Source organism: Streptomyces sp. NPDC030862 (assembly GCF_055571835.1).
In genome coordinates, this window is sequence record NZ_JBVIEN010000002.1 from 57,628 (window position 1) to 112,645 (window position 55,018).

The following is a 55,018-nucleotide window of genomic DNA, read 5'->3' on the forward strand; positions in this document are numbered from 1 at the left end:
CACGGCCACCGACCGCGCGGCGGCGGAACACGAGGTCGTCTACTACCGCGCCGGGTCCGCCGCCTCCGCGATGTCCCCGGAGACCGTGCCCCACGACGACCTCCGCCCGGCCCGCGTCCTCCACCTGTCCGGCATCACGGCCGCGCTGTCGGACGGCTGCCTCGCTCTGCTGCGCGGCCTCACCGGGCGGTGGCCCGGCCGCCCGCTCGTCTCCTTCGACGTCAACCACCGGCCGGCGCTGTCTGTGGCCCCGGGCGTCCTCCTGGAGCTGGCGCGCGGCGCGGATCTCGTCTTCGTCGGCGAGGACGAGGCGGAGGCGGTGTGGGGCCTGCGGGGTGCGGCGGCGATCCGGGAAGCGCTGCCGGAGCCGTGCGTGGTGGTCGTGAAGCAGGGCGCGGGCGGTGCAGTGGCGTTCAGCCGCTGCGCGGGGCTTGTTCCCCACCCCGCCCCTTCCCGTAACCGGGGCTGCGCCCCGGACCCCGTACGCGCTGCGCGCGTGTCCTCACACGCCGGACGGGCTGACACGCGCAGCGGCCACACCCACGTCCCCGCGCCCCGCGTCGACGTCGTCGCCCCCACCGGCGCCGGCGACGCCTTCGCCGCCGGCTTCCTCGCCGCCACCCTCCGCGGCCTCGACATGCGCCGGCGCCTGCGCCACGGGCACCTGATGGCCGCCGCCGCGCTCACCGTGCCGGGAGACGTCGGCGCGCCGCCCGCCACCGCGTACGCGGACCGGCTCGTGGAGCTCGACGACGCCGCCTGGGGGAGACTGCACCTCGGCCCGGGCTGGACGGCGACGGGGCCGAGGCCGGGGCCGCGGCCGCGGCCGGGAAACGGAACCGGGAACGACCAGGAGGCACGCACGCCATGAGCCAGACCGTCGACCGCGCGCTCAGCATCCTGCCGCTGCTCGCGCGCGGCCCCGCCGACCTCGGGCAGGTCGCGGACGCCCTCGGCGTGCACAAGTCCACCGCCCTGCGCCTGCTGCGCACGCTCCACGAGCACGGCCTGGTCTACCGCCAGCAGGACCAGCGCTACCGCCTCGGCGCCCGGCTCTTCGCGCTCGCGCAGGAGGCCGTCGAGAGCCTCGACGTCCGCGAGATCGCCCACCCCCACCTCGTACGGCTCGGTGAGCGGACTGGGCACACCGTGCACCTCGCCGTGTACGAGGACGGCGAGGTGCTCTACCTCGACAAGGTCGAGAGCCGCTACCCGGTCCGCATGTACTCGCGGATCGGCAAGCCCGTCGCGATCACCGTCGCCGCCGTCGCCAAGCTGCTCCTCGCCGACCTCCCCGAGCCGGAGCGCCGCGCCGTCGCCGCCAAGCTCGACTACCCCATGTACACGGCGCGTTCGATCCCCAACGCCGCGGCCTTCCTCAAGGAGCTCGCGACCGTACGCGAACAGGGCTGGGCCACCGACCTCGGCGGCCACGAGGAGTCCATCAACTGTGTCGCGGCGCCCGTCCGCGGCGCCGACGGCCGCGTCGTGGCCGCCATGTCGATCTCCGCCCCGAACGTCGTCGTCACCGCCGACGAACTCCTCGCCCTCCTCCCGCTGGTGCGCCGCACCGCCGACGCCGTCACGCGGGACTACTCCGGCACCACGACCCCGACTCCGACCCCGAAGGACGCCGCATGACCGAGAAGACCGCGATCACGCCCCCGACCCACACCGCGCCGCCCGCCGCCTTCTCGCACGGCGTCCGCAAGGGCAGCATCCTCCAGGTGGCAGGCCAGGTCGGCTTCCTGCCGGCCGTCGAGGGCGAACCCCCGACCGTCGCGGGCCCCACCCTGCGCGAGCAGACCCTGCAGACGCTGGCCAACGTCGAGGCGGTCCTCACCGAAGGCGGGGCGAGCTGGGAGGACGTGATCATGATCCGCGTCTACCTCACCGACACGGACCACTTCGCCGAGATGAACGAGATCTACAACGCGTACTTCAAGGACCTGAAGGCACCCCCGGCGGCCCGCACCACGGTTTACGTCGGCCTCCCCGCCGGCCTGCTCATCGAGATCGACGCCCTGGCCGTCCTGGGCTGACACGCACGGAACCGCCGTGGCACGGCAGGGAAGTCCGTGCCACGGCGGTCTCAGACGCCTACGCGCAGTACTGCTGCTCCTTGCCGATCGAGCGGTACATGCAGTCCGCGTTCTCGATCAGCTGCAGCACCGCGTCGCGGTTGCGGCTGGTCTCCCGCTCGATCACCTCGTCCGGCGGGTAGAAGCCGCCGCCGCTCGAGCCGCGCGGGTACATCTCGAAGGTGTAGCCGAAGATCTTGTGCGCACCCCACAGGTAGTCGTCGATCGACCCGTCCGTGACGTAGAGGTCGCTCGACTGCTGCGGCGTGTAGCCGTTGCTCGCGGCCATCTTGCGGCCGACCGCCGCGAAGGCGTCGCGGTCGTCCTGGGTCAGGCCGGGGGCGGTGTCGTTGTACGTGTAGCCGTACGGCCAGAGCACCAGCTCGCTGTACGTGTGGAAGTCGATGCCCGCCTTGATCTGCTGCTTGCCGCCGACGACCCGGGAGCGTACGAAGTCGGCGACGACCTTCACCTCGGGCGCGGACTCGGGGGCCGAGCCGCGGTAGGTCTCGGAGCCGTACGAGCCGGAGGAGCCGCCGCAGCAGCCCCACTTGAAGTTCCAGTTGCGGTTCATGTCCGTGCCGACGGACGTGGAGCCGGCGTTGGGCTGGCGGTTCTTGCGCCAGCTGCGGTAGGAGCCGGAGGCGATGTCGTACTCGCCGCCGTCCGGGTTGAGGTCGGGCACGATCCAGATCTCGCGGTTGTTGACGGCGCTGGTGATCCGGGAGTCGGAGCCGTAGCCCGCGCCGAGCTCGCGCAGCAGGTAGAGCGCCATCTCGACGGTGAGGTGCTCGCGCGCGTGCTGGTGGTGGGTGAAGAGGATCTCGGGCTCGTTCTCGTCCGTCGCCACGTTGTCGCTGATCTTGATGGCGACGATGTCGCGGCCCTGGTAGCTCTTGCCGATGACGCGGCGGCTCATGATGTTCGGGTACTGCTGGAGCCGCTGGGTGATCTCCGCGTTCATCTCGGCGTAGTTGTGGTAGCGCGAGTCGGCGGAGGGGAAGTCCAGGGCGCCGAGGGAGGTGCCGGACGCCTTGCCGCCGCTCCGGTCGGGCGGCCCGGGCAGGACCTCCAGCTTGTGGCCCAGGGCGCGCAGGCGGCGCGCCTGGTCGGCGGTGGCGCTGACGACGACCGCGTGGGAGTCGGCCTCGTCGATCGAGACGCCGGTGGCGGCGAGGGCGGTGCGCTCGGCGGGGGTGGACGGGCCGTGGATCTCGTACTGCCGGACGACCTCCTCCGCGGTGGCGGCGGGGGCGGCCGGTGCGTCGGTTCCGGTGCCGGTCGCGGCGCCGAGGGGCACGACGACGGCGAGCGCCAGCAGGGCCGTGAGGGTGGCGGACCTTCTGCCGCGTGAGCCGCGTATGCGAAGTCGCATGCTGAGTCTCCTGGGTGGGGGGTACGGGGTGGCTCTCCCCGTGCGAGGCATCGTGCGGCCGTGGCATGACCGCGTCAAGAGCCTGAGTCCGGCCAAGGTCGCTCCGCCGGCCGGCGCCGCCTCACCCCGCACGGCCCCTTGCGCGATCACCCCGCACCCGGTTACGTGACCTGACGTCACATGAGCGCGAGGGGAAGGTGGCCGGACATGACGGACGCGGACACGGCACGGACGGAGGGGACCGGCGAGGGCGCCCCCGGCACCCCCGGTGCCCCCGGGGTGCCGCCCCGCAAGGCGAGCTGGCGCTCCATCGGACCCGGCATCGTCGTCGCCGCCACCGGCGTCGGCGCCGGTGACCTGATCGCCACGCTCATCGCGGGCAGCAAGTTCGGCTACACCCTGCTGTGGGCCGCCGTCATCGGCTGCCTCGTCAAGATCTCGCTCGCCGAGGCCGCCGGCCGCTGGCATCTGGCCACCGGCCGCACCCTCTTCGACGGCTGGCGCAGCCTCGGCGCCTGGACGACCGTCTACTTCGTCGTCTACGTCGCCATCTGGGGCTTCGTCTACGGCGCGGCCGCCATGTCCTCCAGCGCGCTGCCGCTGAGCGCGCTCTTCCCGGGCGTCATGGACCTGAAGTGGTGGGCCGTGCTGTGCGGCCTCGTCGGCCTGGTCTTCGTCTGGTTCAACCGGTACGCCGTCTTCGAGAAGGTCATGACGGTCCTGGTCGGCGTGATGTTCCTGGTCACCGTCTACCTCGCCATCCGGGTCACCCCGCACCTCGGCGACGCGGTCGCCGGCCTCGCGCCCGTCCTGCCGGACGGCTCGCTGATCTACACCCTCGGCCTGATCGGCGGCGTCGGCGGCACCATCACGCTCGCCGCGTACGGCTACTGGGTCAACGCCAAGGGCTGGACCGACATCAGCTGGATCAAGGTCATGCGGTTCGACAACCGGGTCGCCTACCTCACCACCGGCATCTTCGTCGTCGCGATGCTCTTCGTCGGCGCCGAGCTGCTGCACTCCTCGGGCGTGGCGCTCACCAAGGGCGACAAGGGCCTGCTGGACCTGGGCAAGGTCCTGGAGGACCGGTACGGCGCCGCCACCGCCAAGCTCTTCCTGATCGGCTTCTTCGCCACCTCCTTCACCTCCCTCATCGGCGTCTGGCACGGCGTGAGCCTGATGTTCGCCGACTTCGTCGCCCGTTTCCGCGAGGGGAGGGGTGGGGGCGCAGCCGCCGCCGTCGTGGCGCGCGAGAAGTCGCTGCCGTTCCGCGCGTACCTGCTGTGGCTGACCTTCCCGCCGATCAGCCTGCTCTTCCTGGACCAGCCGTTCGGCCTGGTGATCGTGTACGGCCTGATCGGCGCGTTCTTCATGCCGTTCCTGGCGCTCACCCTCGTCTGGCTGCTCAACTCCGACCGTACGCCGCGCGAGTGGCGCAACGGCTGGCTGAGCAACGGCATGCTCGTCGCGGCGGGCCTGCTGTTCCTGGTGCTGTGCGTGCAGCAGGTGCGCGAGCTGCCCTGGTAGGGCCCCTGGGGACGCCCCTGGTAGAACTGCGGCATGAGCATGCCGCCCCAGCCGCCCCCTCCGGGCTTCGGCCCCCCGATACCCGTACCACCGCTCCACCCCACCGGCGGACCCGAGTTCGTCGCGCACGACAAGCACAACTCCGTCGTCGTCGACGCCTCCGGGGTCGGCCTGGAGGTCAACGGCTACCCCATGGACTTCCCGTGGGAGGCGGTCGCGACCGTGCACTTCGCGCCCGCCCCCCACGGCCACGTGCTGATGGTGGCCGTCCGCCACCCCGGTGGCATGCTCTACGAGTGCCGGATCGCCGCGCGCCGCAAGGCCCAGCTCCACCAGTGGCTGGCGGAGCTGGGCCCCGTGCTGCACTACTACCTCGCCGGACGGCGGTAGTTACGGCAGGTTGTGGACGTGCGGGCCCACCGCGTTGGACCACGCGTTGCCGGCCGTCGCGTCCCAGTTCGTGGACCAGGTCATCGCCCCGCGCAGCGCCGGGTACGTCTTCGACGGCTTGAAGGAGCCGCACCCGGTGCCGCGCGTCAGGCAGTCCAGCGCGTTCTTCACGACCGACGGGTCGACGTAGCCGCTGCCCGCGCCGCGCGGTGAGGCCGGGACACCGAGGCCGACCTGGGACGGGTCGAGGCCGCCCTCCAGCTGGATGCAGGCGAGCGCGGTGAGGAAGTCCACCGATCCCTGCGCGTACACCTTGCCGTCGCAGCCGAGCATCGAACCGCTGTTGTAGTACTGCATGTTGACCACCGTGAGGATGTCCTTCACGGCCAGGGCCGTCTTGAAGTACTCCGTCCCGGTGTTCTGCATGTCGATGGTCTGCGGCGCCATCGTCAGCACCATGCCGGGCCCGGCCTTGGCCGACAGCTGGCGCAGCGCCTTCGTCAGGTAGGTGGAGTTGATGCCGTGCTCCAGGTCGATGTCGACCCCGCTGAAGCCGTACTCCTGCATCAGGGCGTACGCGCTGTTCGCGAAGGCGGTCGCGGAGGCGTCGCTGTTGATCGTGACGTTGCCCTTCTCGCCGCCCACCGAGATGATCACCGACTTGCCGGCGGCCTTCTTCGCGGCGATGTCGGCCTTGAAGTCGGCGACCGAGGCGTAGCCGACGGCCGGGTCGAGGTTGAAGACGATCTGGCCGGGCGTGGCGGTCGAGTCCGCGAACGACACCGCGATGATGTCGTACTGCGCCTGCACGTCGCGCAGCTTCTGCACGGTCGCGCCGTTGTCGAAGTTCTGCCAGTAGCCGGTCACGGCGTGGCGCGGCACGGCCGGGTTCGGGTTGGTCCCGCCCGGGGCCGTCTTCCCGGTCACGGCCGCCGACTTGGCCGACTCGCCGGCGGCGTTGACCGCGCTGACCTGGAAGCTGTACGAGGTGTTCGCCGCGAGCCCGGTCACGGTCGCCGACGTGCCGGTCACGGTCTGGGCCTTGGTGCCGTCGCGGTAGAGGTGGTAGCCGGTGGCGCCCTGGACGGGGTTCCAGCTGAGGGCGACGGACGAGGAGGTCACCGCGCCGGCCGTGAGCCCGGCCGGGGTGGCGGGCACCACGGGGTCGGGGTCGCCGCCCCCGCCGCCGTCGGGGCCGAAGACGGAGACGTCGTCGGCGTAGTAGGCGGACTGCCCGTACCAGCCGTGCGTGTAGACCGTCACGGAGGTGGTGTTCGCGCCGGTGGTGAAGCGGGTCGTCAGCTGCTGCCAGCCGGCCGCACCGGGCGTCCAGGTCGAGACGTCGGTGGTGCCCGTGCCGCTCGCGCCGAGGTACGCGTACCCGCCCTGCACCCAGGCGCTCAGCGTGTACGTGGAGTTCGGCCTGACCGTCACGCTCTGGGCGCAGCGCGCGTTGTCCTGTCCGCTCGGCGTGGCCTTGAGGGCCGCGGTGCCGCCGTGCACGGGGGTGGAGACGGTGGTGCCGCTGCCCGCCGAGCAGCTCCAGTTGGCGAGGCCGGACTCGAAGCCCGCGTTCCTGGCGACGTTGACGTCGGCGGCCTGCGCGGTGCCGGCGCCGCCGATGAGCACCAGCCCGGACCCGGCGGCGAGCGCGAGCGCGCCCCCGAGCCATCTGCGTGCGCGAATGCGGTCCACTTGCTGCCTCCGGTGGGGAGTGGGGGAGTGGGGGGTACGGACGGAGAACGGTGGCCACCGCTGCCGCCAAGTTGGTCCAGACCAATCGCGTTGTCAAGACTTCCGGCACTGATCGCCGTCATATGACGGGCTGTCAGGCCGCGTCCTCCGGCAGCTGGTCCGCCGCGTACCCGCACCACGCACCCCACCGCCAGCACGGCGTTCGACAGGAACAGCCCCTCCGCCGCGAGCTCCCGCCACTGCAGCGCCATGTTCAGCCCCTGCGCCGCCACCGGCACCGCCGGCACGGCCGCCAGATGGCGGGCCGGCCGCTCCCGGTACGGCTCGCGGTGCGACCGCCACCTCCATACGCGCCGCCCCTTGCCCCCGTCGCCCGTTCGGATGATTCGGATGACCGGAAGCGGAGATGACGCAGCGACCCGGCGGGGGACGTGGGCCCTCGGGCCCCCATCCGGGCCCAGGCGTACGGGCCCGGGCGCGCCACGGGCGGGCCCGCCGACGCCCACCGCCGATTCCGGTTCCGCAAGGGTGCCGAAAGGTGTTCTCCGCCACGTAGGACGTGGATAAAGTGCTGCTGCAGGAGCAGCACGGAAGCACGACGTAGCAGTACGTAACTGCGGCCCGCCGGAACCCCGGTGGCCGGAGCCGAACGGGGAACCAGCGTGCCGACCGCAATAGCCGTGACCAGCGCCGATCTGGTGCTGCCGCCGACCGACCGCCAGACGCCCCCCGCGGCGGTGCTGCCGCCGCCCGAGGGCCAGCCGCTGGACGCCGCGCTCGCCGACATGCAGGTGCTGGTCGAACAGCACGGTTACGTCATCGCCCTGTACCCGGCGTCCATCCCGGTCGCGCACCAGCGGCGGCTGCACACCGTCCGCTCGGTCCTGGAGAGCGACCGCATCGCGCTGCTCAAGCTCGACCTGCCGCCGCTGGGCGTCGCCGTCCTCGTACGCCAACTGCGCCAGCTGTCGGTCCTCGACTTCAGCCCCGGGGTCGTCGCCTCCGCTGCGCGGCTGCTCGCGCACTACATCTACGCGGGGGCCCTGCTCAACTCGGTGACCAAGCTGGACCGGGTGCCGGTGAGCCTGAAGACGCACGCCAAGTCGTGGGTGCCCGGCTCGCAGTTCGGGGTGCTCGCCCATCCGAACCCCCAGCTGGTGAAGATCGGCGGCGGCGAGCTCGCCGGGCCCGAGTTCGGCACCCAGCTCCTCGTCGCCAAAGGGCAGTTGCAGTCGGAATGGGTCACCGCGGTCCTCGCACCCGCGTGGCGGGTCCAGGGCGTTCAGGAATCCCCGCTGCCGGCCGATTCGCCGAGGTGGTGGGGCACGGCGAAGATGATCGAATTCGCGGCGTTCCTGCCGGACGTTTCCGTGCTCTACCAGCTGGTCTCCTCGGTACGCCGGGAAATGTGCACCTGGTGCGGGATCGAACTCATCGGTGACCGCTGCGGTTTCTGTTCCGCACCGCTCGCGCCGCCCGAGAACCGACAACAGCCCGACGGTGTCCTGAACCATGGAACACCGATGCGCCACGGGTCGTAAACGCGCACCACCGGCTCGGCTCGTACGCGTCGACCGCTCGAATCGACCGCTTGAATCGACCGCTCGGACCGACCGCCCGAATCGCCCGCTCGTCAGCCCCCGTCTCCCACGAGGTCGTCCTGCCCATGAATTCACGGCAACGCCGCGGCGTCATTCTGCTCCTCCTCTCCGTGCTCTGCGCGTTCGGCGCGTTCGCCGGAGTTCTCTCGGTGATCAGTGATGTGAATTCCAAGGTGGGGCCGGAGGTGACCGCGTACCGCGTCAAGTCGGATGTGGCCGCCTATACGGCTCTCCAGCCGGGCCAGTTCGAAAAAATCAAAATGCCCAAGCGCTGGCTCTCCGACAACGCCGTGACCGACCTCGGCGTACTCGACGGGAAGATCGCCGTCACCCAGCTCCGCAAGGGCTCGCTGCTCCAGAGCGACATGATCGTCAAGCGTCCGGCGCTGGAGAACGGCCAGCAGGAGATCGCCATCATGATCGACGCCGCCACCGGCGTCGCCGGCAAGATCACCCCCGGCTCGCTCGTCAACATCTTCGCCACCTTCGACGACGAGGGGAAGGGCAAGGGCGCCCTCGCCGAGTCCCGCATCATCGTGACCAACGCCCGCGTCATCGACGTCGGCAAGCTCACCGCCCTGGAGCCGAGCCGCGACGACCGCGGCAGCCGCGCCACCGAGGCCGTGCCCATCACCTTCGCGCTCAACACCCTCGACGCCCAGCGTGTCGCGTTCGCCGAGTCGTTCGCCGTCCACGTACGCCTCGCCCTGGTCGCGGACGGCAGCCCGACCACCCTGCGGCCCGGCGACGGCACGTACACCCTCGACGAAGACAAGAACAAGTGAGGGCCGGATGACCACACGCATCCTCCCGGCCGTCGGTGACGCCGACGCCGCCCGATCCGTCACCACGCTGCTCAGCCAGCTCCCCGACGCGGAGCCGGCCGGGCCGGTGGGGGACTCGACCTCACTGCTCGACACCCTGGCCCGGCTCGCCGCCGAGTCACTCGACGAGCTGCCCGAAGTCGTCCTGGTCCACGAACGGATCGGCCCGGTCCCAGCCCTGGAGCTGATCCGGGAGGTCGCCCTCCGCTTTCCCGCGGTCGGCGTCATCCTCGTCACCTCCGACGCCGGCACCGGCCTGTACTCGGCCGCCATGGACTCCGGCGCCCGCGGCCTGGTCGGGCTGCCGATGTCGTACGAGGAGCTCGCCCAGCGCGTCCAGGCGGCCGCCTCCTGGTCGACCGGCGTACGCCGCCACCTCGGCCACGGCGCCGCGGAGGCCCTCACCGGCCCCGGCGGCACCGTCGTCACCGTCAGCGGCGCCAAGGGCGGCGTCGGCACGACGGTGCTCGCGGTCCAGCTGGCGCTCGCGGCCCGCGCCTCCGGCAAGAACACCGCGCTCGCCGACCTCGACCTCCAGGCGGGCGACGTCGCCTCGTACCTCGACGTGCAGTTCCGGCGTTCCGTCGTCGACCTCGCCGGCATCCAGGACGTCGCGCCGCGGGTGCTCCAGGACGCGCTCTTCACCCACCCGACGGGCATCGGCCTGCTGCTCGCGCCCGCCGAGGGCGAGCGCGGCGAGGAGGTCGACGACCGCGCCGTACGCCAGATCGTCAGCGCCCTGCGCCACCGCTACGAGATCGTCGTCGTCGACTGCGGCACCCACATGACCGGCGCCAACGCCGCCGCCATCGAGATGGCCGACCTCACGCTGCTGGTCACCACCCCGGACGTGGTCACGGTCCGGGCGGCCAAGCGGATGGTGCGGCTCTGGGACCGGCTCCAGATCCGCAAGGCGGAGGAGACCGTCACCGTGGTCAACCGCCACACCCGCGCCACGGAGATCCAGCCGCCGCTCGTCGAACGCATCACCGGCACCCGCGTCGCCCGGACCGCCGTGCCCTCCGGCTTCAAGGAGCTCCAGCCGGCGGTCGACGCGGGGCGCATGCAGGACCTGGAGGCCAAGTCGGCGGTCAAGCAGGCGATGTGGGCGCTGGCCGGCGAGCTCGGCTTGGTCAAGGCACCCGAGGGCGTGGAGAAACAGGGAAAGTTCCGGGGCGACCGGGGTTCGATCGGCATGCTTCGTACCAGGAACAAGTGACGGGCGACGGCGACGCCGTCGGCGGACCGAGGGGGCACGTTGAGTCATGGCACTCCCACTTGCACGGACACGCCTCGATGACCGGGGACAGACGGTCGTCGAGTTCACCGGCACGCTGCCGCTGATCCTCATCACCCTGGCGCTGCTCTGGCAGGCGGCGCTCGTCGGCTACACCTTCTCGCTGGCCGGGAACGCGGCGGACAAGGGCGTGCGGGCGGGCACGGTCGGCGGGCAGGACGCCTGCCGGGCCGCGGCGGCCGAGGACATGCCGGGAGCGTGGGACGCGGACTACGCCTGCCGCGAGGAGGGCGACACCTACCGGGCGGAAGCCCGCGTCCAGGTCCCGCTCCTCTTCCCCGGCGGCTTCAACCTGCCGATCACCATCCCCGGCGAAGCCGCCGTACCGGTCGAGAGCGGGTGGTGACCGTGCGCGCGTCGCGTACCTCCGGCAGGGAGCGGGGCCAGGCCGCCATCGAGTACGTCGGCATGCTCGGGCTGCTGCTGTTCGTCGCCATGGCCGTCGTCCAGCTCGGCCTCGCGGTGTACGCGGCCCAGCAGGCGGGTACGGCGTCGCGGGCGGCGGCGCGGGCGGTCTCGCTCGACCAGGGCAGCGCCCAGCAGGCGGGGAGGGCGGCGATGAGCGACTGGCTGGAGGCGTCCTTCGAGGAGGCCAGGACGGGTGACGGAGTGCAGGTCACCGCCAGGGTCGAGGTCCCCTCCGTGGTGCCCGGACTCTCCTTCGGCCCCGTTCGCAAGAGCACCACCATGCCCATGGACCGTTGAGAGAGCTCAGGGAGTTGAGGACCACATGAGCCTGCGGGCGCGCATCACCAGCCCGGAGCCGGCGAAGGGCCACACCGAGACCGACCACCTCGTCGGGGTCTACCGCGCCAAGCTGCTCGAGGAGATCGACCTCGCCGAGATGTCGGCCCTCGCCGCCGCCGAGCGCCGTGCCCGCCTGGAGCGGGTGCTCGGCCACATCATCAGCCGCGAGGGCCCGGTCCTCTCCACCGTCGAGCGCTCGCAGCTCATCCGGCGCGTCGTCGACGAGGCCCTCGGGCTCGGCATCCTCGAACCGCTCCTGGAGGACGCCTCCATCAGCGAGATCATGGTCAACGGCCCGGACCAGGTCTTCGTGGAGCGCGGCGGCCGGCTCGAACAGCTCCCGCTCCGCTTCTCCTCCAACGAGCAGCTGATGCAGACCATCGAGCGCATCGTCTCCACCGTCAACCGCCGCGTGGACGAGGCGAACCCGATGGTCGACGCCCGCCTCCCCAGCGGCGAGCGCGTCAACGTCATCATCCCGCCGCTCTCGCTCAGCGGCCCCATCCTCACCATCCGGCGCTTCCCCCGGGCGTACACGCTCCAGGAGATGATCGCCCTCGGCTCGCTGGACGAGCACATGATGATGCTGCTGGCGGGGCTGGTCAGGGCTCGGTTCAACGTGATCGTCTCCGGCGCCACCGGCACCGGCAAGACCACCCTCCTCAACGCCCTCTCCGGCCTCATCCCCGAGGGCGAGCGCATCGTCACGATCGAGGACTCCGCCGAGCTCCAGCTCCAGCAGTCCCACGTCATCACCCTGGAGTCCCGCCCCGCGAACGTCGAGGGCAAGGGCCATGTCTCCATCCGCGACCTCGTGCGCAACTCCCTGCGTATGCGCCCCGACCGCATCATCGTCGGCGAGGTCCGCGGCGGCGAGACGCTCGACATGCTCCAGGCGATGTCGACCGGCCACGACGGGTCGCTCGCCACCGTCCACGCCAACAGCGCCGAGGACGCGCTGATGCGCCTCCAGACGCTCGGCTCGATGTCCGAGGTGGAGATCCCGTTCGTCGCGATCAAGGACCAGATCAACAGCGCCGTCGACGTCATCGTCCAGCTCACCCGCAACGCCGACGGCGCCCGCAAGATCACCGAGATCGCCGTCGTCGACTCGCACGGCCGCGAGGAGTACCGGATCGTGACCGTCTGCCGCTTCCACGCCCAGCCGATGACCGCCGACGGCCGGATCCACGGCCACTTCGCGTACTACCCGCTGCCGCGCGGCACCGCCGAGCGGCTGTACATGAAGGGCGAGGCGATCCCGGCGGCCTTCGGCGTCGCCGAGTCCGAGGAGCAGCTGGCCCTGCGCAGGGCGGCCGCCTGACCCGTACGCAGCCCTCACCCCTCTGAGCCCCGAAGGCACCGGACATGGACACGCGACATGACTGACCTCACCCTCCTGACGATCGGCGTCACCCTGCTGGCCTGCCTCACCGCCGTCATCGGCGTACACGTCTACACCTCGGGCAAGGCCCACCAGCAGGCCCTCCTGGAGCGCATGTCCCAGACCGGGCAGCTCGCGCTCCCGGGCCGCCGGCGTCGCTTCGCGGGCGTGGACCGCCGGCTGCGCCGCACCACCCTCGGCAAGCGCATCGAGCGCAAGATCACCACCACGGGCCTGGACCTGACGGTCGGCGAGTACGTCGTCTACGTCATCGCCGCGCTGCTTGCGCTGTACTTCATCGTCGGCTCGGTCTTCGCCCCGTTCTTCGGCCTCATCGCGGCCGTCATCGGCCTGTGGGGCGCCAACGCCTTCCTCAACTGGCAGGTACTCAAGCGCACCGAGGGCTTCATCAACCAGCTCCCCGAGCTCACCCGCGTCCTCGCCAACGCCACCCAGGCCGGTCTGGCGCTCCGTACCGCCATCGCCATGGCCGCCGAGGAGCTCGACGACCCGGCGGGCGAGGAGCTCAAGCGGGTCGCCGACCAGCTGGCGGTCGGCCGCTCCCTCGACGACGCGCTGGGCGACCTCGTCGAACGGCTCCCCTCCCGCGAGCTGACCGTCCTCGTCACCACCCTCATCCTCTCCAACCGCGCCGGCGGCACCATCGTCTCCTCGCTCCGCAACCTCACCGAGACCCTGGAGGAGCGCAAGGAGACCCGGCGCGAGGTCTCCACCCTGCTCTCCCAGGTCAAGGTCACGGCCGTGATGGTGCCCGTCCTCGGCCTCGGCTTCCTGATGCTCATCAACTCCATGCGGGCGGGCGCCCTGGACGACATGACCGGCGCCTTCGCGGGCAAGGTCGCCGTGATCATCTCCGCCGGCCTGTACGCGCTCGGCTTCTTCCTCATCAACCGCCTCACCCGCGTACGCATCTAGGGGGATGGGACATGGAACTGCTCCTCGCCGCCATCGCGGGACTCGCCGTCTACGGCGCCTTCCACGGCGTCCGCATGTACCGCGCCGACGCCAAACTCCCCGGCGACCTCGCCATCGCCCTGGAGGTCGGCGCCACCCGCACCACCGCCGCGGGCTCCGCCATCGACCGCGTCGGCATGCGGTACGCCCCGCGCGTGCTGCGCATGATGGGCCCCAAGCGCGTCGACAAGGTGCGCCGCAAGCTCGACATGGCCGGCAACCCCAGCGGTATGACCGTCGACCGGTACGCCGCCCGCCGCGCCGTCTACACCGGCCTCGGCACGATCTCCGCGCTCGCCATGCTGATGAACGGCCAGCTCGTCCTCGCCGTCCTGCTCTTCGTCTACGGCTGGTTCTGGACCGACGTCGTCATCCGGTCCGCCATCGGCCGCCGCAAGGACGACATCGAACGCACCCTCCCCGACTTCCTCGACGTCCTCGCCGTCGTCGTCTCCGCCGGCCTCGGCTTCCGCCAGGCCCTGGAGCGCGTCGCCGAGAAGTACGAGGGCCCCTGGGCCGACGAGCTGCGCATCACCCTGCGCCAGATGGACATGGGCGTCAGCCGCCGCGACGCCTTCGAACAGCTGCGCCGCCGCAACCAGTCCGAGCAGGTGTCCATGTTCGTCTCCGCCCTCCAGCAGGGCGAGGAGCTCGGCGCCCCGATCGTCGACACGCTCATCCAGATCGCCGACGACATGCGCCGTACGGACGCCCAGAACGCCCGCCGCAAGGCCGCCAAGGCCGTCCCCAAGGCGACGCTCATCGTCACCAGCTTCATGCTCCCCGGCACGATGATCCTCATCGCGGTCGGCTTCTACTACGCGTCCGGCGTCAACTTCGACGACATGTTCGGCGGCAGCTGATGGACGCCCCTTCCCTCGCGCTCCAGGTCAACGCCCTGCAGGCGATGTGCCGCCAGGTCTTCGGCTTCCGCATGGCGATGATCGCGCTGGCGGTCCCCTTCTCCCTGGGCGATGTCGCGGGGGGCCTGGGCATGTGGCTGGTCGTCGCCGCCGTCACCGCCACCTTCATGGCCTCGTACGCCCTGCTGCGCGACTGGGAGCGCTTCGGCCCCGTCCTGCTGCGCCACCCCTCCCTCCTCGCCGTCGACATGCTCTTCGGCGCGCTGCTGCTGGTGACGGCGTCACCCGAGTCGACCCTCGCGTACGTCACGATCTGTACGCCGCTGCTGGCGGGCCTGGTCTACGGCTGGCGCGGCGCCGCCTTCTTCGCGGGGTGCCAGTCGCTCGTCCTGGCCGGCGCGTACGGCGTCAGCGACCGTGTCGCGCTCAGCGCGGGAGCCCTGCTGCTGCCCGGCCTGTGCCTCATCACCGGCGCGGTCGGCAGTACGCTGCGGGGCCTGGTCCTCGGCTTCGGGGCCGCCAGCCAGGCGCTGACCGAGGCGCGGGCGCGGCTCGCCGTCCACGAGGCGATCGAGCAGGAACGGGCCCGCCTCGCCCGCGAGATGCACGACTCCGTCGCCAAGACCCTGCACGGCATCGCCCTCCAGGCCGACGGGCTGGTCGCCTCCGCCGACCGGATGGACCCGCCCACCCTCAAGCGCCAGGCGGAGATGGTGGCCCGCTCGGCCCGCCGCGCCGCCGCCGAGTCCCGCGAACTCCTCTCGGACCTGCGCCGCGAGTCCGGGCTCGACGGCGGCGTCGACGTCCTCGCCGAACTCGCCGCCCGCACCGCCGACTTCGCCCGCCGCCACGCGGTACGCGCCGACTTCCGGCGCCTCGGCACCGCGACCCCGCCGCCGGTCCCGCAGATCGTCGCCCGGCAGCTGCTCACCATCGCCTCCGAGGCCATGGAGAACGCCCACCGCCACGCCCACCCCACGCACGTCGACGTCTCGGCGGGCGTGGTCGGCGAGGTGCTGCGCCTGAGCGTGTACGACGACGGCTGCGGCCTCCCGGCCGGCACGACCCTCGACGAACTCAAGCGGGCCGGTCACTTCGGCCTCGTCGGCATGGTCGAGCGCGCCGCGTCGATCGGCGCCCGCATCCGTATCGGCCGGGGCCGCGCGGCCCACGGCACCGAGGTGCGCCTCGACATCCCGGTGCGGGCCCTGACGCCGGGCCCGTCGCCGCTCCCGTACATCCCGAAACAGCCGATCACCACCTGAGAGAGGAGGCGCCGCCCCATGCCGACCGAAAGCACGGAGTTCCCGTCGCTCCCCGCCCCACCCTTACTGCGGGTGGTCGTGGCGGACGACAACCCGGTGGTCCGGGCGGGCCTGACGGTCCTGCTGTCCGGCCGCGACGACATCGAGGTCGTCGCGGAGGCGGGCGACGGACGCGAGGCCTACGCCGCGGCGGTCGAGCACCGACCGGACGTCATCCTGCTGGACGTCCGCATGCCGGGCGTCGACGGCATCTCGGCACTGCCGCACCTGGTGCGGCTGGCGCCGGTGCTGATGATGACCTACAGCCGCGAGAGCGCCATCGTCCACGAGGCGCTGCGCCTGGGTGCGGGCGGCTACCTGGTGCACGGCGAGTTCACGGCGGACCAACTGGTCGCGGCGGTCCGCGACGTCCGCCGGGGCCGCCCGCACTTCACCCCCACGGCCGCCGGCGCCCTCCTGGCCACGGTCCGCGACGGCACCCCCGCCGCCGCCCCGTCGGGCCCGCTGCCGGACGGCCTGGGCGCGGCGTTCACGTCGACGCCGTCGCACCGTCAACCATCTGCAACCGCACATGCCATTTCGACGCCAGACCTCCAGGTGGGCGCTGTGCAGCGGGACTTGCCTGCATCGGGATCTGCTCAAAACCCTTCGCTTCCGCAAGCGAATGTGGCACATTCGTCTCCGGGTGTCCTTACGGAGCTGAGCCAGAGGGAGGTGGAGGTGATGGACCTGATCGCGGCGGGCATGACGAACCAGCAGATCGCCGCCACGTGCTTCATCAGCCCGAAGACCGTCAAGAACCACATCAACCGCATCTTCGCCAAACTCAACGCCACGAGCCGCGGCGAGGCCATCGCCCTCTGGCACACCCTCCGCCGAGGAGGCCCGGCATGACCCCCCGGACCCAATCCCCGGAATGGGCCCGCGGTTGGGCCCGGAGGCCCATGCCCCCGGCCCCCGCCCGGCCGTACGTTCTCGGTGTCGCCAGCGAGACCGGCCAGGAGGAACCCGGTCCCGCACACGGCACCAGGACTCACGCCGGACCGGGAGGGGCACACCATGATGAAGGACGCCACGCTGAAGGCCGTCACCACGACGCAGGTCTACATCGGGCACTGGGCGAACACCCGCGTCGAGAAGATGAAGGCGCGCAGGGACCGCGGTCAGGGCGCGATCGAGTACGTGGGGATCACGATTCTGGTGGTCGCGATCGTGGTGGCTGTGATGAACACGAAGATGGGCACCGAGATCGCCAACAAGTTCAAGGCGAAGATCACGGAGGTCCTCAACAACGGTGGGTGATCGTGAACCCCACCCCTCGCGAAACAGGGCAGGCCGCACCGCTGTACATCACAGCGGTGGCTGGCCTGCTCTTCCTTGCGTTGGTCTTCTTCGCCTTCGGTCAGGCCGATGTCACGAGGAATGGTGCTCAGTCCGCCGCGGACGCGGCCGCGCTGGCAGCGGCCAGAGAGTCGCGCGACCAGTTCGAAGACGGCCTGCTGGAGAAGATCCTGGACCCCGACTACCTGGAAGACGTCTTCAACGGTGATGTGATCGGCACGGCGAACGGCTGCGAGGCCGCCTCCTATTACGCAGGTCAGAACAAGGCGGATGTTGAGGACTGTCACTGGGCGACCGGTGGTCGCTGGGGCTTCACGGTCAAGGTCAAGTCCCAGGAGTCAATGGGTACCAGTGTCATCGAAGGCACGGACAAGGAGCACGCGAAGACCAGGGCGACGGCTTTGGTCGAACCCCGCTGCACGTTCGAACGCGCCACACAGGATGAGAAACCGGACGACGGGGGCGACGGGGAAGAAGCCGAGAAGCCAGCTTCCCCGGGCGAGCTCGTCTGTGACGGTGAGACGTGGGATATCGATCCGGAGAATCTCAAGCTGCTGCCCGATATTGCCGACCTCTTCACCGTCAGGCTGGCCGAGGACTGACCACATATGACGAGCGCGAAGGAAGAGCGAGTATGACTGTTCCGTATGCAGGGGCCGCACGCCGGGTCGGCGTCGCCGCCCTTCTGGCGACGAGCCTGGTCTTCACCATGGCGTCGTGCGGCGGCAGCGATGGGGGCACCAAAGCCAAGGAGGACAAGACGAAGGAGTCGTCTGCTGCGGCAGGTAGCACGGGCTCTCCGACGGACAACGGTAAGACTCTCCCGGACACCAGTAAGACCCTGGCCACGCTTAAGGGCGACGGGGGCATCGAGATGATCGTCCACGAGGCCAAGCGAGACTCCGGCGGCTTCCTCACGGTCAGCGGCCAGTTCAAGAATGCAGGCGGCCAGGCCTTCGTTACGCCGGTTCAGTGGAGCGGCCAGGAGAACGCCGTTGCGAGTACAGGTCCCTCGCTGGCAGCCATGACGCTGGTGGACTCGAAGGGGAAAAAGCGCTACTACGTGCTGCGTGACACGGACAATCGTCCGTTGACGACGACCCAGTACACATCCAGCATTCAGGCTGGCGCCAGCCTTCCCTTCTTCGCTCAGTTCCCTGCACCGCCGCAGACCACGAGCACCGTCGACCTCCAGTTCCCCGGCTTCCCCAACGCCCCGATCGAGATCTCCTGATGAGCGGCACCACCACCCACCAGAGAACGGCCGCCCGCATCGCGGTGACCGCCCTCTCCGGGGCGCTCGCCTTCGGGATCGGGCTCGCCCCCGAGGCGCTGGCCGAGGACAGCCCGTACCCGTCCGCGTCCGCCGCGCCGCCGGTGCAGGTGGACGCGAACGACCCCGACCTCAAGCTGCCCGACGGGGCGACCCTCGCGCCGCCCAAGGTGCTGGACATCAAGTCGGTCGTCGAGGACCTCGCGGGTGAGGAGCGTCGCGAGGACACCAACGCCGACATCAAGTTCGCGCTCCAGGCGGAGGTGCTGTTCGGCAAGGACAGCGCCGCCCTGTCCAGCAGCGCGAACGCGCGCATCGCCGCGATCGCCGCCGAGATCAAGAAGCAGGACGCGAAGCGGGTCCGCGTCTTCGGCTTCACCGACAACCTCGGCTCCTCCGCGCACGGCGACGTGCTGTCCAAGCAGCGCGCCGAGGCGGTGCACAACGTCCTGTCGAAGGAGCTGGCAGCCGACGGCATCACCTTCGAGATCCGGGGCTACGGCGAGCAGTACCCGATCGCCGACAACAGCACGGAAGAGGGCCGCAAGAAGAACCGTCGCGTGGAGGTCTCCTTCCAGCGCGGCGCGGCAGGCAACTAGAACGGCACGGGTCGCGTCACAGGACGCGGCCCGTCTGCCGCCCGACGGAGTCCGAAGAACCTACCGGTCCTTGACTGTAAAGACTCCTTCGCTCGCCAGGGTGAGGACTACGGTGAACGGGTGACCGAAGTGACCCAGACCTGGAACGCCACCGACCCCGGCGTGCTGCGGCTGCCCTCCGGGCGCCTGGTCCGAGGCCGCGGACTGCGCAAGCCGCTGCCCGCAGGGCCCACGCCGACGTACGCCGTGTACCTGCTGGGCAAGCAGCCCCCGGAGGTGCCGTGGGAAGCCCGATGGCTGCGCTGGCCCGACTTCCGGCTGCCCGGCGACCGCGCCCAGGCCGCGGCCGTCCTCCGAGAGGCCTGGAAGCGCGCCGCCGACGAGCGCGTCGAGATCGCCTGCGGCGGCGGTCGCGGCCGCACCGGTACCGCGCTGGCCTGCCTCGCGGTACTCGACGGGGTCCCGGCCGACGAGGCCGTGGAGTACGTACGCCGGCACTACGACCGTCACGCCGTCGAGACGCCCTGGCAGAAGCGTTACGTCCGCCGCTTCGCCGACTGAGCGCGGCGCAGGAGGACGAGTACGAGGCCGAACACGGCCCACCCGGTCCTCGCTTCGCTGCCGACGGCCGAGCTCTGTAGGGCCGCACGGCTACGAAACCGCCTGGCCGGACGGTCAAGGCGCCGGTATCGTCCGGGTTTCCGATCCCCACGCCAGAGAGCGAAGCTCATGTCCCTCCAGCCTGCGACGACGACCCTCTGGCGCCCCACCGGCCCCAAGGAGCTCGCGCTCGTCGAGGAGCTGGAGTGGCGCGCCTGGCCGCCCCGGCTTCCGGAGCAGCCGATCTTCTATCCGGTCCTCAACGAGGACTACGCGATCCGCATCGCACGGGACTGGAACGTCAAGCACGACGGAGCCGGCTTCGTGACGCGCTTCGAGGTCGAGTCGGACTTCCTGAACCGCTACCCGGTCCAGCAGGCGGGCGGTCGCACCATCCTGGAGCTCTGGGTTCCGGCGGAGGAGCTCGACGACTTCAACGCGCACATCGTCGGCACGATCGAGGTCGTCCACGAGTTCCACTGAGGTGCCGCATGGAGTGATGGGGGGCGCCGGTTGCGCGTCAGGTCGACTCGACGCGCCGTTCGGCTCGGCGCAGCCAGTCGGTGTACCAGCGAGCGAAGGTCACCGGAGTCCCGTCGTCGTTGAGACGTGGAGCCAGGTCGACGTCGTCCGCACGATCGTCGGTCCACATCGTGCCTCGATGCGCGCCGCTGATCACCAGCCAGTCGCGGCGGGCGCAGCCACGGTGGCAGATGACGAGGGCACCGACGGTGCGATCGGGGTTGAACATGAGGGCGTCCCAGCGTTCGTCCCACGCCTCGATGGCGTCGTCGAACTCCTCGACTTCGTCGAAGTCGTCCTCCTCAGGGTGCTGGCCCGCCAGTTCCTCCAGCAGCTGCGGGTCGGGGCCCTGTTCGGGAAACGGCTCGGCAAGCCGGGACAGGTCTGCCAGCTCGGCGCCGTCGCCCTCCCACCGCCAGCGGCCTTGTATGCGCCGTACCGGGAACAGGCCATAGCCGGGACCAGCGCCACCCGCGCCGACATGAAGGAGGAACGTTCGGAATTCCTCCGGCAGCCGCACCTTCATCTGCGCCTCGAGCTCTGCGAGCTCGGCGTGGCTGAGCGGCTGCTCCAGCACCCATTTGTGCCCCAGGGCCCCGAACACCTCGGTGCCTTCAGGGGACGTCCCCAAAGCCTCGACCCGTTGCCGGATGCCCGCCCACTGCTGATCAGTCATACGCAAAAGGTAGGCGCAGCCACTGACATGACACGGACGGGGCTCTCGGAAGCCAGGCTCCCAAGTCCCGGCCGCCCCATTCCACCCGGCCCCCCTCACGTGGCGGTGCTGGAGATCGCCGCCGCCAAGGCCTCGCGGACTTCCGCGACCATGCGGTCCGGCGTGCGGAACACCACCGAGGCCGGGTAGCGCAGGATCGTGCCGACCTCGGGGCAGGACGCCAGGTCGTTGAAGCGTTCCAGGTCGTTGCGGTGCGCCTCGGGGCTGCTGTGGAAGGCGTAACCCTCGATCTCCACCACCAGCCGCTCCCTCCGGAACAGGAAGTCCACGCGCCGCGCCCGCCCCCGAGGCGTACGCAGCCACGCCTGCGGCTCCGAGCGCAGCCCCGCCTCGTGCATCCGCAGGCGTGCGAGGGTCTCGGCGGGGGAACCGCACCGCGGTTCGGCGAGGCGCAGCAGGCGCCGTCCCGTCGCCGAGCCGCGCCGCGGCCCGGGCCCGTCGGCCGCGACTTCGGTCTCCAGTGCGGCGATCGTGGTCAGCGGCGGGCGGCTCACCCCGCCGACGGTCCGGTGGCTGAGCGCGGAGTCCGCGGCGACCACCGCCTCGTCCGTGGGCGCCGTGCGGAGCAGGTCGCCCACCGTGCGCACCGCCGTCGTCGCCCGCAGGCCGCGCCGCACCACCACCTCCGCCTCCCGCAGCGGCACCCGGTGGACGCGTACCCCGCGCCGTCTGCCCCCGGTGCCCGCACGCGGGTCCGTGAACTCGGTCTCGTATCGGAGGAGGTCGACGAGGTGCAGGGCCGCGGCCGAACGGTGGCTCACCACCAGGCGCGGCTGGAGCATCTGCAGGGCCCGCAGCACCGTGCGTGCGGTCACCTCTGTGCCCGGGCGCGCCCATGCGCCGCGTACCACCGGCTGCCAGCCCGCCGCGCGCAGGGCCCGGGACAGGGTGCCGCCGTGCCAGCCCGCAGCCACCGCGTGGCGGGTGAGCAGCACATCCTGTGTGGCCAGGCCGGCCAAGTCCCCCCGCATGGACGCCATCGTCCCGGGGCCGTCCCGCACGCGTCATCCCCTGTGGATAACCGCGTGCCAGGGTAGAAGCGGCTGACAGACGCGACGGACGAAGGGTGGACCGGCAGGCATGAGTTATCTGGTGGCGTTCGACAGTGACGAGTGGCGCGTCGGGCAGGACCTGCTCGTGGCCTCCTTGGCGGCGGAGTGGCCCGACGCCGCGGTACGCCGCAGGGAGCTGTCCGACGGGGACAAGTACGGCGACGTCGCGTGGGAGCTGCGGCGCGGCGGCGCCGACCTGGAGGGCCACTCCCACGTCGACGGGCGGTGCCTCTACCTGGACGGGGACATCGGCCTGGTCGCCGACTTCGCCCTCTGGTACCGCAAGCTCGTCCCGGCCGGCATCGACCTCGTCTTCTGCGACCAGGGCTACCACTTCGACGTCACGATCGACGCGACCACGACGCGGGACGACCTGGTGGACGCCGCCGGCGAGTAGAACCGCAGGCCCCGCGCCGCGAATGAGACCGCCCCTGGGCCCCTGGGCCCAAGACTTCCGCGAGGGGCACTCCTACCGTCGGCGGTATGTCGTGTCGTCGGGTACGGGCATGGAAGGCGTGGCGGATGCCGCGCACCGAGGCGCGGCTGCTGGGGCTGCGCCGGCGGAAGGCTGCGCAGTCCGGTCAGTCGACGCTGGAGTACGTCGGGCTGGTCGTGGTCGTCGTGGCGATCGTGGGTGCGCTGCTGGCCACCGGGCTCGGTCCCACCATCGCCGCCGAGCTGAAGACGCAGGTGTGCCGCGTCACCGGCGGCGACAACTGTGGGGGCAACACGCAGCAGCCGCAGGCGCAGGACCAGCCCGGCGACGACGGTTCCGGGGACGACGATCCCGGCGGCCGGAAACCCGCCGCCGACGACACCGGCAAGTCGCCCGAGCAGCTCGCCTACGAGCAGGCGCTGAAGGAACTCCAGGACGCCCAGGCCGCCGAGAAGGCGGACCGCGACAAGGCCGTCGCGGCGGCGAAGGAGCTCGCCAAGATCCTCGCCGAGGAGCTCGGCATCACCGACGCCCTGGACTGCATCACCAAGGGCGACATGGGCGCCTGCACCGAAACGCTCATCAACGTCCTGACGAGCCTGATCGGCGGCGCGGTCGGCAAGCTGGCCGCGAAGTACGGGGCTCCGTGGAAGTGGAAGCAGGCCGTCGAGCTCGTCCGCAGGCTCAAGAAGCACGGCGGCGACCTCTACGACGGCCTCACCGGCCTCATCAAGAACCGCAAGAAGGTCGCCGAAGCGCAGGACAAGCTCGACGACGCCAAGAAGAAGTGGGACCCCGAGAAACAGAAGGAGCCGCAAGAGCCGAAGAAGCCCGTCACCTGCCCCGTCGGGCACAGCTTCCCGCCCGGCACCAGGGTGCTCGTCGCGGGCGGGCTCAGCGTCCCCATCGAGTCGGTACGCATCGGGGACCAGGTCCTCGCCACCGACCCGGCCACCGGCCTGACGGCCCCGCGCACCGTCACGCGCACCTTCACGACGTACGACGACAAGGAGTTCACGCGGCTGACGACGGCCGACGGCACGGTCACCGCCACCGACACGCACCCCTTCTGGCTCAGCGACGAGGGCGGTTGGTCCGACGCGGGCGACATCCGGCCCGGTGCGGCGCTGCGTACGCCGGCCGGTGGGGTCCTGCGGGTCACGGCGGTCGAGCGCTACACGCAGCGGCAGACCACGCACGACCTGACCGTGGCGGGCCTCCACACGTACTACGTCGCGGTCGGCGCGCGGAGCGCGTCCCTCGTCCACAACAACGACTGCGTGGACCAGGCGCTGCTCGACGAGATGAAGGAGCAGGGCGTCAAGTTCGACCCGGAGAAGGTGCTCCGGGCGGAGCGGAACGCGGACGGGAAGATCGTCTTCCTGGAGGAGGGCAACTCCCGGGCCGGCCTGAAGCACATCCTGGAGGAGCACGCCGACGACTTCGAGCGCGCCGGTGTCGCCAGGGAGGACATCCCCGACCTGGTGATGGCGGCGGCGACCAAGGGCAAGAAGGTCGGCTACCAGGGCAAGGGCGAGGGCCGGCCCGTTTACGAGGTCGAGTTCAAGGGGCAGAAGCGGCGCGTGGCCGTGACCGTCGGGAACAATGGGTTCGTCGTCGGGGCGAACCCCAAGAGCGTCGGATGATGGGTGGCACGATGGTCAGCGGCAGGACGGTACGGGTGGCGGCGGACTACGACTGCCATCCGGTGTGGATCCGGTCCGACGAGGGGCTCGACAACATCGCCCCGGCCGACCTCCCGGTGAGCCGGGAGCTGCGGGAGGACCTGGAGCGCTGGGGCGACGCCTTCGACGCCACGCTCGACCGCGACGATCCCATGGCGTCGGGCTTCCGGACGCCGCAGGACGAGGAGGCCTTCGCCGCCCGGGGCGCTGAGCTCGCCGGCCGGCTGCGGCGGGAGCTCGGCGCGGGCTGGCGGGTCACGTACTTCGACCTGCGCGAGGGGCGCGACACCGACGTCGGGCCGTGAGCGGTCCCGTGCTCTACAACTTCCTGACCGTGCACCGGCCGTCCCCCGCCGGCATGGCGGCGGCGCTGGCCGGTGCGGTGGGCGTGCCCGTGGCGGACGTGGACGTCGCCGACGAGGAGGCCGACCCCGAGGGCCGGAACTGGGACGCCCCCGTCCTGTGCGGCTACCACGCGGTCCGCGGAGACCTCGCGCTGTCGTGGGACGTGTACGTCTCCGACGCCGCCGTCCCCGAGGCGCCCGACGAGCCGACGGCGGCCCGCCGCGTCGCGGCCGCGACCGGGACGACCGTGCTGTATCCGGCGACGGACCTGGCGAATCCCTCGGCGTACTGGGCCGCGACGCCCGAGGGCGCGGTCGCCCGGGCCCGTCTGTACGAGTCGGACGACGAGGAGCCCGTCCTCACCGTCGACGCCGTCGAAGCCCCGGTCCCGCAGCTGCCCGGCGCCCGCGTGGAGCTGCTGCCCGAGGCGTGCCGGGTCCGGCGAACCGGGGGCGAGGGGCCCTGAGCCACGGGCGGCGGCTCGGCCCCGCACCCGCCCTGGACATAATCGGCTGCATGCCCGAAGACAGACAGACCAGCGGGGCCGCGCCCGCCTTGTGGGGGTACGCGGCCGTACGGCTGGTCGGCATGGCGGTCCTCGCCGTCGCCGCCGCCGTCACCGGCGAGGACGCCCTCCACCGGCTCAAGGGCCGCTGGGACTCCGTCTGGTACGTACGGATCGCCGAGCACGGATACGGGCACGAGGTCCGCCTCCCCGACGGAAGCCTCCACTCCGACCTGGCCTTCTTCCCGCTGCTGCCCGCCCTGGAGCGGGGTCTCGCGGCCGTGCTGCCCCTCGGGGCCGACGACGCCGGGCTCCTGGTGGCGTGGACGGCCTCGCTCGCCGCCGCGTGGGGCATCTACGCCGTCGGCGCGCACATCGCCGGCCGGCGCGCCGGGGTGGTGCTCGCGGTGCTGTGGGGGGTGTACCCGACGGCGTTCGTGCAGTCGATGGCGTACACCGAGACCCTGTTCACCGCACTCGCCGCCTGGTCGCTCCACGCCGTGCTGCGCGGTCACTGGATCCGGGCGGGCGCCCTCTGCCTCCTGGCCGGGCTCACCCGCCCCTCGGCCGCCGCGCTGATCGCCGCGCTCGGCGTCACGGCGGTGGTGACGGTCGTACGCGAGCGGCGGCTCACGCTCCGGATGGCCGTCGGCGTGCTGCTCGCGCCGCTGGGCTGGCTCGGGTACGTCGTCTTCGTCGCCGTACGGAAGTCCAGCCCGACCGCGTACTTCGACGTCCAGGCCGCCTGGGGCAACAGCATCGACGGCGGCATGGCCCTCGGCCGCTTCGTCTGGCGCAACCTCACCGGGCCGCAGCCGCTCGCCGGGGTCGGGCTGTGCGCGGCGCTCGCGCTGCTCGGCTGGGTGGTGTGGCTGTGCGTCCGGCAGCGCCAGCCGCTGCCCGTGCTCGTGTACGGGCTCGCGGTCGTCGTCATCTCGCTCGTCGGCGCCGCGTACTTCGGTTCCCGCCCGCGCCTGATCATGCCCGCCTTCCCGCTGCTGCTCCCGGCGGCCGTCGCCCTCGCCCGGCTGCGCGACCGGAACCTGGTGCTGGCGGTGGCGGGCCTGGCGCTCGCGTCGGGGGCGTACGGGGCGTTCACGCTGCTGGGGGCCGGGCCGCCGTAGCCGCTTTGGGCCCGTGGACCCATGCGCCTGCCGGAACGGCGTTGCTAGCGTCCGCCCATGACCAGGCGTACGGAACGTACGGCACGAGCGGTGGCCGCCGCCGCCCTCGCGTCGGTGGTGCTGGCGGCGTGCGGACCCGACGATGAGGAGAAGCCCCCGGGCACGGGCAAGAACGCGAGCCCGAGTGCGGCCGCGAGCCCGGGTACGAGTACGAGCGCGAGCGCCGCGCCCTCCGCCCCCGCGAGCGCCGCGCCCTCCGCCCCCGCGAGCCCCGGCGACCCGAAGCCCCTCACCCGGGCCGAGCTCGACCGGGCGATCCTCGCCACCGCCGACGTACCGGGCTACACCGTCGGCCCCATGGACCCGCCGCCCGCGCAGGGCGAGACGCCCGCCGAGGAGGCGTGCGCGCCGCTCACCTCGCTGCTCAACGGCAAGCCCGAGCCGGCCGCGCAGGCGTCCGCGTACCGCCAGATCACCGGCGCGAACGCCGAGAGCCGCCCGGCCGTCTCCGTGTTCCTCACCACCCACGGGAACCAGGGCGCGGCCACCGTCCTCAACCGGCTGCGCACCGCCGTGACGGCATGCCGCGACGGCTTCACCACCACCGGACCGACCGGCCCCTCCACGTACCGGAGCGTGCGCGCGCTGCCGCCGGTGAAGGCGGGCGACGACGGCGTGGCGTACCAGCTGACGGCGGACTTCGAGGGCGATCCGGTGCCGCTGGTCTTCCACGTCGTGCGCTCCGGCGCCACGGTGGCGACCTTCTACACCGCGAACCTCGAAGGGCCGAAGACGCCGGAGATGCCCACGGCCCTGATCACCGCGCAGGCCGCCAAGCTCAGCCCTCGCTGACCGTCAGCCGGACGCCCGGCCGCACACCCCACCGCTCCATGGCCCCCGCCTCCGCCTCCAGTACGTGGCGGGCGCGCGGGCGCGGCAGGCCGAGGCGGCCGGGCGGCATGGTGGTGACGGCGAGGACGTTCAGCTCGCGGTCCAGGTACGCGACATCGATGGTGAACCGCATCCGGAAGGTGTGGACGCTGTTGCACGGCGTCAGGAGCATGGCGCCCTCGACGCCATCCCGGCCGAGCAGTCCGCGCCGCCGGGTGCCGTAGGAGGCCGCGACCTCGACCGGGACGCCCGCGGGGCCGCCCGCGACCGCCAACCGCACCGTGCCGTTGCGCCACTTGGTCCTGTTCCCGGTGTTCCCCGTCTTCCCCATGGGGCAGGACCGTAGCGGTGGCCGCCGCGTACGGGAATGGGCCCACGGGCCCATGACCGGTGCCCCGCGCCGCCCTAGGGTTCGCTGCGTGTACGCCACGCTGATCGCCGTCGCCGCCCTGTGGGGCGCTGCCACCGGGCTGCTCCTGCCGCGCGCCGCGTACCGGCTGTCGGTCGAGCCGGAGCAGGCGTGGCGCGACACCTGCCCCGCCGGGCACGCCTTCACCGGACCGGCGCGCGGCTGGGTCGGCCTCGCGCGCTGCGCGCCCTGCGGCGTACCCGGGACCGCGGCCGCCCTGCCCACCGGAAACGCCCTCACCCTGGGTGCCGCCCTCGCGTGCGCCGTGCTCGCCGCCGCGACCGGGCCGCGGCCGGAGCTCGCCGTGTGGCTGCTGCTCACGCCGTTCGCCGTGCTGCTCGCCGCCGTGGACGCGCGTGTGCACCGGCTGCCGGACCGGCTGACGCTGCCGCTCGCCGGCGCGGCCGCCGGGCTCCTCGGGGTGGCCGCCCTGCTGCCCGGGCACGCCGGGTCGTGGCCCTCCGCACTGCTCGGCGGACTCGCCCTCGGCGGCGCGTACTTCACGCTGTTCCTGATCCACCCGAACGGCATGGGCTTCGGAGACGTCAAGCTCGCGCTGTCGCTCGGGGTCGCCCTCGGGTGGTACGGCTGGGACATCCTCTTCACGGGAGCCTTCGCCGGGTTCCTCTTCGGCGCGGTGTACGGGATGGGGCTGGTGCTCCTGCGGCGGGCGGGCCGCAAGAGTGCGATCCCGTTCGGGCCGTTCATGATCGGCGGGGCGCTGGTGGGGCTGCTGCTCGGCGCGTTCACCGCCTCCTCGGCACCGTGGTGACTGACAAAATGCCGGCCATGCGCACAGACCCGGTCAATGTCACCCAAGCCCTCGCCTCCTTCGACGACGTCTACAGCCCCCGCATCGTCGCCCGCATGAACGACTACGACGTACGCGTCGCCCATGCCGCCGGTGACCACGTCTGGCACGTCCACGAGGAGACGGACGAGTTCTTCCTGGTCCTGGACGGGCGGTTCGAGATCGCCCTGCGCGACGCCGCCACCCGCACCGAGCGGAGGGTCGTCCTGCGGCGCGGCGACACCTTCGTCGTGCCGAAGGGAACGGAGCACCGGCCGTCCGCGCCGGAGGGGGCGGACATCCTGCTGTTCGAGCCGTCCGGGACGGTGTCCACCGGCGACCGCCATGAAGGGGAGCTGCCCGACCACGTGGACAGCACCGCGGGCCACGCCCTCACCTGACCCGCGCCGTCCGCGGCCTGATCGACAAGACACCCCCTAGCATCCGGCGTATGCGGACATTCCCCACCCAAAAGGTCTCGCCGCCGGCCGCCGCCCCCGTCACGGTGCACCCGCCCTCCCCCCGGCTCCTCGCCTGGGGGTGGGCCGCCGCGCTGTGCGCGCTGTACGCCACCGTCGCCGTACGCCGCCACCAGCTCCTGCGCACCACCGGCTACGACCTCGGCATCTTCGAGCAGGCCGTACGGGCGTACGCCGAACTCCGCGCCCCCGTCGTGCCGTTGCGCGGCGAGGGCTTCAACCTCCTCGGCGACCACTTCCACCCGCTGCTGGCGGCCCTCGCGCCGCTCTACCGCCTGTGGCCGTCCCCGCTGTGCCTGCTCGTCGCCCAGTCCGCGCTGCTCGCCGTCGCCGTCGTCCCGCTCGCCCACTGGGCCGCCCGCGCGCTCGGCCGCCGCGCGGCGCACGCCGTGGCCGCCGTGTACGGGCTGAGCTGGGGCATCGCGTCGGCGGCCGCCTTCGACTTCCACGAGGTCGCCCTCGCCGTACCGCTGCTCGCCTGCTCGCTCGAGGCGCTGGCCCGGCGGCGCTGGCGGGCGGCCGTCGCCTGGGCCGCGCCCCTGCTGCTGGTCAAGGAGGACCTGGGCCTCACCCTCGCCGCCGTCGGCGCGTACATCGCCTGGCGCGGCGGTCCGCGGCGGCTCGGCATCGCCACCGCCGTCGTCGGGGTCGCCGGGTCGGCCGTCGAGATCCTGGTCCTGCTGCCCGCCTTCCACCCCGGCGACGCGTACGCGCACGGCGGCAACCTCACCGAGGGGCACGGCTCGCTGCTCTCCACCCTCGCGCACGCCCCCCTCGACGCGCTGCGCCCCGACATCAAGGCCATGACCCTGGTCCTGGTCTTCGCGCCGTCCGCGCTGCTCGCGCTCCGCTCCCCGCTCGCGCTGATCGCCGTACCGACGCTCGCCTGGCGCATGCTGTCGCAGAACGCCTTCCACTGGGGCACGGCCTTCCACTACAGCGCCGTGCTCATGCCCGTCGTCACCGCCGGGCTGATCGACGCGCTCACCGCCTGGCGCCGCACCGCCCACCCCCTGGCCGACCGCCATGTGCGCGCCTCGCTCGCCACCGCCCTCGCCGTGACCCTCGTCATGCTGCCGTCGTTCCCGCTCGCGCTGCTCGCCCAGCGCGCGACCTGGCGTACCACCCCGCACGTCGAGGCGGCCCGCGCGCTGCTCGCGAGGATCCCGGACGGCGCGACCGTCGCCGCCTCCAACCGGCTCGTCCCGCAGCTGACCTCCCGCTGCACGGTCGTCGTCTTCCCGGCCTTCCCGGTGGCGGGGAGGCTCTACGAGTACGACAGGAAGCGCCTGCCGCGCCCCACCGCCGAGTGGATCGCCTTCGACCGCCGCCCGCCCGAGGCGTGGCCGTACCGGACAGGGCACTGGCCGTACCCGATCAAGCAGCAGCTGGCCGAGCTGGCCGCGGCCGAGAAGCGGTACGGCTACAAGCGCGTCGCCCAGCGGGACGGCATCACGCTCCTCCGGCGGCGGTAGCCGCGGCCCGCCGCGGGGCCGTCAACGCGGCGCCTCCGGGGCCGGGTCCCCCTTGGGGAGTACAGCCGCCGCACCCCGCTCGCGGGCTCCCGCCGCGTCCGCAGCGCGGTCCCGCGTTTTCGGAGCGTAGTGGCGGCCTGTCGCGGCACGCAGCACGTCTCACGAAGGGTTATGGTGGAAACCCCCCCTCGGGCCGGTCCGTATCCCCCCCACGGACCGGCCCGTTTTCCGTTCCCGCCCCGGCCGGGCCTCCGGTCAGCCGCGCGCCGCCCAGATGTTGGTGCCGGCGGTGTCGACCGCGTACGAGTCGATCTCCTTCAGCTCCTCCTCGGTGAGCGGCGCCCCGCCGAGCGCCGCGATGTTCTGCTCCAGCTGCGTCACGCTGGACGCGCCGATCAGCGCCGACGTCATCCGCTCGTCGCGCAGCACCCAGGTCAGCGCCAGCTGCGCGAGCGACTGGCCGCGGCGGCGGGCGATGTCGTCCAGGCCGCGGAGCCGGCGGACGACCTCGTCGGAGAGGAGGTTCGGGTCGAGGGACTTGCCCTGCGTGGCCCGCGAACCCTCCGGGATGCCCGTGAGGTACTTGTCGGTGAGCAGGCCCTGGGCGAGCGGCGCGAAGGCGATGCAGCCCATGCCCGCCTCCTCCAGGGTGTCGAGGAGGGCGTCCTCCTCGGTCCAGCGGTTGATCATCGAGTACGACGGCTGGTGGATCAGCGCCGGAACGCCCATCTCCCGCAGCAGCCGGGCCGCCTCGGCGGTCTGCTCGCTGTTGTACGAGGAGACGCCGACGTACAGCGCCTTGCCCTGCTGCACGGCGGAGGCCAGGGCGCCCATGGTCTCCTCGAGCGGGGTGTCCTTGTCGAAGCGGTGCGAGTAGAAGATGTCGACGTAGTCGAGGCCCATCCGCTTCAGCGACGCGTCGAGCGAGGACAGCAGGTACTTGCGGGAGCCCCACTCGCCGTACGGGCCGGGGTGCATCAGATACCCGGCCTTGGTCGAGACGACGATCTCGTCACGGTACGGCGCGAAGTCCTGGGCGAAGATCTTGCCGAAGTTCAGCTCGGCGGAGCCGGGCGGCGGCCCGTAGTTGTTCGCCAGGTCGAAGTGGGTCACGCCGAGGTCGAAGGCGCGGCGCAGGATCGCGCGCTGCGAGGCGAGCGTACGGTCGTCGCCGAAGTTGTGCCACAGGCCCAGCGAGACGGCGGGCAGCTTCAGTCCGCTGCGGCCGGTGCGGCGGTACTCCATGGAGTCGTAGCGGTCGGCGGCGGGTCGGTATGCGGCGGTATCAGTCACGTCCCTCTCCTTATCACGGACCTGTGACAGGCCGGGTTGGGCCGCCGTGACCCCCGCGCAGTAATGTGGCGGCCTCGGGGACGGCGGCGGTGAGCCGGAATCGATCCCCCTGGGCCGACGCCGCTGCGGGCCCGCACGCAATCGAGAGGTGAGATCGGTGAACTTGCGCGACCTGGTGTACAGGCTTTACGCACGCCGGGTCGAGGGCCGCCTCGACCACGCCCAGGTGCCGAAGCACATCGGCGTCATCCTCGACGGGAACCGGCGGTGGGCGAAGGCGTCCGGCGGCACTCCGGAGCAGGGCCACAAGGCCGGCGCGAGCAAGATCCAGGAGCTGCTCGGCTGGTGCGCCGAGACGGACGTCGAGGTCGTCACCCTGTGGATGCTGTCCACCGACAACCTCAACCGGCCCGAGGAGCAGCTGGTCCCGCTGCTCGGCATCATCGAGAACGCCGTGCGCGACCTCGCCGCCGACGGCCGCTGGCGCGTCCACCACGTCGGCACGCTCGACCTGCTGCCCGCGCGGACCCAGGCCGTCCTGAAGGAGGCCGAGGAGAAGACCCGCGACCACACGGGCATACTCGTGAACGTCGCCGTGGGCTACGGCGGCCGCCAGGAGATCGCGGACGCGGTCCGCTCGCTGCTGCTGACGCACGCCGAGAAGGGCACGAGCTTCGAGGAGCTCGCCGAGATCGTCGACATCGACCTCATCTCCGAGCACCTCTACACCCGCGGCCAGCCCGACCCGGACCTGGTGATCCGCACCAGCGGCGAGCAGCGCCTGTCGGGCTTCATGCTCTGGCAGAGCGCCCACTCCGAGTACTACTTCTGCGAGGTCCACTGGCCGGCCTTCCGCAAGGTCGACTTCCTGCGCGCCCTGCGCGACTACGCCGCCCGCCACCGGCGCTACGGCACCTGACGCCACCGCCGCACCACGGCACCGACACCCCGCCCCCAGGACACTCCGCGTTCACCGACGCGTCGTCATATGCCATGGCATGGACCTGCGGTAGTACGGGAATACCCCTCCCAGAGTGAGCGGCACTCAAGCCCGCTCGCCCGGGAGGCCCTTTGCACCAGGACGACCGTGCACCCCGTGTACGGACGACGCGGAGGGCCGGAGCTCGGCCCGCGCAAGGTGGCCGGAGCCCGGCTCCATCTCCCGCGACGCCGCCGCCGTCGCCGAAACCGCCGTCGCCGCCGCCGTCGCACCCCGACCTCATGCACCTCTATCAGAGGGGGTCCGTCCTACCGTGGTGACCAGCACAAAGCGCCGCCTGCACGACAGGCGCACCTACGTCCTCGACACCAGCGTCCTGCTGGCCGACCCCGGTGCCATGGCCCGTTTCGACGAGCACGAGGTCGTGCTCCCCGTCGTCGTGGTCACGGAGCTGGAGGCCAAGAGGCACCACCCGGAGCTCGGCTACTTCGCCCGGCAGGCACTGCGCCTGCTGGACGACATGCGGGTCCGGTACGGCCGCCTCGACGCCCCGCTGCCCATCGGCGAGCTCGGCGGGACCCTGCGTGTGGAGCTCAACCACTCGGACCCCGCCGTCCTCCCGGCCGGCTACCGCCTCGGGGACAACGACTCGCGGATCCTCGCCGTCGCGCGCAACCTCCAGGCCGAGGGGTACGACGTCACGGTCGTCTCCAAGGACCTGCCGCTGCGGATCAAGGCGTCGTCGGTCGGCCTGCTCGCCGAGGAGTACCGCGCCGAGCTCGCCATCACCGACTCCGGCTGGACCGGAATGTCGGAACTGCCCCTCTCGGCGGACCAGATCGACCTCCTGTTCACCGAGGAGTCGCTGTACGTCCCCGAAGCGGTCGGACTGCCGGTGCACACCGGTCTCGTCCTGTCGTCGGAGCGCGGCAAGGCGCTCGGCCGCATCGCGCCCGACGGGAACGTACGCCTGGTGCGCGGCGACCGCGAGGCGTTCGGCATCCGGGGCCGCAGCGCCGAGCAGCGCATCGCGCTCGACCTGCTCCTCGACCCGGACGTCGGCATCGTCTCGATGGGCGGCCGCGCCGGCACGGGCAAGTCGGCGCTCGCCCTGTGCGCCGGCCTGGAGGCGGTCCTGGAGCGGCGGCAGCACCAGAAGGTGATGGTCTTCCGGCCGCTGTACGCCGTCGGCGGCCAGGAGCTCGGCTATCTGCCGGGCACCGAGGCGGAGAAGATGGGCCCCTGGGCGCAGGCGGTCTTCGACACGCTGTCGGCGGTCGCGGGCAAGGAGGTCATCGAGGAGATCCTCAGCCGCGGCATGCTGGAGGTCCTGCCGCTCACCCACATCCGCGGGCGGTCCCTCCACGACGCGTTCGTCATCGTGGACGAGGCCCAGTCGCTCGAACGCAACGTCCTGCTGACCGTGTTGTCCCGTATCGGGTCGAATTCCCGGGTCGTCCTCACGCACGACGTGGCCCAGCGCGACAACTTGCGGGTCGGCCGGTACGACGGAGTCGTCGCCGTCGTCGAGAAGCTGAAGGGCCATCCGCTCTTCGCGCACGTGACCCTGACCCGCTCGGAGCGCTCGCAGATCGCCGCGCTCGTGACCGAAATGCTGGAGGACGGGGCGATTTGATCCGCGAACGCCCGTAATGAGACACGGCAGTTGGCGCCGCCCGGCAAAGCGCGAGAGCTTAGCCGGGCGGCGTCGTGTCGCGCGCCCCCTTCCGCGAAACTCCTGCCGGAAGAGGCGTGTGAGCTTTCCCACGCAACGAATAATTGCCTTGCGGTGTCGCGGTCGGGCAGAGTCTTGCTTCCGTCAGGCCCCGCATACGGCACACCTGTAACAACTCAAGACCCGTTCGCCGTATGCCGCCCGAGCACCACGCGGCGCTCCCGCAAGGGAGTTGCCCACCGGGCCCGTGTCCCCCGTGACCCAGCAGTGGGGGGACCAGCGCCAGGGGCACGATTTCGCCCGCGAGGTCACCTAAGCGGGCGATGCTGGAAGGAAACCGTGTGAGCCGGATCTCGGTCCGGGGATTCGCGGTGGCGTCGGCCACCGCGGTCACCACTGTCGGCGCCGTCGTCGGTGTTGCCTCGGGCAACGCCCAGCCCTCGGAGAACAACTTCGAGGCCGCTGCCGCCGACGCGACGCTCCTTGCGGACATCCCCGTCGGCCAGCAGGCCCAGGTACAGGTCTCGTCGCTGACGCAGCAGGCCGAGGCCCAGGCCGCCGCCGCCGACTCTGCCGCCCAGAAGTCCGCCGAGGAGGCCGCCCGCCTCCAGGCAGCCAAGGACGCCCAGGCGAAGAAGGAAGCCGCCGAGGAGAAGGCCGAGAAGGAGCGCAAGGAGCGGGAGGAGCGCGAGGCCAAGGAGCAGGAGCGCGCCAGCCGCGACGAGGTGCGCTCGGCCACCAGCTTCGCGACCCAGTCGTCGTACAGCGTCGCCGAGGTCCAGGCGATGGCCCGTCAGATGATCCCGGGCGACCAGTTCCAGTGCTTCAGCAACATCGTGGACCACGAGTCCGACTGGAACTACCGCGCGACGAACCCCTCGTCGGGCGCGTACGGCCTCGTCCAGGCGCTCCCGGGCTCCAAGATGGCGTCCGCCGGTGCCGACTGGCAGACCAACCCGGCCACCCAGATCAAGTGGGGCCTGAACTACATGAACGACCGCTACGGCAGCCCGTGCGGCGCGTGGAGCTTCTGGCAGGCCAACCACTGGTACTAGGCCGCTCCTAGGCCGCCACCCCGGCTCGACTCCCGGAGCCCCTCACCGTCCTACGGTGAGGGGCTCCGTGCGTGTACCGTCGTGGAGCCCGTACTCCCGGGGGAGCGGTGGGGGGAAGAGAGAAGATCATGTCGAAAGTGCCAGGGTGGCTGGGCCGGCTCGGTGCCGGGCTGACCCGGATGGGGCGGCGCTTGGAGGAGCGCCGCCGAGCCGAGAGCGAGGCCGGTGCGCCTGATGTGCCGGCTGTGCCCGGTGTGCCCGCCGGTCCGGGCGGGCCCGGCTTCCCGGGCGCGGCCGGCGGTGCGGGGGCCGGCGGGTCGGGTAGTGCCGGCGGTTCCGGTGCGACCGGCGAGAACGGCGGTGCTCCGGCACCCGGCAGCGTTCCGGCCCCGCCCGCGTACGCCCCCGCCGTCGCCGCCCGCCCCGATCCCGTCGACGCCATCCCCTGGGGCATCCGCGTCGCGGCCGAGGCCGGCTGGCGGCTGCTCGTCCTCGCGGGCGCCCTCTGGCTGCTGATGAAGGCCATCAGCAACGTCCAGCTGGTGGTGCTCGCCTTCGTCGCCGCCCTGCTGATCACCGCGCTGCTGCAGCCCACCGTGGCCCGGCTGACGCGCTGGGGGCTGCCGCGCGGCGTGGCCACCGCCGTCACGGCCATCACGGGCTTCATCATCATGGGCCTCGTCGGCTGGTTCGTCGTCTGGCAGGTGCTGGACAACCTCGGCGACATCTCCGACCGCCTCCGGGACGGTATCGACGAGCTGAAGCGCTGGCTGCTGAACAGCCCCTTCCACGTCACCGAGCAGCAGATCAACGACATCGCGAAGAACCTCAGCGACACCATCGGCACCAACACGGAGGAGATCACCACCGCCGGCCTCCAGGGCGTGACCGTGCTGGTCGAGGTCATCACCGGCATCCTGCTGACGATGTTCTCGACGCTCTTCCTGCTGTACGACGGGAAGAAGGTCTGGGGCTGGGTGCTGAAACTGGTGCCGGCGCAGGCGCGTCCGGGCGTCGCGGGCGCCGGTCCGCGGGCCTGGCGCACCCTCACCGCGTACGTACGCGGCACGCTGATCGTGGCCCTCATCGACGCCGTCTTCATCGGGCTCGGCATCTACTTCCTCGATGTGCCGCTGGCCGTTCCGCTCGGCGTGCTCATCTTCCTCTTCGCCTTCATCCCCCTGGTGGGCGCGGTGATCTCCGGTGCCCTGGCGGTGATCGTCGGCCTGGTCACCCAGGGCGTCTTCACCGCGCTGATGGTGCTGGTCGTGGTGCTCGCCGTCCAGCAGATCGAGGGCCACGTCCTCCAGCCGTTCATCCTGGGCCGCGCGGTGCGGGTGCATCCGCTCGCGGTGGTCCTCACGGTCGCGGCGGGCGGCCTGATCGCCGGCATCGGCGGCGCGGTGGTCGCGGTCCCGCTGGTCGCGGTCACCAACACGGTCGTCGGCTACCTGCGGGCGTTCAGCTACGAGCAGGCCCTGCGGCACGCGCCGCCGGGGGAGCCGCGGGTGGCGCCGGGGGAGTAGCGGTACGAGAAGGGGCCCACCGACCTGCGGGTCGGTGGGCCCCTTCGTACGCGTACGGCTGACTACTCCGCGAGGACGGCCTCGGCGTCGAGCGTCGCGCCGACCGCCTGGATCACCGAGGCGATCTTGAACGCCTCCTGGATCGTGTCGCGGTCCACGCCGGCCTTGCGCAGCACCTGCTCGTGCGAGTCGAGGCACATGCCGCAGCCGTTGATGGCGGAGACGGCGAGCGACCACAGCTCGAAGTCGACCTTCTCCACACCCGGGTTGCCGATGACGTTCATCCGCAGACCGGCGCGCATCGTGCCGTACTCCGGGTCGGAGAGCAGGTGGCGCGTGCGGTAGAAGACGTTGTTCATCGCCATGATCGCGGCGGCGGACTTGGCGGCCTGGTACGCCTCGGGCGAGAGGTTCGCCTTGGCCTCCGGCTCCAGCTCGCGCAGGACCTTCGGCGAGCGCGAGGCGATCGCGCAGGCGAGGACCGTGCCCCACAGCTGCTGCTGGGGGAGCTCGCTGTTGCCGATGACCGAGCCGAGGTTCAGCTTCAGGTCCTTGGCGTAGTCCGGTATGGCGGACTTCAGTTCGTCGAGAGCCATGTCAGGGGGTCGCTTTCGTCACTCGCCGGAGAGCAGCTTGACCGGGTCGAGGGTGTCCTCGCCCTTGGTCCAGTTGCAGGGGCACAGCTCGTCGGTCTGCAGGGCGTCCAGCACCCGCAGGACCTCCTTGGGGTTACGGCCGACGGAGCCGGCGGTCACCATGCAGAACTGGATCTCGTTGTTCGGGTCGACGATGAAGACGGCACGCTGCGCAAAGCCGTCCTCGCCCTCGACGCCGCAGTCGCGCATGAGCTCGTGCTTCGAGTCGGCGAGCATCGGGAAGGGCAGGTCACGCAGGTCGGCGTGGTCCTTGCGCCAGGCGTGGTGCACGAACTCGGAGTCGCCCGAGACACCGAGGATCTGGGCGTCGCGGTCGGCGAACTCGTCGTTCAGCTTGCCGAAGGCGGCGATCTCGGTGGGGCAGACGAAGGTGAAGTCCTTCGGCCAGAAGAACACCACGCGCCACTTGCCCTCGTAGGACTTGTGGTCGATCTGCGCGAACTCCTTGCCGCTCTCCAGCGACACACAGGCGGTCAGGTCGTACGTGGGGAACTGGTCACCGACAGTGAGCACACGCTCTCCTTGCAGCGGGGAAGTCCCTTTTGAGGTCTTCCGTGGGGGTTGAACGGAGCCCCAGCATGGCACGGCGTGCATTGATCAGTGAAATAGCTAGACTGGGTCGTGTTGATCGAAGGTGGTTATCAGTGGTGTCCGTATATAAGGGTAAGCAGCCCAGTCTGGCCCAGCTCCGCGCGTTCGTGGCGGTGGCCGAGCATCTGCACTTCCGGGACGCGGCGGCGGCGATCGGCATGAGCCAGCCGGCGCTTTCGGGCGCGGTTTCGGCCCTCGAAGAGGCACTCGGTGTCCAGTTGCTGGAGCGTACGACACGCAAGGTGCTGCTGTCCCCGGCGGGTGAGCGGCTCGCCGTACGGGCCAAGGCCGTGCTGGACACGGTGGGTGAGCTGATGGAGGAGGCGGAGGCGGCGCACGCGCCCTTCACCGGGGTGCTGCGGCTCGGCGTGATCCCGACCGTCGCGCCGTACCTGCTGCCCACGGTGCTGCGCCTGGTGCACGAGCGCTACCCGGAGCTGGACCTCCAGGTCCACGAGGAGCAGACCTCCTCGCTGCTGGAGGGCCTGGCGGCGGGGCGGCTCGACCTGCTGCTGCTCGCGGTGCCGCTGGGGGTGCCGGGGGTCACCGAACTGCCGCTGTTCGACGAGGACTTCGTGCTGGTCACGCCCGAGGGGCACGAGCTGGGCGGCCGTGACGACATCCCCCGCGAGGCGCTGCGCGAGCTGCGGCTGCTGCTGCTGGACGAGGGGCACTGCCTGCGCGATCAGGCGCTGGACATCTGCCGTGAGGCCGGCCGCCAGGACGGCGCCGCCGTCACCACCACCGCCGCGGGCCTCTCCACGCTGGTGCAGCTCGTCGCGGGCGGCCTCGGCGTGACGCTGCTGCCGCGGACGGCGGTCACGGTCGAGACCGGCCGCAACGAGCGGCTGTTGACCGGCCGGTTCGCCGACCCGGCGCCGTCGCGGCGGGTCGCCCTGGCGATGCGTACGGGCGCGGCGCGGCAAGCCGAGTTCGAGGAGCTGGCGGACGCGCTGCGCGAGGCGATGGCGGACCTGCCGGTGCGGATACTTCCGGCGGAGGTCCCGGGTCGCTAGCCCCGCTCCTCCGGTGGCTGCTGCGGCCGCGCCGCCTTCGGCGGCCGGCCCCGGCGCGGGAGCGGGCCCGGGGCGGCCGGGAGGCGGCCCGCGTCCGCGAGGGCCTTGCGGAGCAGGAACTCGATCTGGGCGTTGGCGCTGCGCAGCTCGTCCGCCGCCCAGCGCGCCAGCGCCTCGTGCACCGCCGGGTCCAGGCGGAGCAGCACCTGCTTGCGCTGCGAGCGCTCGGTCACTGGTAGAGCGTGCCCGTGTTCAGCACCGGCTGGGCCGCACGGTCACCGCACAGCACCACCATCAGGTTCGACACCATCGCCGCCTTCCGTTCCGGGTCGAGCTCCACGATGTCCCGCTCCTCCAGGCGGTCCAGCGCCGCCTCGACCATGCCGACCGCGCCGTCCACGATCTGCCGGCGCGCCGCCACCACGGCGCCCGCCTGCTGGCGCTGGAGCATCGCGGAGGCGATCTCCGGAGCGTACGCCAGGTGGGTGAAGCGGGACTCGATGATGTGCACGCCCGCGGCCTGCACGCGCGCCTGCAGCTCGGCGGCGAGCTTCTCGGTGATCTCCTCCGCGTTGCCGCGCAGCGACAGGCCGTCCTCGTCGTGGGCGTCGTACGGGTACTCGATCGCGATGTGCCGTACCGCCGCCTCCGTCTGGGTGGAGACGAACTCCAGGAAGTCGTCCACCTCGAACGTCGCCTGCGCCGTGTCCTCGACCTTCCACACCACGACCGCGGCGAGCTCGATCGGGTTGCCGTACGCGTCGTTGACCTTGAGGACCGCCGTCTCGTGGTTGCGCACCCGCGTGGAGATCTTCTGGCGGGAGGTGAAGGGGTTGACCCAGCGCAGCCCGTCGTCGCGGATCGTGCCGCGGTAGCGCCCGAAGAGCTGCACCACCCGGGCCTCGCCGGGCGCCACCATGTTCAGCCCGCACATGGCGAGGAACGCCGCGATCCCGACCGCGACGCCGGTGAGGATCAGCGCCACCTTCGCGCCGGTCGAGCCGACCGCCGCGCCGGCGACCACCAGGCAGACACCGGCCGCCAGGCCGACCAGGCCGAGGAGCAGGGCGAGGCCGCCGCCGATGCTGTGCGCGGCGAACTCCCGGACGCTCGGCTCGGGCATCTCCGGGACCTCGGGCGTGTCCGGTGCGTCGGGCGTCGGTGTGGTGTCGGACATGGGTGTCCCCCGTTCGTGAGGTCTAGCAAACTGATATCACTTTAACGGTGATCGCAACCGTTCGGCATCCTCAGGAGTCGGTTCCATTGACACGGGTGCTGATTCTCACGTCCCGAAAAGGCGTGATCCGTTGAGTTTTGCCGGTTCTCCCGGTGTTAGTTTGCTGAGCTGCTGATCTGGTCGACGAAGAGCGGAGCGACGAAGCGATGGGCCAAGCGAAAGCCCGCGGGACGAAGAGCGAGGGCGGGGGCATACGCCGCTTCTTCACCTGGAAGAAGCTGCTGGGCACCTTCTTCGGCTTCTGCCTGCTCGTGATGGGCGCCTTCTACGTCCTCTACCTGCTCGTGCCCGTCCCCGACGCCAACGCCATGGCGACCAAGCAGAGCAACGTCTACAAGTTCAGCAACGGCAAGATCTTCGCCCGCACCGGCGAGGTCAACCGCGAGATCGTCGGCCTCGACAAGATCCCCAAGGACGTCCGGTACGCCTTCGTCGCCGCCGAGAACAAGACCTTCTTCGAGGACTCCGGCGTCGACATCAAGGGCACCGCGCGCGGCGTGCTCAACACCATCACGGGCAAGGGCAAGCAGGGTGGCTCCACCATCACCCAGCAGTACGTCAAGAACTACTACCTCACCCAGGACCCGACGGTCAGCCGCAAGCTCAAGGAGCTGGTGATCTCCCTCAAGGTCGACCAGCGGCTCGACAAGAACGAGATCCTGGCCGGGTACATGAACACCAGCTACTACGGCCGCAACGCGTACGGCGTCCAGGCCGCGGCCCAGGCGTACTACGGCGTCGACGCGAGCAGGCTGAACGTCGCCCAGGGCGCGTACCTCGCCGCCGTCCTCCAGGCGCCCAGCCAGTACGACTGGACCTCCGCCAACGCCACCGGCCGCAAGCTCGTCACCGAGCGCTGGAACTACGTCCTGGACAACATGGTCGAGGAGGGCTGGCTCTCCCAGGCCGAGCGGGCGAAGCAGGAGTTCCCCGTGCCGGGCAAGCCGAAGGCCGCGCCCGGCGCGGAAGGCACGAACGGCTACCTCGTCGAGGCCGCCAACCAGGAGCTCATGCGCCAGGGCATCCCCGAGGCGCAGCTGAAGGCCGGCGGCTGGTCCATCACGCTCAACATCGACGAGAAGCGCCAGAAGGAGCTCGTCGCCGCGGTCGACCACCAGCTGGAGGAGAAGCTCGACCGCAAGGGCGACCAGGCCGACGCCACCGTCCAGGCCGGCGCCACCTCCGTCGACCCGAAGACCGGCAAGGTCGTGGCCCTCTACGGCGGCATCGGCGCCACCGAGCACTGGCTGTCGAACGCCACCCGCCGCGACTACCAGCCCGCCTCGACCTTCAAGCCGGTCGTCCTCGCCTCCGCCCTGGACAACGGCGCGACGACCCAGGACGGTCGGAAGATAGGCCTCGGCACCGTCTACGACGGCACCAGCAAGCGGCCCGTGGAGGGCGGCGACACGCCGTTCGCGCCCGAGAACCTCAACAACCAGAGCTACGGCCCCGTCACCGTGCAGAAGGCCACCAACAGCTCGATCAACTCCGTCTACGCCCAGATGATCGTGGACGTCGGCCCCGAGAAGGTGAAGAAGACCGCGCTGGACCTCGGCATGAAGGACGGCGACGCCTTCGTGGCGCAGCCGGCGATGTCGCTGGGCACCATGGGCGCCTCCCCCTGGGACATGGCGGGCGTGTACGCCACCTTCGCCCACCACGGCGAGAAGGTCACCCCGACGATCGTGCAGTCCGCCGAGCACAAGGACCGCAGGGTCGAGCCCGTCGACGCGATCGGCGAGCGGGTGCTGAGCCGCGAGGCCGCCGACACCGTCACCAAGGCGCTGACCGGCGTCGTCTCCAGCGGCTCCGGCGTGAACGCGGCCGGGAACTACCAGGCGGCCGGCAAGACCGGTACGTCGGAGAACAACCGCTCGGCGTGGTTCGTCGGCTACACGCCCGAACTGGTCACGGCGGTCGGCCTCTTCGGCGAGAAGCCCGACGGCACGGGGCAGGTCACGCTGACCGACACCATCAACCCGGGCCGCGCCAACGGCGGTGGCGTCCCCGCGAAGATCTGGCGCGAGTACACCACCGGCGCGCTCGGCGGCGGCTCCGACGCCCGCTTCGACCTGGAGGCCGCCGACACCGTCGTCTCCGAGCCGCAGCCGACGGACACGCCGACGGAGAGCCCCACGCCGACCGAGGAGCCCACCGACGACGCGTCCGAGCCCGCGGAGGAGCCGAGCGAGACCTCGACCCCGACCGAGGAGCCCAGCGAACCGGCGGACGAGCCGACGCCGACGCGTACGCCGACCACGCCCGGCGTGCCGACCGGTGAACCGACCGACGGCGCGACCGGCGGTGACGACGGCGACCCGGGCGGGGACGTCGACGAACCGGCGAAGCCGGGCGACGTCAAGCCGCCCAGGCCGTGACGTACGGCCCATGAGCCGACGAAGGCCGGGCCCCTCCGCGCGAGGGGCCCGGCCTTCGTCGTACCGTCACACGCGGGTGGGCAGCTCGAACCACACCACCTTGCCCGTCGACAGACGCGTCGCGCCCCACCGCCGGGCCAGCCGGTTCACCAGGAACAGCCCGCGCCCGCCCTCGTCGGTGTCGCGCGCCCGCCGCTGGCGCGGCAGCTGCGGAGAGTCGTCACCGACCTCGCAGCGCAGCACGTCCGTGCGCAGCAGCCGCAGTGTCACCGGCCGCTCCGCGTACCGCACCGCGTTGGTGACCACCTCGCTGACCAGCAGCTCCACGCTGTCCGACAGCTCCTCCAGGTCCCAGCGGGCCAGCGCCCGCCGCGCCAGGCGGCGCGCCCGCCCGGGCGCCGCGTCCTCCGGCTCCAGGAACCAGTAGGCGACGTCGCTCGGCGCGATCCCGTCGAAGCGGGCGGCGAGCAGCGCGATGTCGTCGTCCCGGTCGCCGGGCCCGAGCATGTCGAGCACGTCGTCGCAGAGCGCCTCCAGCGGCGGCGGGTGGTCCGGGCCGGTCAGCTGGGCGGTGGCGGCGAGCCGCTCCCGCAGCTGCTCTATCCCCGTCCAGACGTCGCGCAGCCGCGACTCGACCAGGCCGTCGGTGTAGAGCAGCAGCGTCGCCCCGGCCGGGGCGTCCAGCTCGACCGCCTCGAAGTCCACGCCGCCGACGCCGATGGGCGCGCCCGGCGGGACCCGGAGCACCTCCGCCCGCCCGCCGAGGTGGAGCAGGACCGGCGGCGGGTGGCCGGCGTTGGCGATGGTGATCCGGTGCGCGACCGGGTCGTACACCGCGTACAGGCAGGTCGCCATGCGGTTCTCGCCGAGCCGCTGGGCCTGCTCGTCGAGGTGGTGCAGCACCTCCTGCGGCGGCAGGTCGAGCCCGGCGAGGGTCTGCGCGGTGGTCCTCAGCTGGCCCATGATCGCCGCGGACGTCATGGAGTGGCCCATCACGTCGCCGACGACCAGCGCGACCCGGCTGCCGGGCAGCGGGATCGCGTCGTACCAGTCGCCGCCGACCCGGGCCGTCTCGGCGGCCGGCAGGTAGCGGGAGGCGAGCTTCACGCCCGTCGGCTGCGGCAGGTTCTCCGGCAGCATGGTGCGCTGGAGCTCGTCCGCGATGTACGCCTCGCGCCCGTACAGCACCGCCTTGTCGATGCCGAGCGCGGTGTGCGTGGCCAGCTGCGCCGCCACCAGCAGGTCGTTCGGATCGAAGGCGTGCCGGTCCGGGCGGCGCAGGAAGACCGCCGCGCCGATGACCCGGCGCCGCCCGCGCAGCGGCGCGAGGATCGCGCGGTGGCCGGACGGCACGGAACGGCCGTCGCCGAGCAGCTCGGGCAGCGCGGCGCGCGCGGCGGCGGAGTCCCCGAAGACGGGCCGCACACCGCGCAGGACCTCGGCGAGCGCGCCGCCGGGGCGCACCTCGCACAGCTCGGCGGCCGGCCCGAGGTCGAGGTCGGTGTCCGGGGCGATCGCCAGCGCGAACTCGGAGTCGTCGTCCGTTAAACGCAGCCGGTCGGTGCGGCGCAGCCGCAGCACGAACGGGTCGACGGGCCGCTCGTCCCCGACGGGCAGCGGGTCGCGGAGGTAGACGAGGATCGCGTCCGAGAACGTGGGCACGGTCGCCCGGCACAGGCCCAGCACGATCTCGTCGAGGTCTATGCCGCGCGCGATGCGCCGCGTGGCGGCCCCGACGAACCGCAGCCGGTCGCCCTCGCGCCGCGCGGTGCCGACGGGCTCGTGGGCGGCGGGCTCGCGCACACCACCGGCCGGCTCGCGACCGGCGGGATCCCGGCCGGCGGCCGGCTCGCGCCCCACCGCCTGGTGAACCGCCGGTTCGTGGCCGTCCGGCCCGTGCCCGTGCCCCGTCTGCGCGGGGACGCCCCCGAGCCCCCCGAGCCCTCCTGCCGCCGCGACCACGCCGCCGCCTCCGTCCCCACGCCCACCGGCGGGCGCCGCGCCCGTCCGTCGGCCGTTCCCGCCGCCACCGTCACCGCCGTCGCGCCCCTGCCCGGACGGGGCCGCCGCGGCTCTCGCCGCCTGTACGTCGTCGGAGCCGTGCCCGCACCGGCACCCGGGCACCGCGGCGCCCGCCGCCGCGGCCACCGGCGCGTGGTCGCGCCGCGCACCGGCACCCGCGCCTGCAGGGGGCGCCGCGGGTGCGGCGGGCGCCGCCGGGGGCGCCTCCTGCCGCGTCCGGGTGCGCTCCTGCGGGCGGGCAGCGAGCGGCTGCCTGCCGTCATGGGACGTGGGATGCTCCGTCACGCGTGGGATTCCGTCCATCCGGGCCGGTTGGGCGATGCAATCGCTCTGTCAGGCGCTATACCCGCTCTGAGGGCGGCGTTGACAAGGGGCGGGGGATCCGTGCGCAGATCAGGCACGCTCCACCCCCTCATGGATGACTTACGGTCAGGTCCTGCTCGGTGCTCAGTCGTTACGGACACGCGGCCTTGCGGAGGACGATCCTACGTTTGACCCCCAGGGGCGCATCAAGGGTCTCACGGAGCCGTCTGCGCCGGGCTGCGATCCCAGTCCGCGGGCAGTTCCGGAACCGTCCAGCGCGGATCGGGCCGCCAGTCCTCCCAGCCGTCCGCGAACGGCGTGCCCCAGGCCCGGATCACCTCGACCGCCGCCCGGCCCGCCTCCCGCACCCGCCGCGCCTGCGCGGGGCCCATCAGCCCGCTGCGCTGCGCCTGCGCGAACTCGTCCTCGTCACGCCACAGCCACGTACGGTCCGGAAAGACCGAGATGTCCAGGAAGTGGTCGACCGAGTCGACACCGCCGGACCAGCGCCGGCGGGGCTCCTCCAAGTTGACGTACCAGCTGCGGAACTGCCAGCCGCGCTCCCAGAACAGCCACACCGACCACGGCTCCTCCGGCCGCGCCAGCTTGAGCACGCCGCTGCCCGCCCACCGGGTGCGCGTGGTGGTGCGCGGCGCGGTGTAGCGGGTGGCGAGCGGCTCCTCGTGCACGGGAGTGCCGTCGGCGAGCACGGGTTTGACGCACTCGGTGCCGGGCGCCATCCAGACGGCGAGGAGGTCGTCGGTGTCCTGGACGACGGTCACGGGCCGGCAGATGTGGACGCCGTCGCCGCCGTTGTCCAGGTACCGCCACAGAATCCGCGTACCGGGCGCCCAGCGCCCGTCCGCACCCGATCCCGCCCCGCGTCGTCCCGTCGTCTCGGCTGTCATGTGCAGATATTAGGACCCCCCTCCCCCGCCCCGCTGCGGCGCGGATCACCGCAAGCGAGGTCGGCGGCGTACGAACCCGCAGGTCAGGGGCGGGTCATGCGCAGTACGTCGAGGGCTTCGTCAAGCTGCTGGAGCGTCAGGTCCCCGCGCTCCACGTAGCCCGACTCGAGGACGACCTCGCGGATGGTCTTCCGCTCGGCCAGCGACTTCTTGGCGACCTTCGCGGCCTCCTCGTAACCGATGTACTTGTTGAGCGGCGTGACCACGGACGGCGAGGACTCGGCGTACTCGCGCGCCCGCTCGCGGTTGGCGGTGATCCCGTCGACCGTGCGGTCGGCGAGGAGGCGGGAGGCGGCGGCGAGCAGCCGGATGGACTCCAGCAGGTTCTTGGCGATGACCGGGAGCATGACGTTCAGCTCGAAGTTCCCGGCGGCTCCGGCCACCGCCACCGTCGCGTCGTTGCCGGTCACCTGCGCGGCGACCATCAGCACGGCCTCGGGGATGACCGGGTTGACCTTGCCCGGCATGATCGACGAGCCGGGCTGGAGGTCGGGGAGGTTGATCTCGGCCAGGCCCGTGCGCGGCCCGGACGCCATCCACCGCAGGTCGTTGGCGATCTTCGTGAGGGATACGGCGATGGTACGGAGCTGACCGGACGTCTCCACGAGCCCGTCGCGCGCGCCCTGCGCCTCGAAGTGGTCGCGCGCCTCGGTCAGCGGCAGCCCGGTGGCGCGGGCCACCTCGGCGATGACGGCGGCGGAGAAGCCGGGCGGGGTGTTGATGCCGGTGCCGACCGCCGTGCCGCCCAGCGGCAGCTCGGCGAGGCGGGGGAGCGAGGCGCGCAGCCGCTCCACGCCGTACCGCACCTGGGCCGCGTAGCCGCCGAACTCCTGACCGAGCGTCACGGGCGTCGCGTCCATCAGGTGCGTACGGCCCGACTTGACGACGTCGGCGAACTCGGCCGATTTCCGCTCCAGGGCGGCGGCGAGGTGCTCCAGGGCCGGGACGAGGTCCCTGGTGACGGCGGCGGTGGCCGCGATGTGGATGGAGGAGGGGAAGACGTCGTTGGACGACTGCGAGGCGTTGACGTGGTCGTTGGGGTGGACGGCGTCCGGGCGGCCGAGTCTCGCGCCGAGCCGCTCCCCGGCGAGGGTCGCGAGCACCTCGTTGGTGTTCATGTTGGAGGAGGTCCCGGAGCCGGTCTGGAAGACGTCGACCGGGAAGTGCTCGTCCCAGCGGCCCTCGGCGACCTCGGCGGCCGCCTCCTGGATGGCGTCCGCGATCTCCTTGTCCAGGACCCCGAGCTCGGCGTTGACCTTGGCCGCGGCGGCCTTGATGCGGGCCAGGGCCTCGATGTGGGCGCGCTCCAGGCGCTGGCCGGAGACGGGAAAGTTCTCCACCGCCCGCTGGGTCTGGGCCCGCCACTTGGCGTGGGCGGGGACCCGCACCTCTCCCATGGAGTCGTGTTCGATCCGGTACTCCGGCGCATCCGTCATGTCGTCAGCCTCCTGCGAAAGTTGAGCACTTGTCTTGTTCCGCGTATTCCCAAGGTGCGTACCGGCCAGTAAAAACCGTGGGTAACCCCACTTCCAGGAGGCGCAATGACGCGCACCAGTCACCGGGTGCGAGGACCCGTCGCGGCCGTGGCCGCGCTCGCCGCCGCGCTCGCCGGGATGACGGCCGCCACGTCACCCGCGAACGCCGCGGCGCAAGCCCCTCGTACCACCGCATCCGTACCCCTTCCGCCCGAACTGGAACGGATCCGCGCGGCCGAGGCCACCGCGCTGTACGGAAGCCCCGAGGAACGTCCGCTCGCCGAGCGTAAGACCGGGCTCATCTCGCTCGGCGACAGCGAGATATCCGGCGAGGGCGTCGGTACGTACGAACCGCCCACCAACGGCCCCGACAACTGGTGCCACCGCTCGCCCGAGGCGGCCATCCACCGCACCGGCATCCCCGCCGACGTCACGTACAACGTCGCGTGCTCCGGCGCCTCCACCGCCAACATCCGCATCGGCGGCAGCAAGCAGTACGCCGACGAACTGGTCCAGAGCGACAGCCTCGCCATCAAGGCACGCAACACCCGCATCAAGATGGTGCTGCTGGTGGCCGGCGCCAACGACGACCTCCAGTTCGGGCCCGTGATGACCGACTGCGTCGTGCGCTACCTGACCTTCCAGGGCCCCTGCGAGCCCAAGTACGCGCCCGGCTGGCAGGCCCGCGTGGACGGCCTCGTCCCCAAGGTCGAGCAGACCCTCCGCGACCTGCGCACCGTGATGCGCGACGCCGGATACGCCGACAGTGACTACAAGCTCGTGGCGATGGGCTACCCCAGCCCCATCGGCCCCGACTTCTACGACAACCCCGGCTTCACCACCAAGATCGCCTGCGGTGGTCTCGGCTACGACTCCGACACCGTCTGGGGCCGCAACACCGCCGTCCCCGCCTTCGAACGCGGCATGCGGCGCGCCGCGGCGAGCACCGGAGCCGTCTACCTCGACAACTCCCGGCTCTTCCACGGCCACGAGGTCTGCATGGACGGCGCCTGGGCGCGCGGGCTCTACATCGACCTCTCCAAGCCGGGCCTGCCGGACGAGAACTCCGTCCGCCAGTCCTTCCACCCCAACGCCGCCGGTCACGCCGCCTTCGCCTCCTGCCTCACGCAGCTCTACCAGGCGGGCGCGGGCGTACGGGAGGCGAGCTGCGCCGACCCGGCCTCCACGGGCAGGCCGGAGCTGATCCCGGGCGCCTGGGACGACAGGTTCAAGCCGCTGCGCAACGCCGCCACCGGCACCTGCCTGGACGTCAACGCCTCCGTCACCCGCAACGGCACGGCGGTCGGCGGCTGGGACTGCCACGGCGGCCGCAACCAGAACTGGTGGTACGACAGCGCGCGCAAGTCCCTGCGCACGGAGCTGACGCACGACCGCTGCCTGGACGTCCCCGGCGCCGCGTACACCGCCGGCAAGGCCCTGGTCCTGTGGAACTGCTCCGGCGCGGCGAACCAGCAGTTCGTCCGCCAGGACGCCACCCTGCGCCCGGCGGCGGCCCCCTCGCTGTGCCTCACCCTGGGCGCGGCGAAGGACCCGCTGAAGCTCCAGCCGTGCGACGGCTCGGCGAAGCAGCGGTTCGCGTAACCGCTACGGACGCGGACGGGCCCGGCCACCGCGAGGTGACCGGGCCCGTACGGGGTCCGCGTGCTACGCCAGGCCCGGCCCGCGCACCGGGATCGACGTGAACGTCGGCGCCGGGGCCGGGTCCTGGAAGAAGTCGTTGCCCTTGTCGTCCACCACGATGAACGCCGGGAAGTCCTCGACCTCGATCTTCCAGACCGCCTCCATGCCGAGCTCCTCGTACTCGACGACCTCGACCTTCTTGATGCAGTCCTGCGCGAGGCGCGCCGCCGGGCCGCCGATGGAGCCCAGGTAGAAGCCGCCGTGCGCGTGGCACGCGTCCGTGACCTGCTTCGAGCGGTTGCCCTTGGCCAGCATGACCTTGGAGCCGCCCGCCGCCTGGAACTGCTCCACGTACGAGTCCATGCGGCCGGCCGTCGTCGGGCCGAAGGAACCGGAGGCGTACCCCTCGGGGGTCTTGGCCGGGCCGGCGTAGTACACCGGGTGGTCCTTCAGGTACTGCGGCATCTCCTCGCCCGCGTCCAGCCGCTCCTTGATCTTGGCGTGCGCGATGTCGCGCGCCACGACCAGCGGGCCGGTCAGCGAGAGCCGGGTCTTGACCGGGTACTTGGTCAGCTCGGCGAGGATGTCGTCCATCGGCTGGTTGAGGTCGATCTTGACGACGTCGCCTTCCTCGGCGAGCTGCTCGTCCGTCGTGTCCGGCAGGAAGCGCGCCGGGTCGGTCTCCAGCTGCTCCAGGAAGACGCCCTCGGCCGTGATCTTGGCGACGGCCTGGCGGTCGGCCGAGCAGGAGACGGCGATGGCGACCGGGCAGGACGCGCCGTGCCGGGGCAGGCGGACCACGCGCACGTCGTGGCAGAAGTACTTGCCGCCGAACTGCGCGCCGATGCCGATCTTCTGCGTCAGCTCGAAGACCTTCTCCTCCAGCTCCTTGTCGCGGAAGCCGTGCCCGAGGATCGAGCCCTCTTCCGGCAGCTCGTCGAGGTAGTGCGCGGAGGCGTACTTCGCGGTCTTCAGCGCGTACTCGGCGGAGGTGCCGCCGACGACGATCGCGAGGTGGTACGGCGGGCACGCGGCGGTGCCCAGGGAGCGGATCTTCTCCTCCAGGAACTTCATCATGGAGGCCTCGTTGAGGACCGCCTTCGTCTCCTGGTAGAGGAACGACTTGTTGGCCGAGCCGCCGCCCTTCGCCATGAACAGGAACTTGTACGCGCCGCCGTCCGTCGCGTACAGCTCGATCTGGGCGGGGAGGTTGGAGCCGGTGTTCTTCTCCTCCCACATGGTGAGCGGAGCCATCTGCGAGTAGCGCAGGTTCAGGTTCTTGTACGCGTCGTAGACGCCGCGCGAGAGGGCCTTCTCGTCCTCGCCCTCGGTGAGGACGTTCTGCCCGCGCTTGCCCATGACGATGGCCGTACCCGTGTCCTGGCACATGGGCAGGACGCCGGCGGCGGCGATGTTCGCGTTCTTGAGGAGGTCGAGCGCGACGAACTTGTCGTTGCTCGACGCCTCCGGGTCGTCGATGATCTTGCGCAGCTGCGCGAGGTGCGCGGGGCGCAGGTAGTGCTGGATGTCGTGGATCGCCTCTTCGGCGAGCTTGCGCAGCGCCTCCGGCTCGACCTTGAGGAACGTACGGCCGTCGGCCTCGAAGGTGGAGACACCCTCGGAGGTCACCAGGCGGTAGGGCGTGGTGTCCTCTCCCAGCGGGAGCAGATCGGAGTACGCAAACTCTGGCATTACGGCCATTCCTCACTCGGCGGGCGGTGGCGCCGCCTCCATTGGCAGCGCGCCCACAAGCGTAGAACGCCCCGAGCCGCCCGAACCTGTGAGGTAAGGCTCAGTTGCCGGAGTCGATTGCGCCGGTTCGGCACCTCGGCACCACGGCGCACCGGGCCGGCGCCACGGTGCACGGGGACTGGTCGCGATGTATCGCGTCTGGCAGGCTGGTTCCGTGGACTTCGAGAAGCAGCCCCAGAAGCCGGCCGCGCCCGCGCCCGCAGCCGCGCCCGCCGAGCCGCCCGCCCTACGGGCCTCGGACGCCGACCGGGACCGGATCGCGGACATCCTCCGGGAGGCCCTGGCCGAGGGCCGGATCGACCCGGAAGAGCACGCCGAGCGGATCGACGCCGTCTACCGGGCCAAGACCATGGGAGAGCTGGAACCGCTCGTACGGGACCTGCCCGCCGCACAGGCCGCCCGTCCGCCGGGCCGGCCGGCGACCCCGCCGTCGTACGCCTACGCCCACGACCCCGACGAGGACACCGGGCCCGCCGACAAGGTGATCGCGGTCTTCTCCAGCACGATCCGCAAGGGCCGCTGGCGCGTGGGCCGCCGGACCCACGCCTTCTCGCTGTTCGGCAGCGTCGAGATCGACCTCAGCGAGGCGATCTTCACCCAGCGGCTCACCACCCTCAACGCCGTCGCCGTCTTCGGCAGCGTCGAGGTCCGCGTCCCCGAGAACATCACCCTGCGCGGCGGCGGCACGGGCGTCTTCGGCACCTTCGAGGTGACCGCCCTGGAGGCCACCGACCCCGAGGCCCCGGTCGTGGTCGTCAACGGCGCGGCGGTCTTCGGCAGCGCCGAGGTCCGCCCCAAGCGCGGCAAGCGGATCGCCGACCTGCACGACCGGATGCGCAAGCACCTCGGCCACTGACGCCGGGCCGACCCGTCCCGGCAGGGCCGACCTGCCCTGCGGCGGCTTTCAGCCGACCGGAATCCCACCTGCCGGACCGGAACGCCACGCACGGCATAGGCGCGCGCACAACGGGTAAGCCTTGCTGCATCGTCTCTCGCTCGCGAAGCCGTCGTCAGGAGTAGACCGTGCTGCAACTGCCGCATCAGCCCCTCCAGGTCGCCGCCGTCCCTGCCCCGCGCCTTCCCGCGCGAGAGGACCAGGCCGGGCCGTGGCACACCGAGGCGGTGTGCCGCCGGGACGAAGCAGGCTTGTTCTTCGCCCCGTCCAAAGAGCCCACGGCCGCCCGGCTGGCCCGCGAAGAGGCCGCCAAGCGGGTCTGCGCGCGCTGCCCCGTGATGGTCGAGTGCCGGGAGCACGCGCTGCTCCAGCCCGAGCCGTACGGCGTGTGGGGCGGCCTGACCGCGGCCGAGCGCCGCGTCGTGCTGGCCCGGCGCAGGCGCCGCGAGGTCGAACTCAAGAAGGCGGCGGCCTCGACGGGCCGGCAGATCGCCGCCGCGGGCTGACGGCCACCGTCCTGACGGCCACCGCCCGGCCCGTACGGGAAGGGGCGCTCCCACCGCACATGGGGGCGCCCCTCTTCGTCTTTTTTGAGGGCTCGGTTCTCCTCCGGGGCGCCTAAGCCGGTGCCGACGGTCGAATGTGCTCGGGTCTCCCCCTGGCCTTCGGCCGGGGGGACCCCCAGTTCCTCACGACCCTCCGCGCGTTCTCCCTTTCGACACCGCCGCTCCCCTTCGGCTCACTCGCCATGGTTCGGCGCTGTTACTTTGCCCGGTCGAAGTCGATCTGGCTGTACGCGCGCAGCTTCGACAGCCGGTGCGTCGAGTCGATCTGCCGGATCGTGCCCGACTTGGAGCGCATGACGAGCGACGACGTCGTCGCCGTCTCGGCGCGGTAGCGCACGCCGCGCAGCAGCTCGCCGTCGGTGATGCCGGTGGCGACGAAGAAGACGTTGTCGCCGCTGACCAGGTCGTTGGTGGACAGCACGCGGTCCAGGTCGTGGCCGGCGTCGAGCGCGCGCTGCCGCTCCTCGTCGTCCTTCGGCCACAGCTTGCCCTGGATCACACCGCCCAGGCACTTGATCGCGCAGGCGCTGATGATGCCCTCGGGGGTGCCGCCGATGCCCATGAGCATGTCGACGCCGGTGCCCTCGCGTACGGCCATGATGGAGCCGGCCACGTCGCCGTCCGAGATGAACTTGATGCGGGCGCCCGTCTCGCGGATCTCCTTGATGATGCCCTCGTGGCGGGGGCGGTCCAGGATGACGACCGTGACGTCCTCGGGGGAGGAGTGCTTGGCCTTGGCGACGCGGCGGATGTTGACGGACACCGGGGCGTTGATGTCGACGTAGTCGGCGGCCTCCGGGCCGGTGACGAGCTTGTCCATGTAGAAGACCGCGGACGGGTCGAACATGGTGCCGCGGTCGGCGGCCGCCAGGACGGCGATGGCGTTGGGCATGCCCTTCGCGGTGAGCGTGGTGCCGTCGATCGGGTCCACGGCGATGTCGCACTCGGCGCCGGTCCCGTCGCCGATGCGCTCGCCGTTGAACAGCATCGGGGCTTCGTCCTTCTCGCCCTCGCCGATGACGACGACGCCGTTCATCGACACGGTGGAGACGAGGGTCCGCATGGCCCGCACCGCCGCGCCGTCGGCGCCGTTCTTGTCCCCGCGGCCGACCCAGCGGCCGGCGGCCATCGCGGCGGCCTCGGTGACCCGGACCAGCTCGAGGGCGAGGTTGCGGTCAGGAGCCTCGGGGGAGACCACGAGCTCGGACGGCAGATGATTGTCGGTCATCGGTACGCACCTTTCTGTACGGCGACGGCCGCAAGTGGTGAAGAGGGTGCTGCGACTCTATCGGTAGGTCGACATATTGAGCAGAGGGGCCCACGTATGAGCAGGCCACGCTGATGCGACCATAGGGGGCGTGGCAGGTATGCGAGGCAACCGGACAGTGCGCGGGATGTTCCAGTCGATGGCGGTCATCTTGGCCGCCTCCGGCGTGATCTATTTCTTCATCCCGCACGACGAGAACGCGGACCCCGTCAAGCCGGTGGACTACCGCGTCGAGCTGGTGACGGCCCAGCGCGCTGCCCCGTACCCCGTGCTGGCCCCCGAGGGCCTCGCCAAGGGGTGGACGCCGACCTCGGTCTCGTACGAGCGTGCGGAGGGCAACTCCTGGCACCTCGGCTTCCTGTCGCCGGACACGCCGGACCGGCAGTACGTGGCGGTGGAGCAGTCGACGGCGAGGCCGGAGAAGTTCATCGCCGAGGTGAGCCACGAGGCGCGGGACACGGGCCGTACGCAGCAGGTCGGCGGCGAGGTGTGGCAGCGCTGGGAAGGGCCGAAGTACGACGCGCTGGTGCGGCGCGACAAGGGCGTCACCACGGTGGTGACGGGCACGGCGTCGTACGAGCGGCTGGCGGAGATGGCGGCGGCGCTGACCTCGCCGAAGACCCCGAAGGCCCCGAAGAAGGCGTGAACGCCTGTGGGCCCCGAGCGCGCGGCGCTCGGGGCCCACAGGGCGGTACGGCTCAGACGGTCGTGACGACCTCGTCGTAGGCGAGGCGCGGGCTGCGCGGGAACCAGGCGTCCTCGCCCGGCTTGCCGATGTTGACCACCATCAGCGGGGTGTGGTCGCCGTCCAGGAACTCCTTCTGGACGCCGGCGAAGTCGAAGCCCGTCATCGGGCCGGCGGCGAGCCCCGCGGCGCGGACGCCGACGATGAAGTACGCGGCCTGCAGGGCGGCGTTCAGGGCGGCGGACTGCTCGCGGACCGGGCGCTCCGCGAAGAACATGTCCTTGGCCTGCGGGAAGTGCGGCAGCAGCTGCGGGAGCTCCTCGTGGAACTCGTTGTCGGCGGCGAGGATCGCGACCAGCGGGGCGGAGGCGGTCTTGGCCTGGTTGCCCTCGGCCATGTGCTTCACCAGGCGCTCGCGGGCCTCGGCGGAACGGACCAGGACGACGCGCAGCGGGGTCTGGTTGAAGGCGGTGGGGCCGTACTTCACCAGGTCGTAGATCGCCTGCACCTGCTCCTCGGTCACCGGCTCGTCGGTGAAGGTGTTGGCCGTCCGGGCCTCGCGGAAGAGGAGGTCCTGGGCGGCGGCGTCGAGAACGAGGGACATGCTGGTGCCTTTCGTGGTGCGGGTATCAGGCGATGTCCCGACCGTACCTCCGGGATGTGTTAACTTTCAACTAAATCGGGGTCCGAGTGATCCATGTCACTCGCTCTCCGTGTATCCCGGTATCCGGTCGCCCGTCCTCAGCGGTCGTCGCGCTCCGGCCGCTGCTCCGCCAGCGCCGCGTCCA

General features: G+C 71.7%; 57 protein-coding genes (2 of these 57 running past the window's edge). 40 read left to right on the forward strand and 17 right to left on the reverse strand.

Features of this window, described 5'->3' with window-relative positions:
- The 3 genes in view from ACZ42X_RS04495 to ACZ42X_RS04505 are tightly spaced (each overlapping or abutting the next) and all read left to right on the forward strand, a layout consistent with a single transcriptional unit that may run on beyond the window.
- On the forward strand, positions 1 to 871 hold the 3' portion of the coding sequence (locus ACZ42X_RS04495) for a sugar kinase (protein WP_468284241.1). 293 nt of this gene lie to the left of the window's left edge; 871 of the gene's 1,164 nt are visible here — the last part of the coding sequence; its start codon lies off the left edge, out of view; it ends in the stop codon at positions 869 to 871.
- Positions 868 to 1,641, forward strand: a complete 774-nt coding sequence (locus ACZ42X_RS04500; protein WP_468284243.1) for an IclR family transcriptional regulator — start codon at positions 868 to 870, stop codon at positions 1,639 to 1,641. Before ACZ42X_RS04495 ends, ACZ42X_RS04500 begins: the two co-directional genes overlap by 4 nt.
- Positions 1,638 to 2,042 carry a RidA family protein gene (locus ACZ42X_RS04505; RefSeq protein ID WP_468284245.1) on the forward strand — a complete coding sequence of 135 codons (405 nt, stop codon included), beginning with the start codon at positions 1,638 to 1,640 and terminating at the stop codon, positions 2,040 to 2,042. Before ACZ42X_RS04500 ends, ACZ42X_RS04505 begins: the two co-directional genes overlap by 4 nt.
- A gap of 58 nt (positions 2,043 to 2,100) precedes the next feature.
- Here ACZ42X_RS04505 and ACZ42X_RS04510 read toward each other — a convergent pair whose 3' ends face one another.
- Entirely contained in the window at positions 2,101 to 3,456 is a 1,356-nt protein-coding gene (locus tag ACZ42X_RS04510) for a M14 family metallopeptidase (RefSeq protein WP_468284247.1), read from the reverse strand.
- A 207-nt stretch (positions 3,457 to 3,663) separates the two neighbouring features.
- Here ACZ42X_RS04510 and ACZ42X_RS04515 point away from each other — a divergent pair, with 207 nt between their 5' ends.
- Together ACZ42X_RS04515 and ACZ42X_RS04520 are read left to right on the forward strand one after the other, a co-directional pair.
- Positions 3,664 to 4,983: an Nramp family divalent metal transporter gene (locus ACZ42X_RS04515; protein WP_468284249.1), complete on the forward strand. Its 1,320-nt coding sequence runs from the start codon at positions 3,664 to 3,666 to the stop codon at positions 4,981 to 4,983.
- A 33-nt stretch (positions 4,984 to 5,016) separates the two neighbouring features.
- Positions 5,017 to 5,373: a hypothetical protein gene (locus ACZ42X_RS04520; RefSeq protein WP_361427824.1), complete on the forward strand. Its 357-nt coding sequence runs from the start codon at positions 5,017 to 5,019 to the stop codon at positions 5,371 to 5,373.
- On the opposite strand, the gene ACZ42X_RS04525 is transcribed toward ACZ42X_RS04520, so the two are convergent.
- The gene (locus tag ACZ42X_RS04525; RefSeq protein ID WP_468284251.1) at positions 5,374 to 7,068 is read right to left on the reverse strand and encodes a chitinase; all 1,695 of its coding nucleotides are present in this window, start codon (positions 7,066 to 7,068) and stop codon (positions 5,374 to 5,376) included.
- A gap of 662 nt (positions 7,069 to 7,730) precedes the next feature.
- Here ACZ42X_RS04525 and ACZ42X_RS04530 point away from each other — a divergent pair.
- From ACZ42X_RS04530 to ACZ42X_RS04605, 16 genes are all read left to right on the forward strand, one after another.
- On the forward strand, positions 7,731 to 8,609 hold the full coding sequence (locus tag ACZ42X_RS04530) for a hypothetical protein (RefSeq protein WP_468284253.1): 879 nt from the start codon (positions 7,731 to 7,733) through the stop codon (positions 8,607 to 8,609).
- A gap of 125 nt (positions 8,610 to 8,734) precedes the next feature.
- A complete protein-coding gene (cpaB, locus tag ACZ42X_RS04535) occupies positions 8,735 to 9,454 on the forward strand; it encodes a Flp pilus assembly protein CpaB (RefSeq protein WP_468284255.1) in 720 nt (239 codons plus the stop codon).
- A gap of 7 nt (positions 9,455 to 9,461) precedes the next feature.
- Positions 9,462 to 10,712: an AAA family ATPase gene (locus tag ACZ42X_RS04540; RefSeq protein WP_468284257.1), complete on the forward strand. Its 1,251-nt coding sequence runs from the start codon at positions 9,462 to 9,464 to the stop codon at positions 10,710 to 10,712.
- 46 nt (positions 10,713 to 10,758) lie between these two features.
- Positions 10,759 to 11,136, forward strand: coding sequence for a TadE/TadG family type IV pilus assembly protein (locus tag ACZ42X_RS04545; protein WP_468284259.1), 378 nt, complete (start codon positions 10,759 to 10,761; stop codon positions 11,134 to 11,136).
- Positions 11,133 to 11,495 carry a TadE/TadG family type IV pilus assembly protein gene (locus ACZ42X_RS04550; RefSeq protein ID WP_468284261.1) on the forward strand — a complete coding sequence of 121 codons (363 nt, stop codon included), beginning with the start codon at positions 11,133 to 11,135 and terminating at the stop codon, positions 11,493 to 11,495. The genes ACZ42X_RS04545 and ACZ42X_RS04550 overlap by 4 nt, the downstream gene beginning before the upstream one ends.
- A gap of 25 nt (positions 11,496 to 11,520) precedes the next feature.
- Entirely contained in the window at positions 11,521 to 12,861 is a 1,341-nt protein-coding gene (locus ACZ42X_RS04555; RefSeq protein ID WP_468284263.1) for a CpaF family protein, read from the forward strand.
- A gap of 57 nt (positions 12,862 to 12,918) precedes the next feature.
- A complete protein-coding gene (locus ACZ42X_RS04560) occupies positions 12,919 to 13,857 on the forward strand; it encodes a type II secretion system F family protein (RefSeq protein WP_468284265.1) in 939 nt (312 codons plus the stop codon).
- An 11-nt stretch (positions 13,858 to 13,868) separates the two neighbouring features.
- Entirely contained in the window at positions 13,869 to 14,759 is an 891-nt protein-coding gene (locus ACZ42X_RS04565; protein ID WP_468284267.1) for a DUF5936 domain-containing protein, read from the forward strand.
- Positions 14,759 to 16,024: a sensor histidine kinase gene (locus tag ACZ42X_RS04570; RefSeq protein ID WP_468284269.1), complete on the forward strand. Its 1,266-nt coding sequence runs from the start codon at positions 14,759 to 14,761 to the stop codon at positions 16,022 to 16,024. Before ACZ42X_RS04565 ends, ACZ42X_RS04570 begins: the two co-directional genes overlap by 1 nt.
- 18 nt (positions 16,025 to 16,042) lie before the next feature.
- Positions 16,043 to 16,918, forward strand: coding sequence for a response regulator (locus ACZ42X_RS04575; protein ID WP_468284271.1), 876 nt, complete (start codon positions 16,043 to 16,045; stop codon positions 16,916 to 16,918).
- 165 nt (positions 16,919 to 17,083) lie between these two features.
- Complete coding sequence (locus ACZ42X_RS04580) at positions 17,084 to 17,326, forward strand: hypothetical protein (protein WP_468284273.1); 243 nt, start codon at positions 17,084 to 17,086, stop codon at positions 17,324 to 17,326.
- A 2-nt stretch (positions 17,327 to 17,328) separates the two neighbouring features.
- Entirely contained in the window at positions 17,329 to 17,967 is a 639-nt protein-coding gene (locus ACZ42X_RS04585) for a pilus assembly protein TadG-related protein (RefSeq protein ID WP_468284275.1), read from the forward strand.
- A gap of 32 nt (positions 17,968 to 17,999) precedes the next feature.
- Positions 18,000 to 18,599, forward strand: a complete 600-nt coding sequence (locus tag ACZ42X_RS04590; protein WP_468284277.1) for a hypothetical protein — start codon at positions 18,000 to 18,002, stop codon at positions 18,597 to 18,599.
- Positions 18,599 to 19,237, forward strand: coding sequence for an OmpA family protein (locus ACZ42X_RS04595; protein ID WP_468284279.1), 639 nt, complete (start codon positions 18,599 to 18,601; stop codon positions 19,235 to 19,237). The genes ACZ42X_RS04590 and ACZ42X_RS04595 overlap by 1 nt, the downstream gene beginning before the upstream one ends.
- 129 nt (positions 19,238 to 19,366) lie before the next feature.
- A complete protein-coding gene (locus ACZ42X_RS04600; RefSeq protein WP_468285575.1) occupies positions 19,367 to 19,798 on the forward strand; it encodes a protein-tyrosine phosphatase family protein in 432 nt (143 codons plus the stop codon).
- 168 nt (positions 19,799 to 19,966) lie between these two features.
- Positions 19,967 to 20,320: a hypothetical protein gene (locus ACZ42X_RS04605; RefSeq protein ID WP_468284281.1), complete on the forward strand. Its 354-nt coding sequence runs from the start codon at positions 19,967 to 19,969 to the stop codon at positions 20,318 to 20,320.
- 37 nt (positions 20,321 to 20,357) lie between these two features.
- Here the strand turns inward: ACZ42X_RS04605 and ACZ42X_RS04610 are convergent, their stop codons facing one another.
- Both ACZ42X_RS04610 and ACZ42X_RS04615 read right to left on the reverse strand, forming a co-directional pair.
- The gene (locus tag ACZ42X_RS04610) at positions 20,358 to 21,035 is read right to left on the reverse strand and encodes an SMI1/KNR4 family protein (RefSeq protein ID WP_468284283.1); all 678 of its coding nucleotides are present in this window, start codon (positions 21,033 to 21,035) and stop codon (positions 20,358 to 20,360) included.
- 95 nt (positions 21,036 to 21,130) lie between these two features.
- Positions 21,131 to 22,066 carry an endonuclease domain-containing protein gene (locus ACZ42X_RS04615; protein WP_468284285.1) on the reverse strand — a complete coding sequence of 312 codons (936 nt, stop codon included), beginning with the start codon at positions 22,064 to 22,066 and terminating at the stop codon, positions 21,131 to 21,133.
- 109 nt (positions 22,067 to 22,175) lie between these two features.
- On the opposite strand from ACZ42X_RS04615, the gene ACZ42X_RS04620 reads away from it, so the two are divergent.
- The 6 genes from ACZ42X_RS04620 (at position 22,176) to ACZ42X_RS04645 (ending at position 27,094) form a co-directional block, all read left to right on the forward strand.
- Complete coding sequence (locus ACZ42X_RS04620; protein ID WP_468284287.1) at positions 22,176 to 22,544, forward strand: hypothetical protein; 369 nt, start codon at positions 22,176 to 22,178, stop codon at positions 22,542 to 22,544.
- Between the two features lie 125 nt (positions 22,545 to 22,669).
- Positions 22,670 to 24,229 (forward strand): polymorphic toxin-type HINT domain-containing protein, encoded by a 1,560-nt coding sequence (locus ACZ42X_RS04625; protein WP_468284289.1) that lies wholly within the window; start codon positions 22,670 to 22,672, stop codon positions 24,227 to 24,229.
- The gene (locus ACZ42X_RS04630) at positions 24,226 to 24,573 is read left to right on the forward strand and encodes a hypothetical protein (protein ID WP_468284291.1); all 348 of its coding nucleotides are present in this window, start codon (positions 24,226 to 24,228) and stop codon (positions 24,571 to 24,573) included. The genes ACZ42X_RS04625 and ACZ42X_RS04630 overlap by 4 nt, the downstream gene beginning before the upstream one ends.
- Positions 24,570 to 25,079 carry a hypothetical protein gene (locus ACZ42X_RS04635; protein WP_468284293.1) on the forward strand — a complete coding sequence of 170 codons (510 nt, stop codon included), beginning with the start codon at positions 24,570 to 24,572 and terminating at the stop codon, positions 25,077 to 25,079. Before ACZ42X_RS04630 ends, ACZ42X_RS04635 begins: the two co-directional genes overlap by 4 nt.
- Before the next feature lie 50 nt (positions 25,080 to 25,129).
- Entirely contained in the window at positions 25,130 to 26,242 is a 1,113-nt protein-coding gene (locus ACZ42X_RS04640; RefSeq protein ID WP_468284295.1) for a hypothetical protein, read from the forward strand.
- Positions 26,243 to 26,299: 57 nt separating this feature from the next.
- The gene (locus ACZ42X_RS04645) at positions 26,300 to 27,094 is read left to right on the forward strand and encodes a hypothetical protein (protein ID WP_468284297.1); all 795 of its coding nucleotides are present in this window, start codon (positions 26,300 to 26,302) and stop codon (positions 27,092 to 27,094) included.
- Here the strand turns inward: ACZ42X_RS04645 and ACZ42X_RS04650 are convergent.
- Positions 27,081 to 27,464: a DUF192 domain-containing protein gene (locus ACZ42X_RS04650; protein WP_468284299.1), complete on the reverse strand. Its 384-nt coding sequence runs from the start codon at positions 27,462 to 27,464 to the stop codon at positions 27,081 to 27,083. The two genes, ACZ42X_RS04645 and ACZ42X_RS04650, sit on opposite strands and share 14 nt — an antisense overlap.
- A gap of 88 nt (positions 27,465 to 27,552) precedes the next feature.
- On the opposite strand from ACZ42X_RS04650, the gene ACZ42X_RS04655 reads away from it, so the two are divergent.
- The 3 genes from ACZ42X_RS04655 to ACZ42X_RS04665 are packed head-to-tail and all read left to right on the forward strand — an operon-like array spanning position 27,553 to position 30,286.
- A complete protein-coding gene (locus ACZ42X_RS04655) occupies positions 27,553 to 28,314 on the forward strand; it encodes a prepilin peptidase (protein WP_468284301.1) in 762 nt (253 codons plus the stop codon).
- A gap of 17 nt (positions 28,315 to 28,331) precedes the next feature.
- Positions 28,332 to 28,733, forward strand: coding sequence for a cupin domain-containing protein (locus ACZ42X_RS04660; protein WP_468284303.1), 402 nt, complete (start codon positions 28,332 to 28,334; stop codon positions 28,731 to 28,733).
- 50 nt (positions 28,734 to 28,783) lie between these two features.
- Positions 28,784 to 30,286 carry a DUF2079 domain-containing protein gene (locus ACZ42X_RS04665; RefSeq protein WP_468284305.1) on the forward strand — a complete coding sequence of 501 codons (1,503 nt, stop codon included), beginning with the start codon at positions 28,784 to 28,786 and terminating at the stop codon, positions 30,284 to 30,286.
- A gap of 255 nt (positions 30,287 to 30,541) precedes the next feature.
- Here the strand turns inward: ACZ42X_RS04665 and mgrA are convergent, their stop codons facing one another.
- The gene (gene mgrA / locus ACZ42X_RS04670) at positions 30,542 to 31,579 is read right to left on the reverse strand and encodes an L-glyceraldehyde 3-phosphate reductase (RefSeq protein ID WP_468284307.1); all 1,038 of its coding nucleotides are present in this window, start codon (positions 31,577 to 31,579) and stop codon (positions 30,542 to 30,544) included.
- A 157-nt stretch (positions 31,580 to 31,736) separates the two neighbouring features.
- Here mgrA and ACZ42X_RS04675 point away from each other — a divergent pair, with 157 nt between their 5' ends.
- The 4 genes from ACZ42X_RS04675 (at position 31,737) to ACZ42X_RS04690 (ending at position 36,775) form a co-directional block, all read left to right on the forward strand.
- Complete coding sequence (locus ACZ42X_RS04675) at positions 31,737 to 32,498, forward strand: isoprenyl transferase (protein WP_468284309.1); 762 nt, start codon at positions 31,737 to 31,739, stop codon at positions 32,496 to 32,498.
- A 334-nt stretch (positions 32,499 to 32,832) separates the two neighbouring features.
- A complete protein-coding gene (locus ACZ42X_RS04680) occupies positions 32,833 to 34,155 on the forward strand; it encodes a PhoH family protein (RefSeq protein WP_361427707.1) in 1,323 nt (440 codons plus the stop codon).
- 380 nt (positions 34,156 to 34,535) lie between these two features.
- Positions 34,536 to 35,249 (forward strand): aggregation-promoting factor C-terminal-like domain-containing protein, encoded by a 714-nt coding sequence (locus ACZ42X_RS04685; protein WP_468284311.1) that lies wholly within the window; start codon positions 34,536 to 34,538, stop codon positions 35,247 to 35,249.
- 128 nt (positions 35,250 to 35,377) lie between these two features.
- Positions 35,378 to 36,775: an AI-2E family transporter gene (locus ACZ42X_RS04690; RefSeq protein ID WP_468284313.1), complete on the forward strand. Its 1,398-nt coding sequence runs from the start codon at positions 35,378 to 35,380 to the stop codon at positions 36,773 to 36,775.
- A gap of 62 nt (positions 36,776 to 36,837) precedes the next feature.
- Here ACZ42X_RS04690 and ACZ42X_RS04695 read toward each other — a convergent pair whose 3' ends face one another.
- On the reverse strand, positions 36,838 to 37,371 hold the full coding sequence (locus ACZ42X_RS04695) for an alkyl hydroperoxide reductase (protein ID WP_351817015.1): 534 nt from the start codon (positions 37,369 to 37,371) through the stop codon (positions 36,838 to 36,840).
- 18 nt (positions 37,372 to 37,389) lie between these two features.
- Positions 37,390 to 37,944, reverse strand: a complete 555-nt coding sequence (locus ACZ42X_RS04700; protein ID WP_361427695.1) for a peroxiredoxin — start codon at positions 37,942 to 37,944, stop codon at positions 37,390 to 37,392.
- 134 nt (positions 37,945 to 38,078) lie between these two features.
- On the opposite strand from ACZ42X_RS04700, the gene ACZ42X_RS04705 reads away from it, so the two are divergent.
- Positions 38,079 to 39,038: a LysR substrate-binding domain-containing protein gene (locus ACZ42X_RS04705; protein WP_468284316.1), complete on the forward strand. Its 960-nt coding sequence runs from the start codon at positions 38,079 to 38,081 to the stop codon at positions 39,036 to 39,038.
- On the opposite strand, the gene ACZ42X_RS04710 is transcribed toward ACZ42X_RS04705, so the two are convergent.
- Entirely contained in the window at positions 39,035 to 39,271 is a 237-nt protein-coding gene (locus tag ACZ42X_RS04710; protein WP_468284318.1) for a type II toxin-antitoxin system antitoxin, read from the reverse strand. The genes ACZ42X_RS04705 and ACZ42X_RS04710 overlap by 4 nt on opposite strands.
- A complete protein-coding gene (locus tag ACZ42X_RS04715) occupies positions 39,268 to 40,215 on the reverse strand; it encodes an SPFH domain-containing protein (RefSeq protein WP_468284320.1) in 948 nt (315 codons plus the stop codon). Before ACZ42X_RS04715 ends, ACZ42X_RS04710 begins: the two co-directional genes overlap by 4 nt.
- Before the next feature lie 206 nt (positions 40,216 to 40,421).
- On the opposite strand from ACZ42X_RS04715, the gene ACZ42X_RS04720 reads away from it, so the two are divergent.
- On the forward strand, positions 40,422 to 42,656 hold the full coding sequence (locus tag ACZ42X_RS04720) for a transglycosylase domain-containing protein (RefSeq protein WP_468284322.1): 2,235 nt from the start codon (positions 40,422 to 40,424) through the stop codon (positions 42,654 to 42,656).
- 66 nt (positions 42,657 to 42,722) lie between these two features.
- Here the strand turns inward: ACZ42X_RS04720 and ACZ42X_RS04725 are convergent, their stop codons facing one another.
- The 3 genes from ACZ42X_RS04725 to ACZ42X_RS04735 all read right to left on the reverse strand — a co-directional run bounded on the left by ACZ42X_RS04725 (position 42,723) and on the right by ACZ42X_RS04735 (position 47,385).
- Positions 42,723 to 44,963 carry a SpoIIE family protein phosphatase gene (locus tag ACZ42X_RS04725; RefSeq protein ID WP_468284324.1) on the reverse strand — a complete coding sequence of 747 codons (2,241 nt, stop codon included), beginning with the start codon at positions 44,961 to 44,963 and terminating at the stop codon, positions 42,723 to 42,725.
- A 233-nt stretch (positions 44,964 to 45,196) separates the two neighbouring features.
- Positions 45,197 to 45,889 carry a cytidylyl-2-hydroxypropylphosphonate hydrolase gene (gene fomD / locus ACZ42X_RS04730; protein ID WP_468284326.1) on the reverse strand — a complete coding sequence of 231 codons (693 nt, stop codon included), beginning with the start codon at positions 45,887 to 45,889 and terminating at the stop codon, positions 45,197 to 45,199.
- 83 nt (positions 45,890 to 45,972) lie between these two features.
- Positions 45,973 to 47,385 (reverse strand): class II fumarate hydratase, encoded by a 1,413-nt coding sequence (locus ACZ42X_RS04735; RefSeq protein WP_468284328.1) that lies wholly within the window; start codon positions 47,383 to 47,385, stop codon positions 45,973 to 45,975.
- 105 nt (positions 47,386 to 47,490) lie between these two features.
- Here ACZ42X_RS04735 and ACZ42X_RS04740 point away from each other — a divergent pair, with 105 nt between their 5' ends.
- Positions 47,491 to 49,026 carry a ricin-type beta-trefoil lectin domain protein gene (locus ACZ42X_RS04740; protein WP_468284330.1) on the forward strand — a complete coding sequence of 512 codons (1,536 nt, stop codon included), beginning with the start codon at positions 47,491 to 47,493 and terminating at the stop codon, positions 49,024 to 49,026.
- A gap of 63 nt (positions 49,027 to 49,089) precedes the next feature.
- On the opposite strand, the gene ACZ42X_RS04745 is transcribed toward ACZ42X_RS04740, so the two are convergent.
- The gene (locus ACZ42X_RS04745; protein ID WP_468284332.1) at positions 49,090 to 50,757 is read right to left on the reverse strand and encodes a fumarate hydratase; all 1,668 of its coding nucleotides are present in this window, start codon (positions 50,755 to 50,757) and stop codon (positions 49,090 to 49,092) included.
- Between the two features lie 214 nt (positions 50,758 to 50,971).
- On the opposite strand from ACZ42X_RS04745, the gene ACZ42X_RS04750 reads away from it, so the two are divergent.
- Both ACZ42X_RS04750 and ACZ42X_RS04755 read left to right on the forward strand, forming a co-directional pair.
- The gene (locus ACZ42X_RS04750) at positions 50,972 to 51,673 is read left to right on the forward strand and encodes a DUF1707 SHOCT-like domain-containing protein (protein ID WP_468284334.1); all 702 of its coding nucleotides are present in this window, start codon (positions 50,972 to 50,974) and stop codon (positions 51,671 to 51,673) included.
- Between the two features lie 167 nt (positions 51,674 to 51,840).
- The gene (locus tag ACZ42X_RS04755) at positions 51,841 to 52,218 is read left to right on the forward strand and encodes a WhiB family transcriptional regulator (protein ID WP_355359266.1); all 378 of its coding nucleotides are present in this window, start codon (positions 51,841 to 51,843) and stop codon (positions 52,216 to 52,218) included.
- 256 nt (positions 52,219 to 52,474) lie between these two features.
- Here ACZ42X_RS04755 and glpX read toward each other — a convergent pair whose 3' ends face one another.
- The gene (gene glpX, locus ACZ42X_RS04760; RefSeq protein ID WP_468284337.1) at positions 52,475 to 53,506 is read right to left on the reverse strand and encodes a class II fructose-bisphosphatase; all 1,032 of its coding nucleotides are present in this window, start codon (positions 53,504 to 53,506) and stop codon (positions 52,475 to 52,477) included.
- A 139-nt stretch (positions 53,507 to 53,645) separates the two neighbouring features.
- Between glpX and ACZ42X_RS04765 the strand changes: the two genes are divergently transcribed.
- Positions 53,646 to 54,191 (forward strand): DUF4245 domain-containing protein, encoded by a 546-nt coding sequence (locus tag ACZ42X_RS04765; RefSeq protein ID WP_468285577.1) that lies wholly within the window; start codon positions 53,646 to 53,648, stop codon positions 54,189 to 54,191.
- Between the two features lie 52 nt (positions 54,192 to 54,243).
- On the opposite strand, the gene ACZ42X_RS04770 is transcribed toward ACZ42X_RS04765, so the two are convergent.
- Positions 54,244 to 54,834, reverse strand: coding sequence for a malonic semialdehyde reductase (locus ACZ42X_RS04770; RefSeq protein ID WP_468284339.1), 591 nt, complete (start codon positions 54,832 to 54,834; stop codon positions 54,244 to 54,246).
- Between the two features lie 137 nt (positions 54,835 to 54,971).
- On the reverse strand, positions 54,972 to 55,018 hold the 3' end of the coding sequence (locus ACZ42X_RS04775) for an exodeoxyribonuclease VII small subunit (RefSeq protein WP_468284341.1). Its footprint extends 244 nt past the window's final position; only the last 47 of its 291 coding nucleotides appear in the window; its start codon lies beyond the right edge, outside the window — the gene reads right to left on this strand; its stop codon occupies positions 54,972 to 54,974.

Bases quoted from the DNA above. Each gene is read 5' to 3' on its own strand.
- ACZ42X_RS04500 (WP_468284243.1), top strand. From the start codon at position 868: ATGAGCCAGACCGTCGACCGCGCGCTCAGCATCCTGCCGCTGCTCGCG.
- ACZ42X_RS04505 (WP_468284245.1), top strand. From the start codon at position 1,638: ATGACCGAGAAGACCGCGATCACGCCCCCGACCCACACCGCGCCGCCC.
- ACZ42X_RS04510 (WP_468284247.1), bottom strand. From the start codon at position 3,456: ATGCGACTTCGCATACGCGGCTCACGCGGCAGAAGGTCCGCCACCCTC.
- ACZ42X_RS04515 (WP_468284249.1), top strand. From the start codon at position 3,664: ATGACGGACGCGGACACGGCACGGACGGAGGGGACCGGCGAGGGCGCC.
- ACZ42X_RS04520 (WP_361427824.1), top strand. From the start codon at position 5,017: ATGAGCATGCCGCCCCAGCCGCCCCCTCCGGGCTTCGGCCCCCCGATA.
- cpaB (WP_468284255.1), top strand. From the start codon at position 8,735: ATGAATTCACGGCAACGCCGCGGCGTCATTCTGCTCCTCCTCTCCGTG.
- ACZ42X_RS04540 (WP_468284257.1), top strand. From the start codon at position 9,462: ATGACCACACGCATCCTCCCGGCCGTCGGTGACGCCGACGCCGCCCGA.
- ACZ42X_RS04545 (WP_468284259.1), top strand. From the start codon at position 10,759: ATGGCACTCCCACTTGCACGGACACGCCTCGATGACCGGGGACAGACG.
- ACZ42X_RS04555 (WP_468284263.1), top strand. From the start codon at position 11,521: ATGAGCCTGCGGGCGCGCATCACCAGCCCGGAGCCGGCGAAGGGCCAC.
- ACZ42X_RS04560 (WP_468284265.1), top strand. From the start codon at position 12,919: ATGACTGACCTCACCCTCCTGACGATCGGCGTCACCCTGCTGGCCTGC.
- ACZ42X_RS04565 (WP_468284267.1), top strand. From the start codon at position 13,869: ATGGAACTGCTCCTCGCCGCCATCGCGGGACTCGCCGTCTACGGCGCC.
- ACZ42X_RS04570 (WP_468284269.1), top strand. From the start codon at position 14,759: ATGGACGCCCCTTCCCTCGCGCTCCAGGTCAACGCCCTGCAGGCGATG.
- ACZ42X_RS04575 (WP_468284271.1), top strand. From the start codon at position 16,043: ATGCCGACCGAAAGCACGGAGTTCCCGTCGCTCCCCGCCCCACCCTTA.
- ACZ42X_RS04580 (WP_468284273.1), top strand. From the start codon at position 17,084: ATGATGAAGGACGCCACGCTGAAGGCCGTCACCACGACGCAGGTCTAC.
- ACZ42X_RS04590 (WP_468284277.1), top strand. From the start codon at position 18,000: ATGACTGTTCCGTATGCAGGGGCCGCACGCCGGGTCGGCGTCGCCGCC.
- ACZ42X_RS04595 (WP_468284279.1), top strand. From the start codon at position 18,599: ATGAGCGGCACCACCACCCACCAGAGAACGGCCGCCCGCATCGCGGTG.
- ACZ42X_RS04605 (WP_468284281.1), top strand. From the start codon at position 19,967: ATGTCCCTCCAGCCTGCGACGACGACCCTCTGGCGCCCCACCGGCCCC.
- ACZ42X_RS04610 (WP_468284283.1), bottom strand. From the start codon at position 21,035: ATGACTGATCAGCAGTGGGCGGGCATCCGGCAACGGGTCGAGGCTTTG.
- ACZ42X_RS04615 (WP_468284285.1), bottom strand. From the start codon at position 22,066: ATGCGGGGGGACTTGGCCGGCCTGGCCACACAGGATGTGCTGCTCACC.
- ACZ42X_RS04620 (WP_468284287.1), top strand. From the start codon at position 22,176: ATGAGTTATCTGGTGGCGTTCGACAGTGACGAGTGGCGCGTCGGGCAG.
- ACZ42X_RS04625 (WP_468284289.1), top strand. From the start codon at position 22,670: ATGCCGCGCACCGAGGCGCGGCTGCTGGGGCTGCGCCGGCGGAAGGCT.
- ACZ42X_RS04630 (WP_468284291.1), top strand. From the start codon at position 24,226: ATGATGGGTGGCACGATGGTCAGCGGCAGGACGGTACGGGTGGCGGCG.
- ACZ42X_RS04640 (WP_468284295.1), top strand. From the start codon at position 25,130: ATGCCCGAAGACAGACAGACCAGCGGGGCCGCGCCCGCCTTGTGGGGG.
- ACZ42X_RS04645 (WP_468284297.1), top strand. From the start codon at position 26,300: ATGACCAGGCGTACGGAACGTACGGCACGAGCGGTGGCCGCCGCCGCC.
- ACZ42X_RS04650 (WP_468284299.1), bottom strand. From the start codon at position 27,464: ATGGGGAAGACGGGGAACACCGGGAACAGGACCAAGTGGCGCAACGGC.
- ACZ42X_RS04660 (WP_468284303.1), top strand. From the start codon at position 28,332: ATGCGCACAGACCCGGTCAATGTCACCCAAGCCCTCGCCTCCTTCGAC.
- ACZ42X_RS04665 (WP_468284305.1), top strand. From the start codon at position 28,784: ATGCGGACATTCCCCACCCAAAAGGTCTCGCCGCCGGCCGCCGCCCCC.
- ACZ42X_RS04690 (WP_468284313.1), top strand. From the start codon at position 35,378: ATGTCGAAAGTGCCAGGGTGGCTGGGCCGGCTCGGTGCCGGGCTGACC.
- ACZ42X_RS04695 (WP_351817015.1), bottom strand. From the start codon at position 37,371: ATGGCTCTCGACGAACTGAAGTCCGCCATACCGGACTACGCCAAGGAC.
- ACZ42X_RS04715 (WP_468284320.1), bottom strand. From the start codon at position 40,215: ATGTCCGACACCACACCGACGCCCGACGCACCGGACACGCCCGAGGTC.
- ACZ42X_RS04720 (WP_468284322.1), top strand. From the start codon at position 40,422: ATGGGCCAAGCGAAAGCCCGCGGGACGAAGAGCGAGGGCGGGGGCATA.
- fomD (WP_468284326.1), bottom strand. From the start codon at position 45,889: ATGACAGCCGAGACGACGGGACGACGCGGGGCGGGATCGGGTGCGGAC.
- ACZ42X_RS04735 (WP_468284328.1), bottom strand. From the start codon at position 47,385: ATGACGGATGCGCCGGAGTACCGGATCGAACACGACTCCATGGGAGAG.
- ACZ42X_RS04740 (WP_468284330.1), top strand. From the start codon at position 47,491: ATGACGCGCACCAGTCACCGGGTGCGAGGACCCGTCGCGGCCGTGGCC.
- ACZ42X_RS04745 (WP_468284332.1), bottom strand. From the start codon at position 50,757: ATGCCAGAGTTTGCGTACTCCGATCTGCTCCCGCTGGGAGAGGACACC.
- glpX (WP_468284337.1), bottom strand. From the start codon at position 53,506: ATGACCGACAATCATCTGCCGTCCGAGCTCGTGGTCTCCCCCGAGGCT.
- ACZ42X_RS04765 (WP_468285577.1), top strand. From the start codon at position 53,646: ATGCGAGGCAACCGGACAGTGCGCGGGATGTTCCAGTCGATGGCGGTC.
- ACZ42X_RS04770 (WP_468284339.1), bottom strand. From the start codon at position 54,834: ATGTCCCTCGTTCTCGACGCCGCCGCCCAGGACCTCCTCTTCCGCGAG.